56 protein-coding genes, 1 tRNA gene and 1 rRNA gene (2 of these 58 only partly in view) are annotated in these 57,283 nt (G+C 54.7%); 28 read left to right on the forward strand and 30 right to left on the reverse strand.

Annotation, left to right across the window (positions count from 1 at the left end; translation table 11 throughout):
• From PHI12_03160 to PHI12_03190, 7 genes are all read right to left on the reverse strand, one after another.
• Positions 1–2,166, reverse strand: the 5' portion of a protein-coding gene (locus PHI12_03160; GenBank protein ID MDD5509800.1) for a CHASE4 domain-containing protein. The gene continues 423 nt to the left of window position 1, outside the view; the window shows 2,166 of its 2,589 coding nt (coding positions 1–2,166); the start codon lies at positions 2,164–2,166; the stop codon falls past the left edge of the window.
• A gap of 205 nt (positions 2,167–2,371) precedes the next feature.
• Positions 2,372–3,154, reverse strand: a complete 783-nt coding sequence (locus PHI12_03165) for a dihydroorotate dehydrogenase electron transfer subunit (protein ID MDD5509801.1) — start codon at positions 3,152–3,154, stop codon at positions 2,372–2,374.
• Complete coding sequence (locus PHI12_03170) at positions 3,151–4,497, reverse strand: dihydroorotase (protein ID MDD5509802.1); 1,347 nt, start codon at positions 4,495–4,497, stop codon at positions 3,151–3,153. The genes PHI12_03165 and PHI12_03170 overlap by 4 nt, the downstream gene beginning before the upstream one ends.
• Positions 4,491–5,921, reverse strand: coding sequence for an aspartate carbamoyltransferase (gene pyrB, locus PHI12_03175; protein ID MDD5509803.1), 1,431 nt, complete (start codon positions 5,919–5,921; stop codon positions 4,491–4,493). Before pyrB ends, PHI12_03170 begins: the two co-directional genes overlap by 7 nt.
• The gene (pyrR, locus tag PHI12_03180) at positions 5,918–6,508 is read right to left on the reverse strand and encodes a bifunctional pyr operon transcriptional regulator/uracil phosphoribosyltransferase PyrR (protein MDD5509804.1); all 591 of its coding nucleotides are present in this window, start codon (positions 6,506–6,508) and stop codon (positions 5,918–5,920) included. Before pyrR ends, pyrB begins: the two co-directional genes overlap by 4 nt.
• Before the next feature lie 196 nt (positions 6,509–6,704).
• Positions 6,705–7,124 (reverse strand): carboxypeptidase-like regulatory domain-containing protein, encoded by a 420-nt coding sequence (locus PHI12_03185; protein ID MDD5509805.1) that lies wholly within the window; start codon positions 7,122–7,124, stop codon positions 6,705–6,707.
• Positions 7,125–7,297: 173 nt separating this feature from the next.
• Entirely contained in the window at positions 7,298–8,038 is a 741-nt protein-coding gene (locus PHI12_03190; GenBank protein ID MDD5509806.1) for a Vms1/Ankzf1 family peptidyl-tRNA hydrolase, read from the reverse strand.
• A gap of 402 nt (positions 8,039–8,440) precedes the next feature.
• Here PHI12_03190 and PHI12_03195 point away from each other — a divergent pair, with 402 nt between their 5' ends.
• Positions 8,441–8,584, forward strand: a complete 144-nt coding sequence (locus PHI12_03195) for a hypothetical protein (GenBank protein ID MDD5509807.1) — start codon at positions 8,441–8,443, stop codon at positions 8,582–8,584.
• An 81-nt stretch (positions 8,585–8,665) separates the two neighbouring features.
• Positions 8,666–9,853: a mandelate racemase/muconate lactonizing enzyme family protein gene (locus PHI12_03200; GenBank protein ID MDD5509808.1), complete on the forward strand. Its 1,188-nt coding sequence runs from the start codon at positions 8,666–8,668 to the stop codon at positions 9,851–9,853.
• Between the two features lie 175 nt (positions 9,854–10,028).
• Here PHI12_03200 and PHI12_03205 read toward each other — a convergent pair whose 3' ends face one another.
• Together PHI12_03205 and PHI12_03210 are read right to left on the reverse strand one after the other, a co-directional pair.
• A complete protein-coding gene (locus PHI12_03205) occupies positions 10,029–11,525 on the reverse strand; it encodes an NAD(P)/FAD-dependent oxidoreductase (GenBank protein ID MDD5509809.1) in 1,497 nt (498 codons plus the stop codon).
• 58 nt (positions 11,526–11,583) lie between these two features.
• Positions 11,584–12,087, reverse strand: a complete 504-nt coding sequence (locus PHI12_03210) for a hypothetical protein (GenBank protein MDD5509810.1) — start codon at positions 12,085–12,087, stop codon at positions 11,584–11,586.
• 336 nt (positions 12,088–12,423) lie between these two features.
• On the opposite strand from PHI12_03210, the gene PHI12_03215 reads away from it, so the two are divergent.
• Together PHI12_03215 and PHI12_03220 are read left to right on the forward strand one after the other, a co-directional pair.
• Complete coding sequence (locus PHI12_03215; protein MDD5509811.1) at positions 12,424–12,975, forward strand: transglutaminase domain-containing protein; 552 nt, start codon at positions 12,424–12,426, stop codon at positions 12,973–12,975.
• 195 nt (positions 12,976–13,170) lie between these two features.
• On the forward strand, positions 13,171–14,244 hold the full coding sequence (locus PHI12_03220; protein MDD5509812.1) for an NAD(P)/FAD-dependent oxidoreductase: 1,074 nt from the start codon (positions 13,171–13,173) through the stop codon (positions 14,242–14,244).
• Between the two features lie 89 nt (positions 14,245–14,333).
• Here PHI12_03220 and PHI12_03225 read toward each other — a convergent pair.
• Positions 14,334–14,410 (reverse strand) — tRNA-Ile (locus PHI12_03225).
• A gap of 133 nt (positions 14,411–14,543) precedes the next feature.
• Positions 14,544–16,046: ribosomal RNA gene (locus PHI12_03230) — 16S ribosomal RNA — on the reverse strand.
• Between the two features lie 227 nt (positions 16,047–16,273).
• Here PHI12_03230 and PHI12_03235 point away from each other — a divergent pair.
• Complete coding sequence (locus PHI12_03235; GenBank protein MDD5509813.1) at positions 16,274–16,528, forward strand: translation elongation factor-like protein; 255 nt, start codon at positions 16,274–16,276, stop codon at positions 16,526–16,528.
• Between the two features lie 79 nt (positions 16,529–16,607).
• Here the strand turns inward: PHI12_03235 and ribE are convergent, their stop codons facing one another.
• From ribE to ribD, 4 genes are all read right to left on the reverse strand, one after another.
• The gene (gene ribE, locus PHI12_03240; protein MDD5509814.1) at positions 16,608–17,075 is read right to left on the reverse strand and encodes a 6,7-dimethyl-8-ribityllumazine synthase; all 468 of its coding nucleotides are present in this window, start codon (positions 17,073–17,075) and stop codon (positions 16,608–16,610) included.
• 67 nt (positions 17,076–17,142) lie between these two features.
• Positions 17,143–18,354 carry a bifunctional 3,4-dihydroxy-2-butanone-4-phosphate synthase/GTP cyclohydrolase II gene (locus tag PHI12_03245; protein ID MDD5509815.1) on the reverse strand — a complete coding sequence of 404 codons (1,212 nt, stop codon included), beginning with the start codon at positions 18,352–18,354 and terminating at the stop codon, positions 17,143–17,145.
• 42 nt (positions 18,355–18,396) lie between these two features.
• The gene (locus PHI12_03250; protein ID MDD5509816.1) at positions 18,397–19,026 is read right to left on the reverse strand and encodes a riboflavin synthase; all 630 of its coding nucleotides are present in this window, start codon (positions 19,024–19,026) and stop codon (positions 18,397–18,399) included.
• A 33-nt stretch (positions 19,027–19,059) separates the two neighbouring features.
• A complete protein-coding gene (gene ribD / locus PHI12_03255) occupies positions 19,060–20,184 on the reverse strand; it encodes a bifunctional diaminohydroxyphosphoribosylaminopyrimidine deaminase/5-amino-6-(5-phosphoribosylamino)uracil reductase RibD (protein ID MDD5509817.1) in 1,125 nt (374 codons plus the stop codon).
• 132 nt (positions 20,185–20,316) lie between these two features.
• Between ribD and lepB the strand changes: the two genes are divergently transcribed.
• Positions 20,317–20,856: a signal peptidase I gene (gene lepB, locus PHI12_03260; GenBank protein ID MDD5509818.1), complete on the forward strand. Its 540-nt coding sequence runs from the start codon at positions 20,317–20,319 to the stop codon at positions 20,854–20,856.
• Here the strand turns inward: lepB and mutL are convergent.
• Positions 20,830–22,530, reverse strand: coding sequence for a DNA mismatch repair endonuclease MutL (gene mutL, locus PHI12_03265; protein ID MDD5509819.1), 1,701 nt, complete (start codon positions 22,528–22,530; stop codon positions 20,830–20,832). The two genes, lepB and mutL, sit on opposite strands and share 27 nt — an antisense overlap.
• 9 nt (positions 22,531–22,539) lie before the next feature.
• On the reverse strand, positions 22,540–24,696 hold the full coding sequence (locus PHI12_03270) for a UvrD-helicase domain-containing protein (GenBank protein ID MDD5509820.1): 2,157 nt from the start codon (positions 24,694–24,696) through the stop codon (positions 22,540–22,542).
• A gap of 111 nt (positions 24,697–24,807) precedes the next feature.
• Between PHI12_03270 and PHI12_03275 the strand changes: the two genes are divergently transcribed.
• Positions 24,808–25,488, forward strand: coding sequence for a DNA alkylation repair protein (locus tag PHI12_03275; GenBank protein MDD5509821.1), 681 nt, complete (start codon positions 24,808–24,810; stop codon positions 25,486–25,488).
• Positions 25,489–25,498: 10 nt separating this feature from the next.
• Here PHI12_03275 and PHI12_03280 read toward each other — a convergent pair whose 3' ends face one another.
• Both PHI12_03280 and PHI12_03285 read right to left on the reverse strand, forming a co-directional pair.
• Entirely contained in the window at positions 25,499–26,836 is a 1,338-nt protein-coding gene (locus PHI12_03280) for an InlB B-repeat-containing protein (GenBank protein ID MDD5509822.1), read from the reverse strand.
• Between the two features lie 53 nt (positions 26,837–26,889).
• Positions 26,890–27,120: a hypothetical protein gene (locus PHI12_03285; protein ID MDD5509823.1), complete on the reverse strand. Its 231-nt coding sequence runs from the start codon at positions 27,118–27,120 to the stop codon at positions 26,890–26,892.
• A gap of 129 nt (positions 27,121–27,249) precedes the next feature.
• On the opposite strand from PHI12_03285, the gene PHI12_03290 reads away from it, so the two are divergent.
• The gene (locus PHI12_03290; protein MDD5509824.1) at positions 27,250–27,882 is read left to right on the forward strand and encodes an MBL fold metallo-hydrolase; all 633 of its coding nucleotides are present in this window, start codon (positions 27,250–27,252) and stop codon (positions 27,880–27,882) included.
• Positions 27,883–28,041: 159 nt separating this feature from the next.
• Positions 28,042–28,920 (forward strand): DUF4349 domain-containing protein, encoded by an 879-nt coding sequence (locus PHI12_03295; GenBank protein ID MDD5509825.1) that lies wholly within the window; start codon positions 28,042–28,044, stop codon positions 28,918–28,920.
• Here PHI12_03295 and PHI12_03300 read toward each other — a convergent pair.
• Positions 28,905–29,180, reverse strand: a complete 276-nt coding sequence (locus PHI12_03300) for a DUF167 domain-containing protein (GenBank protein MDD5509826.1) — start codon at positions 29,178–29,180, stop codon at positions 28,905–28,907. The two genes, PHI12_03295 and PHI12_03300, sit on opposite strands and share 16 nt — an antisense overlap.
• 27 nt (positions 29,181–29,207) lie before the next feature.
• Entirely contained in the window at positions 29,208–29,399 is a 192-nt protein-coding gene (locus PHI12_03305) for a hypothetical protein (protein ID MDD5509827.1), read from the reverse strand.
• Positions 29,400–29,573: 174 nt separating this feature from the next.
• Here PHI12_03305 and PHI12_03310 point away from each other — a divergent pair, with 174 nt between their 5' ends.
• The 3 genes from PHI12_03310 to PHI12_03320 all read left to right on the forward strand — a co-directional run bounded on the left by PHI12_03310 (position 29,574) and on the right by PHI12_03320 (position 31,637).
• A complete protein-coding gene (locus PHI12_03310; GenBank protein ID MDD5509828.1) occupies positions 29,574–30,071 on the forward strand; it encodes a CinA family protein in 498 nt (165 codons plus the stop codon).
• Between the two features lie 105 nt (positions 30,072–30,176).
• On the forward strand, positions 30,177–30,899 hold the full coding sequence (gene rph, locus PHI12_03315) for a ribonuclease PH (protein ID MDD5509829.1): 723 nt from the start codon (positions 30,177–30,179) through the stop codon (positions 30,897–30,899).
• Positions 30,900–31,007: 108 nt separating this feature from the next.
• Positions 31,008–31,637, forward strand: coding sequence for a PKD domain-containing protein (locus PHI12_03320; protein ID MDD5509830.1), 630 nt, complete (start codon positions 31,008–31,010; stop codon positions 31,635–31,637).
• Between the two features lie 75 nt (positions 31,638–31,712).
• Here PHI12_03320 and PHI12_03325 read toward each other — a convergent pair whose 3' ends face one another.
• The 3 genes from PHI12_03325 to PHI12_03335 all read right to left on the reverse strand — a co-directional run bounded on the left by PHI12_03325 (position 31,713) and on the right by PHI12_03335 (position 33,422).
• Entirely contained in the window at positions 31,713–32,093 is a 381-nt protein-coding gene (locus tag PHI12_03325) for a hypothetical protein (protein MDD5509831.1), read from the reverse strand.
• A 250-nt stretch (positions 32,094–32,343) separates the two neighbouring features.
• Complete coding sequence (locus PHI12_03330; protein MDD5509832.1) at positions 32,344–32,598, reverse strand: Smr/MutS family protein; 255 nt, start codon at positions 32,596–32,598, stop codon at positions 32,344–32,346.
• Positions 32,599–32,618: 20 nt separating this feature from the next.
• Positions 32,619–33,422, reverse strand: coding sequence for a nitroreductase family protein (locus tag PHI12_03335; GenBank protein MDD5509833.1), 804 nt, complete (start codon positions 33,420–33,422; stop codon positions 32,619–32,621).
• Between the two features lie 371 nt (positions 33,423–33,793).
• Here PHI12_03335 and PHI12_03340 point away from each other — a divergent pair, with 371 nt between their 5' ends.
• From PHI12_03340 to PHI12_03360, 5 genes are all read left to right on the forward strand, one after another.
• Positions 33,794–38,176 (forward strand): hypothetical protein, encoded by a 4,383-nt coding sequence (locus PHI12_03340; GenBank protein MDD5509834.1) that lies wholly within the window; start codon positions 33,794–33,796, stop codon positions 38,174–38,176.
• A gap of 268 nt (positions 38,177–38,444) precedes the next feature.
• Positions 38,445–39,611 carry a hypothetical protein gene (locus PHI12_03345; protein MDD5509835.1) on the forward strand — a complete coding sequence of 389 codons (1,167 nt, stop codon included), beginning with the start codon at positions 38,445–38,447 and terminating at the stop codon, positions 39,609–39,611.
• A 239-nt stretch (positions 39,612–39,850) separates the two neighbouring features.
• Positions 39,851–40,825 (forward strand): class II fructose-bisphosphatase, encoded by a 975-nt coding sequence (gene glpX, locus PHI12_03350; protein ID MDD5509836.1) that lies wholly within the window; start codon positions 39,851–39,853, stop codon positions 40,823–40,825.
• Positions 40,826–40,902: 77 nt separating this feature from the next.
• Entirely contained in the window at positions 40,903–42,006 is a 1,104-nt protein-coding gene (locus PHI12_03355) for an ATP-dependent 6-phosphofructokinase (protein ID MDD5509837.1), read from the forward strand.
• Positions 42,007–42,008: 2 nt separating this feature from the next.
• A complete protein-coding gene (locus tag PHI12_03360) occupies positions 42,009–43,256 on the forward strand; it encodes a class II fructose-bisphosphate aldolase (GenBank protein MDD5509838.1) in 1,248 nt (415 codons plus the stop codon).
• Here the strand turns inward: PHI12_03360 and PHI12_03365 are convergent.
• The 3 genes from PHI12_03365 to proB are packed head-to-tail and all read right to left on the reverse strand — an operon-like array spanning position 43,253 to position 45,981.
• Complete coding sequence (locus PHI12_03365; GenBank protein MDD5509839.1) at positions 43,253–44,527, reverse strand: glutamate-5-semialdehyde dehydrogenase; 1,275 nt, start codon at positions 44,525–44,527, stop codon at positions 43,253–43,255. The two genes, PHI12_03360 and PHI12_03365, sit on opposite strands and share 4 nt — an antisense overlap.
• Before the next feature lie 38 nt (positions 44,528–44,565).
• Positions 44,566–44,838, reverse strand: a complete 273-nt coding sequence (locus tag PHI12_03370) for a hypothetical protein (protein MDD5509840.1) — start codon at positions 44,836–44,838, stop codon at positions 44,566–44,568.
• Between the two features lie 15 nt (positions 44,839–44,853).
• Positions 44,854–45,981, reverse strand: a complete 1,128-nt coding sequence (proB, locus tag PHI12_03375; protein ID MDD5509841.1) for a glutamate 5-kinase — start codon at positions 45,979–45,981, stop codon at positions 44,854–44,856.
• Positions 45,982–46,136: 155 nt separating this feature from the next.
• Between proB and PHI12_03380 the strand changes: the two genes are divergently transcribed.
• The 3 genes from PHI12_03380 to PHI12_03390 are packed head-to-tail and all read left to right on the forward strand — an operon-like array spanning position 46,137 to position 48,361.
• On the forward strand, positions 46,137–46,550 hold the full coding sequence (locus tag PHI12_03380; GenBank protein ID MDD5509842.1) for a zf-TFIIB domain-containing protein: 414 nt from the start codon (positions 46,137–46,139) through the stop codon (positions 46,548–46,550).
• A 32-nt stretch (positions 46,551–46,582) separates the two neighbouring features.
• Positions 46,583–47,149, forward strand: coding sequence for a LemA family protein (locus tag PHI12_03385; protein ID MDD5509843.1), 567 nt, complete (start codon positions 46,583–46,585; stop codon positions 47,147–47,149).
• 12 nt (positions 47,150–47,161) lie between these two features.
• On the forward strand, positions 47,162–48,361 hold the full coding sequence (locus tag PHI12_03390) for a M48 family metalloprotease (GenBank protein ID MDD5509844.1): 1,200 nt from the start codon (positions 47,162–47,164) through the stop codon (positions 48,359–48,361).
• 29 nt (positions 48,362–48,390) lie between these two features.
• Here PHI12_03390 and mfd read toward each other — a convergent pair whose 3' ends face one another.
• Positions 48,391–51,858, reverse strand: coding sequence for a transcription-repair coupling factor (gene mfd, locus PHI12_03395; protein ID MDD5509845.1), 3,468 nt, complete (start codon positions 51,856–51,858; stop codon positions 48,391–48,393).
• Between the two features lie 202 nt (positions 51,859–52,060).
• Between mfd and rplU the strand changes: the two genes are divergently transcribed.
• From rplU to PHI12_03415, 4 genes are all read left to right on the forward strand, one after another.
• Positions 52,061–52,405 (forward strand): 50S ribosomal protein L21, encoded by a 345-nt coding sequence (gene rplU, locus PHI12_03400; GenBank protein MDD5509846.1) that lies wholly within the window; start codon positions 52,061–52,063, stop codon positions 52,403–52,405.
• 5 nt (positions 52,406–52,410) lie between these two features.
• Positions 52,411–52,665, forward strand: a complete 255-nt coding sequence (gene rpmA / locus PHI12_03405) for a 50S ribosomal protein L27 (GenBank protein MDD5509847.1) — start codon at positions 52,411–52,413, stop codon at positions 52,663–52,665.
• A gap of 4 nt (positions 52,666–52,669) precedes the next feature.
• Positions 52,670–52,876 carry a 50S ribosomal protein L31 gene (rpmE, locus tag PHI12_03410; GenBank protein MDD5509848.1) on the forward strand — a complete coding sequence of 69 codons (207 nt, stop codon included), beginning with the start codon at positions 52,670–52,672 and terminating at the stop codon, positions 52,874–52,876.
• A gap of 79 nt (positions 52,877–52,955) precedes the next feature.
• On the forward strand, positions 52,956–53,837 hold the full coding sequence (locus tag PHI12_03415) for a DUF1385 domain-containing protein (GenBank protein MDD5509849.1): 882 nt from the start codon (positions 52,956–52,958) through the stop codon (positions 53,835–53,837).
• Positions 53,838–53,843: 6 nt separating this feature from the next.
• On the opposite strand, the gene hisI is transcribed toward PHI12_03415, so the two are convergent.
• A complete protein-coding gene (gene hisI, locus PHI12_03420; protein MDD5509850.1) occupies positions 53,844–54,191 on the reverse strand; it encodes a phosphoribosyl-AMP cyclohydrolase in 348 nt (115 codons plus the stop codon).
• A gap of 115 nt (positions 54,192–54,306) precedes the next feature.
• Positions 54,307–55,116, reverse strand: coding sequence for a 1-(5-phosphoribosyl)-5-[(5-phosphoribosylamino)methylideneamino]imidazole-4-carboxamide isomerase (gene hisA / locus PHI12_03425; GenBank protein MDD5509851.1), 810 nt, complete (start codon positions 55,114–55,116; stop codon positions 54,307–54,309).
• Positions 55,117–55,246: 130 nt separating this feature from the next.
• On the opposite strand from hisA, the gene PHI12_03430 reads away from it, so the two are divergent.
• The 4 genes in view from PHI12_03430 to moaC are tightly spaced (at most 3 nt apart) and all read left to right on the forward strand, a layout consistent with a single transcriptional unit that may run on beyond the window.
• Entirely contained in the window at positions 55,247–55,528 is a 282-nt protein-coding gene (locus tag PHI12_03430) for a GYD domain-containing protein (protein MDD5509852.1), read from the forward strand.
• Entirely contained in the window at positions 55,506–56,150 is a 645-nt protein-coding gene (rdgB, locus tag PHI12_03435; GenBank protein MDD5509853.1) for an RdgB/HAM1 family non-canonical purine NTP pyrophosphatase, read from the forward strand. The genes PHI12_03430 and rdgB overlap by 23 nt, the downstream gene beginning before the upstream one ends.
• Positions 56,147–57,133 carry a GTP 3',8-cyclase MoaA gene (gene moaA, locus PHI12_03440; GenBank protein ID MDD5509854.1) on the forward strand — a complete coding sequence of 329 codons (987 nt, stop codon included), beginning with the start codon at positions 56,147–56,149 and terminating at the stop codon, positions 57,131–57,133. The genes rdgB and moaA overlap by 4 nt, the downstream gene beginning before the upstream one ends.
• Before the next feature lie 3 nt (positions 57,134–57,136).
• Positions 57,137–57,283, forward strand: the beginning of a protein-coding gene (gene moaC, locus PHI12_03445; GenBank protein ID MDD5509855.1) for a cyclic pyranopterin monophosphate synthase MoaC. It continues 336 nt past the right edge of the window; 147 of the gene's 483 nt are visible here — the first part of the coding sequence; it begins with the start codon at positions 57,137–57,139; its stop codon lies off the right edge, out of view.

A 57,283-nucleotide genomic window follows, 5' to 3' on the forward strand; every position in this document is an offset into this window, starting at 1 on the left:
CTTCCCGGCCTCCTCGACTGCCTCCGTCTCTTCTATCTTCCCATCCTCCTCCGCTACGATGGGCAGATCGACGAAGAAGGTAGCCCCCTTGCCCTCCTCGCTCTCGGCATACAACTCACCGTTATGCTCGGCGACGATGCCCCGGGATAGGCTCAGGCCCAGGCCGGTCCCTTCTCCCACCTCCTTAGTGGTGAAGAAGGGATCGAATATCCTCTCCAGGTTCTCCCCGGCTATGCCGAGCCCGTCATCGGCAAACGATATCCGTATCCTGTCGCCGGCCTGCTCTGTCCTGATGGTAAGCCTGCCCCTGCCGTGGGCCTTCTTCATCTCCGTCTCGGCGTTGACGATGATGTTGAGGAATACCTGCTGGAGCTGGCTGGCATCGGCCACCGTCCAGGGCAGTTCGTTATCGAGCAGGGTAATCACCTCGATGTTGGAGGTCTCCAGGGCGTACTTGCGCAGCGCTAGGGTGCTTTCGATTATCTCGTTGATTCCGGTACAGGTCCGTACCGGCTTGCGCTGGCGGGCGAAGGTAAGCAGTCTCTTCACGATGTCGGCTACCCTCTCGGCGCTGTTATTGATAATCTCAACGTCTTCCCTTAAGTCTTCGGGCAGGTCCTTCTCCATCAGCAACTCGGAGAAGCCGATCACGCTGGTTAGGGGATTGTTTATCTCGTGGGCGATGCCGGAGGCCATCTCGCCCACCGATGCCAAGCGGCTGGTTACCTGGGCCTTCCTCTCCATCTCCCGCTTCTCTGCCTCAGCCTTTTTCTGCGCGGTGATATTGCTGGTAACAGTAACGACAGCAGACACATTCCCATGGGAATCAAATAATGGCGAGGCATTATTCAGTAAGTCAACATAAGAGCCGTCTTTAGCCCGACATCTATATTCCAGGTTTCTCATCCCTTTGCCTGACTCTAACTGGGTAAATTCTTTTCTCACACGTTCTAAATCTTCCGGGTGGACTAATTCGAATGCGTTTATTTTACTTACCTCTTCAGGTGAGAAGCCTAGGTGTTTTCTGAATGCCGGATTGGTAAAGACAAAGTTCCCTTCCATATCCGTTGTGGATATAATCTCGGAAGCAGTCTCCACTAGCTCTCTGTACTTTTCCTCCGACGCCCTCAGTGCTTCCAGGGTCTTATTGAAATTGTTCTTCAGGTGTGATAATTCGTCACTACCCGTCACAGAAACGTGACCTAACAGGTCATTTGCTGCTCTGATTTGATCAATCTCTCGGTCAAAACGTAGTAACCGGGACAGGACCGATCTGTGCAAAAATAGTAGGATTACCAGTGCAAGCACCCCCCCTGCGATAGCAAGTACCACCATAAAATAATTGATGGTATTCTGTCCCTCCCTGTGAATATCCCTTGGTACGTTTATCTTTAGGATGAGGCTTGGGTTGTCATAAATATCGTCAACAGAAGCGTATCCAGCAGCACGCTCACCGTCCAAGGGTTCAATAACGATCGGCGTGCCTGTCTGTAAAGATGGCTTCACTTCTTCGAGGTCGGTCGGCAATAGCGAATTGTCAAACAGATTGATATCGATGGACAATCGTGTTAACCCGGCTAGCTCCTCGATTTTGGAAGTGTCTAAGTAGCGTCCCATAATAAGTGTTCCACGAATAGGCCCTTCATCTCCACTGGTCAGTATGGGCCGTGAACTGATGAGCATAGGGAGTTCGGAAAGGGTAAGCACCCCTTCTACGTTACTCTCTGTATCAGGATGATGCAGAAGGAGGCTGTCAGGGTAAAGATGTTCTTGAAAACTCTCCGGGAGAGGTACTTCCTCTTCGTTTTCCAAATCGAAGGCCTTAGCAAGGATTACCTGGTTGGCGGAGTTGATAAACACCATAAGATTAAGCTCTAGTGTTACGAATGTCCCGTCGATTAGATTTGACTCAATATAGGCATCGTTATTATCCTCGATGAACTCATAGGTATCATCCCATGCTGCCCAGTCCTGATTGACGGCATCTATCGAAGATATTTCTTTGTCCAGGGCACTCTTGAGACGCTCCACATTGGTATGGATTGCCTCCTGCTCCAACCGAGCGTAACTCCGCAGCAGGACGTTTTGAGAGATTGCATATATAGTAGCGATCAGACAGCCGAATGTAACTGCAATGAGAACTATCGTCTTCTTACGGAGTGTCATTTGTATTGACCTTTACCATTGTGGTTTCAGTAGATTCTGTGCTGTCCGGGTATTCCGAATTCTATTGGCTCTGGACCTCAGTCTAGTCAGGTCACCTTTATCTGAAATATGTTCGCATATGGTGCGTTCAAAAGCAATCACCCGTTAGTTCTTCAACCGGGACAAAGGTGGGCCAGTGCGGGGTCTTTTAGTTCTTCGGCCCCTGTCAGTCCGGAATTAGCCCGTCCCAGATGATGTCATCCAGCTCAAATACGGGGCCGTCCTGGCATACCTGCTTCAGTCCGCTTCTGGTTCTCACCGTGCAGGCGTAGCAGACCCCAAGCCCGCAGCCCATCCTCATCTCCAAGGAGATCTGTACCGGCTTCCCTGCGAGGCCGAGCTCTCGCTTTCTCTGCGCCAGTTCACGGTACATTGCGGTGGGCCCGCAGGCAAAGATCTGGTCGGAGCTGTCAGCGTAGTCCGGCAGCAGTTCCGAGACGTATCCTTGATAACCCTGTGTACCGTCTTCGGTAGCGGTGATAAGGGTAACTCCCTGGGGCAGGAATTCCTCGGGGAGAAACTGGGCGGCAGACCTGGCTCCGGCGAGCAGGGTTACCCTTTTCTCCTGTCGAAGTGCTATATCGGCAAGATATACCAGCGGCACGATGCCCATACCGCCTGCTACCAGCAGGATTTCTCTGGACTCAGCGTGGATGGTGAAACCGTTGCCCAGCGGGCCGAGCAGGTCTATAGCCTCATCCTTTTGACGTTGAGATAACCAGCGGGTGCCTTTGCCTACCGTGTTAAATAAAAGAGCCAGGCTATCGCCGTCTATCCGATGTATGCTGAGGGGGCGGCGCAGCAGTAGCTCATTGTCTTCACCGCAGCGCACCATCACAAACTGCCCCGGCTTAGCTCCGGAGGCTATACAGGGAGACCGGAGCCGGAGGAGATAAGTCCCGGGCATTGCTTCTCTGCTGGAGATGATGGTGGACGGGGGCTGCTTCATAACGGTTCCTTTCTAAACTCTGTTGATGATCCCGCCCTTCCAAACTTAATCGAACCGTCCTGATAGACCAGTTTGCCCTGCGCGATGGTTGCCAATACCTTTCCCTTCAACCGTGCCCCTTTGAGGGGAGTGTTCCTGCCCTTTGATGCAAAGGTGTCGGTGTCAACCACCCACTCCATGTCCGGGTCGAAGATGGTCACATCGGCGGGGGCCCCGATATCCAGGGTGCCCAGTATGCCGTACCTATCGCCGATAATCCGGGCCGGCTCTTGGGTAAGTCTTGCGATAAGAGTGGTCAGGGATAATTCTCCGCCGTGCACCAGGCCCAGCAGGCTGCCCAAGGCAGTCTCCAGGCCGCTGATGCCGAAGGGAGCCAGGGCGAATTCACCGAGTTTGTCGGCCTCGGTATGAGGAGCGTGGTCGGTGGCGATGATGTCAATTACGTTATCCTTAAGTCCCTCTAATAGGGCCCTGGTGTCCTGCTTGGTCCTTAGGGGCGGGTTTACCTTGGCATTGGTATCGTAGCCTATGACCTTCTCTTCGGTTAGGGTCAGGTGGTGCGGTGTAACCTCTGCGGTAACCCTTATCCCCCTCTCTTTGGCGCGGCGAATGAGCTCAACGGAACCTTCGCTGGAGACGTGGGCGATATGCAGCCGGCCCCCGGTAAGTCGGGCCAGTATCAGGTCGCGGGTGACCATAATCTCCTCGGCGGCGGCCGGTATTCCCGGCAGCCCCAGCCTGGCGGAGATATCGCCCTCATTCATCAGACCATCCCTGCTGAGGGTGGTATCCTCGCAGTGGTCGATAATGGGCAGTCCCGAGCTTAAGCTGAACTCCAGTGCCTGACGCATCAGGCGGGAGGTTGCCACCGGGCTGCCGTCGTCACTGAATCCCACCACCCCGGCTTTGGCCATCTCCTCCATATCGACCAGTGCCTCCCCCATCCTCTCTTTGGAGACGCACCCTATCGGCAGCACCCGCACAATGCCCTCCGATGATGCTACTAGATTGACATAATCTATTGCTTCTTTGTTATCCAGCGGGGGATTGGTGTTGGGCATACAGCAGATGGTGGTAAAACCGCCCCGCGCCGCTGCCCGGCTGCCGCTGGCGATGGTCTCTTTCTCCTCGAAACCCGGCTGTCGGAGGTGGCAGTGCAGGTCGATAAACCCGGGGCAGACGACCATCCCGCAGGCGTTGATGACGTCATATTGGGGCAAGGCCGGCTCTTCTCTGACCGGCCGGGCGATCTTGCTCTCGAGGATGAGCAAATCCCCGATCTTATCTGTCCCCCGTCCGGGGTCGATGATACGTCCTCCCCGAATAAGCAGCGGCTTCACCATTTTTGACCGTCGCTGCTTTTATGGGATACGGTAGCATAGTGACTGGGCTTAAAACCACGGGCCTCGGCTTCATCTGCTGAATTAAAGACTATCAGGTTCTCCGGTCTGATTGTTCTGGCCCAGTGGCTTTCCGCACTGTGGTATTTCTTGTACTCCGGTGCCCCCTCGTGCCAGTGGGAACTGGCGACATACTTGGGCTCGAAGCCGTGTTCACAGTAGGTGCATCTTAGTGTCAGCGGCTTAGTGTTGACTATCTTGAATGCCGGTTTGATGTATTTTGTTTCGCTTTCCTGTACCGAGACGCACCTTGGATTGGGACACTTTAGCCCTAGGTCCTGCCGGTATGCAGGGTAGTCAATCCCGGCAGGGGAGCCGTCCTTGTCGGGAAGGGCGATCTCCTTAACCCCCAGCAGGAGGGCTATTAATGCCATCCTGACCGGTACCCCTCGGGCTGCTTGCTTGAAGTACATACTCCGTGGGTCGGCGTCTAGCTCGTAGGCCAGCTCGTCGACACGGGGCAGCGGGTGCATGATAAGGGTTTTCTCAAACTCCTTCTCTTTGAGCAGCTTCTTATCCACCACCGGGTATCTCGCCTTCAATCCCTCTCCTTCTTCGCTGGAGGCAAACCTTTCCTTCTGCGGTCGCGTAACGTAGAGGGCATCGACTCCCCTTTTTAGCTCTACCTGAATGCTGATGTTGGGCATCATTGCCAGCTGGTGCGGGCTGCCCGGTGTGATATATATCGCATCCAGGGGGGAGGTCTTTTCCTTGTCCGACTGCTCGGAGTCCGCAAGCCTTTCCAGTTCTCCGCCGTATTCCGCGATTAGTTTTTGTATCACGTGCCTGGGTACCTCAAACCCCGGGGTAGGGCAGAACACGATATTTGCCCCGAGCTTGGCCAGAGCAAAAATAAGGGAGTGTACCGTCCGTCCGTATTTCAGGTCTCCCCATAGCGCAATCTTCAGGCCCTTGATAATTTTTCTTTCTTTCTTGATGGTGTAAAGGTCTAACAGGGTCTGAGTGGGGTGCTGGTGACCTCCGTCACCGGCGTTTATCACCGGCACACCGGCATAGTCGGCAACTACCCTGGCGGACCCTTCCCAGGGGTGGCGGATGACGATTATGTCGGCGTAGCTCCCGACCACCCGTGCCATATCGGCGATACTCTCACCTTTTGCCAGCGAGGTTGCCTTGGTATCGACCGCACTGATGACGCTGCCCCCGAGCCGGTGCATTGCCGACTCAAAGGATAGCCTGGTTCTGGTGCTGGGCTCAAAGAAGAGGCTGGCCATGACCTTGCCGCGGCATACGTCGAGCTGCTCCTTCATCGATTGCGACATTTCGTCGGCCAAGTCAAAAACGGCTGCTATTTCTCCGTTGGACAGGTCATCGATGGTTACCAGGCTTCTACCGGTAAAGTTCATCGCAACTCCTTTTGCAGCAGTATACCATTTTTTATTCCGACAGGTCTGTCCGCGGTCGGGCTGGTGATGGTTACTTCATCCGCTCCGTCAGTCTCCTCAAGCCGGACCTTCACCTCTTCATCTCTGGAGCTCGGGATGTTTTTTCCGGTATAGTCAGCCCGTATCGGCATTTCACGGTGGCCGCGGTCAATCAGAGTCGCCAGCTGGACCTGCCGGGGGCGTCCCAGGTCGATCAGGGCGTCCATAGCGGCCCGGACGCTGCGTCCGGTATAGAGGACATCGTCAACCAGCACTATGGACTTGCCGTCGATACTGACTACGGTGTCAACACGTTGTGCAAGCGGTTTTATTTCCGTGGGTAAGATGTCATCCCGGTAGGGGTCAATATCCAGGGCGGAAACAGGCGGTTTTAGCCCGCTGAATTTTGCTATCAGGGAGGCTAGTCTTTGCGCTATAGGAACGCCGCGGGTGCGGATGCCGACCAGTACCAGGTCTTCGAGGGTCATGTTTCGCTCGATGATTTCGTGGGCGATACGTACCAGGGTGCGCTTGATGTCCTCTGCGGTCATTAGGATTTTCCGGGACATAAAAATAACCCCCTGCCCTGAGCGGCAAGAGGGTTATCCAGCTTGCGTTATCTTCTTTTTCCCCTTGCCAGCCTCACCGGACCAGCTTAAAGGTTCGTCATTTAGAACAATATTATAGCATAGTTGATGATGCTATTGCAAGATTCTGTAGCTAGGTAACATAAACTACCTGGGATCAGATCAGGCACTCAGTCCATTACCGGATGCCGGTATCGATATGGACATCGATGGTAATCGTCTCATCAGCGGCTACTGTTATCTTATCTGGCAGATTATCGGCAGTATCCATGCCTATGTGGTTTATATCTATGGTATAAGTACCGGGCGCTAGTTGGGCGGTATAGTAGCCGGTGGCTCCATTGCCTATCTGTGTAAAGTAGACCTCCCGCACTAGATGCTTACCAGACTCGTCGTAGATCAATAGCTTCCGGGCGGCAAAGACGTCCGGGGACACCGGAGAACATTCGCCCGGCTTTTCTACCGGACTAATCGGTCCGATAGTTACTGCTCCCTGTAAAAGAACTGTCTCCGGTCTCAACTCCTGCTGGCAGGATACAGCTAGAAGGCTAACCGCCATTAAGCACACAATAGTGAGCATCTTACGCCGTTTCTTCATAACAACCTCCACGTTTCAGAAAACCGCTATTACCTGTAATTCTCTTATTTCGTCCTGCTTTTGAAATACTATATCAAACGGAGCGATACCCCCAAATATTCCGATTGCACAAAACGATGAAAGGTGACCGCTTGAGTTAAACCCGCTGCACTACTCAGGCAGGCGAGCTATTTCTACGTCCATTGGATTACTCGGCTTGACCAAGCTTCCTGGATCCCTTCCGCAAGCCCTGATTGCTTAGGTTCTCTAATGTTAAGCGACCGATCTAAGGTCTTTGTATCAAACTCTCGGAGAAAGTGACATTGCTTCCGGAAATCCAGTATGGTTTTCCTAGTACCTCCATAAAGAACATAATCCAATAGTCTGGCATAGGGATCTAACTGTCCCCTGGTATGCTGGCAGACCCGCGTAAAAAATGTTTCCATCTGCTTCTCGCGATGTCGCGCAAATCGTTGGGACGAAGAGCCCCCCTGACGGTGGCGGGAATGTACCAGGCCTGTGCCAACCTTGCTGGAAAGCAAGTTCTCACCCTGAAAAACGCCAATACCATATGCCCCGAGCCTTACAATTACCATACCTAGAAGAAATTCATGATGCATAAGTAAATAAAGAGGTTTAATTTGACAGGTTTTGGAAACACTTTCTTCAGCCACAGGGAATGGGGGCATGACCAGATACCGGTGATGTGGCCCCCAAAAAAGTATTCCCCCCGTCCGGGACTCCGCAATTAAGTTAGATAGGTCTTCAGGTATTGTCTTCATATCCAGTATCGTTTCCATCATACCTTCTATACTTGCTTTTAAAGACTTTGGCCGAATGTATAAAGAACCGACCTCTATGGAGTTGGTCTTTAATTCCTCCAGTAAATGCAATAATTTTACCTTAGTTAAATTGTACCGTCTGATAGATGCCATTCTTCCTCCTGACTATTGGTTCCCCGACACGAGCATAAGTCTGGCTACTTGTGGATAACTACAATTTTACCATGTAGCGTTTTTCATAGTGTCGCCATCTGAATGCAAGGGTTATACGGTGGAAACTACGGCGGGCGGAATTATTAGGGCTCATCCAGTCAAAGCGATTATCTCCCGAAGTTTTATGAGCAAAGCTATTAGGATGATGAATGTTTGCCTAAGTATTAAATAAGGCGGGCACTTTTCATATTCCCTAAACAAGAAGATGAATTGTATCGTGATTTGATTAAAGAGTTTTCTCTGTGTCGTGCTTGGCAATATTTATCTCACCCTCTTAATGTATCTTGAAAATCCGACTAAAAGGTAATACTATGATAGCAAAATAACAAAGGGAGGTGAACCGTGGGGAAAATAGCTACTATCCTTGGTCTTATAGGTGCTATCTTGATTGCTGCAGGCGGATTTGCTCATAGCATGAATGTTGTAGGAGGAGGGGGCATACTGCTCGTAGTCTGTTTCATACTCTGGTTTATGGGTAAGAAGTAAAAAGCTAAGCTGAAAGTTAGGATCCACGGGTTAGCTATCCTGCGACGTTCACTTAAATAATGTATAGAGGAGTAAACAATCTTGAAAATTACCAGCGTGGAAATTTGGGATACCAAAAGCAGTTTGAAGCCCACCTGGCCTACCTGGCATCCTGTCATCATCCGTATTAATACCGATGAGGGCATCAGTGGCCTGGGGGAAGTCGGCCTGGCTTTTGGCACCGGTCATTCGGGTGGTGCAGGATATGTAAAGAATCTTGCCGAGAGTTTCCTTATCGGCGCTGACCCTATGAGAACGGAAAAGATATGGGAAGATATGTTCCGCAAAACCTTCTGGGCTCAGGGTGGCGGCCCTGTGGTTTATGGCGGTATGAGTGCTATCGATATCGCCTGCTGGGATATCAGGGGCAAGGCCATGAATCAACCTATTTATCAGCTGCTCGGAGGCAAGACTAACGAAAGCCTGCGGGCTTATGCCAGTCAGATCCAATTCGGCTGGGACTACGAAAAGGTTATGCTGCTCTCTCAACCTGAGGAGTATGCCGAAGCGGCCAGAATTGCTGTAGCCGAAGGTTATGATTGCGTTAAAATCGACCCTGTTATGGCTGATGAGAACGGCCGGCCTGTGTTCAACCTGAACAAAATCTTGACCAATGATACCATCCGTATGCTCTACCGGAGAATCAAGGCGGTTCGTGAAGCCGTTGGTGAAGATGTCGATATCATTTTGGAATTACACGGACTTCCTAACGTTACCAGTGCCATTCAGATGGGCAGAGTCTGGGAGGAATTCCACTGCATGTGCTATGAAGAAGCTGTAAACTACTGCAATGTCGATCTACAGGCCAAGGTTGCCCATAACGTTAAGATACCGATGGCTGCCGGTGAGCGAATTTACACCCGCTGGGGATACCGCCAGTATTTCGAGAAGCAGATACTGGATATGATTCAGCCGGACCTTTGCCTGGTGGGTGGCATCACCGAGGGTAAGAAAATCTGTGATTATGCCCATACCTATGACATTACCGTCCAGATTCACACCTGTGGCAGTCCCATTACGACCGCGGCAGCCCTGCAACTGGAAGCGGTCATACCGAACTTCCAGATTCACGAGCATCATACCTTCGCTCTGAAAAGGGCAAACCGGGAATACTGCCTCCAGGATTACCAGCCGGTGAATGGCCGGTACACTACTCCGGATCTACCAGGGCTGGGTCTTGAGCTAAACGAGGAGGTTATCTCCAGGTCTCCTTGTGTGTTGGTGAAATAGATGTGACGCTGCTTTTCAAGATAATGCAAAACAGCGGCGGCTAATCATTATCAATTTCAAGCAATCGTCATGTCTAAGTTATGTTCGCTAACGCAGATTGTGCTCCATTTTTTGTGATAGTCTGCGTTAGTGAACTTTGACTCAAAAAGTTGGATTTAGAGAAACATAACGATGATTATTCCGAAATAACGAACTTCTTCCCTTCGTTCTTACAGATGCGCCGAATGGTTGTCTTTCCTGAGTTGGCATTATCGAAGAGGGAACCCATCATGGTGGCCCACACTCCAACAAAGTAGAAATTGGATAGCCCCGGTAGTGTTGTCTTGAATTTCTTATCCGAAAGCTCTGCCTTCATGCTGAATTCAAACTTCCTATTCGGGAAATTGAACCACCCCTGGGTTCCTCCCATATAGTGCTCCCACGTCATCAGAGTCGAGACGTCGATAACCTCTACTTGGTTCCTCAGCCCCGGGAAGTGATTATCCAGGATGTCGATTACCTGTTCAGCGACCTGCCGCTTCTGCTCTCTATATTCGTCTCTGTTACCATTGTAGAACTGTTTCCAGTAGGTGTAGCTGGCCGGAAGCTCAACCTTTATGGTGCCCTTACCGGTCGGGGCCATGCTTTTGTCGAAACCGTATAGCTGCGCCTCAATGCTCTCGTATTTGTGGTTGGCTATAGTCACCGGCTGTTCGAGCAACAATACCAGGGACGAAGGCTCGGCGGTTAAGTCACGATTAACCCCCAGAAAAACGTCAATAGCAAAGGGAGTTTCATCGGCCAATGGTGTGCAGTAGTCACGCACGGTATCGTTTATGTACTTGCCATCCAGCATATTGAGAATCGTCTTACGCCCGTCGGCGTTCGAGATAACAATGTCCGCCCTATAATCGCTCCCGTCAGCAAGCTTGATCCCTACCGCTTTGTCGTTCTCAACCAGAATCTTCTCGACCTGACTGCTGTAGTGTAACGTTCCTCCCAAAGCCAGGTAACGCCTCTCGATAGATTTCGCAAATTCAGCGGCTCCACCCACCGGCCATTTAATGTCACCGTTTAATCCTCCGGCATGCCTTAGAAGGTGAAAAATAAAGGGGGCATCCGGGTTTGCATAGACGAGGAGGGCAAATGCTTTTTTGAGAAAGAGGTCGGAGAACCGTTCCGCAAAACGGCGCATGTCCATCTTCATCCATTTTCGTACGGAAAGCATTGCAGGAAATCTTAGCATCATTGCCCGGATTGAACCCCCAAGCATAGTATCGCCGATTTTACTCTTGGAAAATGCCTCGATAGCACCCACATATTGCTTAATTGCCTTTGAGTCTGCCGGAGACAACTTGAGTAGAGTCTCTTCCAGCCTCTCAAGATCGTAATAATCTATGAACATTTTTCCGTCCGGCGAGACGACGGCCGTACAAGCTTCGACAGTTACCAGTTCTCGAGGCATCGCGCCAAGTTCGTGCCACAGCCGATACGCACTCGAGTCCGGCTTGCAGCCGAAGAAATGGTGCATGCAGGCGTCGAAGGTGTAGCCCTTGCGTCTCCATGAGGTACATTGCCCTCCCGGTTTGGTGTGCATCTCAAAAATCTGGGTGTCGTAGCCGTTAATCTGACCATAGATCCCGGCAGCCATACCACCCATACCAGATCCGATTATGATTATTGACTTGGCCATTGATCTTCCTTCCAGAGTCTTGTTTTGGCGACCGTAATAATCCTGCTCTGCCAGGGGTTTAGGGTAGTGTGATCCGGGATGCAAAGTCTGCCACTTTCTTTTGCCAGCCCTCTTCCAGTGGCCCCTTGATATCGGTAACATAAATCTTGCCCTCGGTGACCTTGACCAGACCCTTTTCCTGCAGCATCTTATTCATGATGGGAATCACGCGTTGCCACCTGCACTGTTCCTCATCGGGAGGTATCCTTCCCGTCTTTTTGTCTGGCTTAGGCGCGGGCTCGGTGGTAAGGATCGCATATTTGGCGCCTGGCGGCAAGGCAGCCTTTTTCAAGAAACTCCGCATGTCGCCGATGGGCCTACCCATGCGACCGGGTGAGCTGAACAAATATAGGTCGGCTGGTGGGATCTCATTCGGTTTCACATCCCGCACGTGATGGACGCCGACCTTGACTCCCCTGGCTTCCATCTGCTTCTCAAATTCTTCAGCGACCATGGCTCCATTTCCATAGTGTGAAGCGTGAAAATACTCTATCTTCATAGCTGCGGAGCTTCCTACCATCAAGGTTCCCTCCATTAGTTCCATCGCTTGTCGCGGATTTCCTGGTCTCCGGTCCGCAAGTATTGTGCTACTCAAAATGCTGCCAGCTATTAGTAGAATTATTATTTCATAACACGATAAATGCATCAAATCTTAAAGCTAAGCCATATCGTGAGCAAGCAGACATCTTGTTCGTTAAGGGTAACAATCTAGCGATTTGTATGTATGGCTGAAACCGTAATAAAATGGAATGGATTAATATAGTATAGACTGAATGCAGCCGGGATTAAGCCGAATATTTTTCATTTCGAAGGGTTGCAGCACTATGAAAATTACCATATCTATACACGAAGAGGGCAAATGATATATCCTGATTCCTTGTCATCTCTCGCTAAAGAGCTTTATATCGGTGAATACAATAATTACGACGACCAGGCAAAGCAGGCTGTCGTCGATTATGAATGGGTTAAAGATAACGTATTGTATCGCTTTTCATATTGGGGCGTACCGGGGCAAACATTATTTGAAATGTCCGGGGCTTCCGGAGCCAAGTCAGAGCTGCTCGGGGAATTACTGGAGCTGCACGGCATATCCGCACAATACATGGAAGGAAGACCCCTACCTAATTTGGTGCCGCTAACTAGAGTACCTACCCTAAACAGTCATTTTTGGGTAGAAGCCAGAATAGGTAAGGATTGGCTCACCTTGGATCCCACACCTGATAGCGGACTCGTTCACTTGCTTGGCGATACATCTCCGGGAACACACTTAATAGATCCTAAATATATCGGTAGATGGAACAAGATACCGGATTATTATAGGAAATGTTTCAATCATCCTCTGCTTATACCGGCTAGATATATCAGTAATCTTAAGCTGGCATACTATAGAAGACAAAGAGCTCCCCGCTAAACGCTGCTACAGGCTGTTTTGTCACACTTGCTTTGTACAAAAGTCCTCCTGGTATGCCTCAATTGAGTATCAAATAAAACGAAATGATGTCCGGTATCGGATACTCTCCGGCGAGTTGAACTGCTCCTGAAACCATTGTATTCTTACTAAGAAAGAGCCGCCCAACTATAAGGAATTACTGGATTAGGTACAAGTATGAAAGTAGTAATTGTCGGTGCCGGCCCCGCCGGACTGATTACCGCCTTAAATCTTCTCCAGCGTGGCATAAGGCCGCTGGTCCTGGAGAAGGGCGTCGAGGTAAAGTCGAAAGCCTGTTCGGAAGGCTGCAGCCTCCAGTCGCTGCAGCAGATACCATTTAGATCTGAACCCTATATATCAAGAGTGCTGCAAGGCGCCAAACTGGTCTTTCCCGGCGATTACGTAAGCTTCGTACCTAAAGAGTGTGCCGTCCTGCATAGAACTGATTGGCTCAGGGGAATGGCGGAAGACATCAGGCTGAAAGGCGGCGAGATTAAGCTGGACTCGGAAGTCATAGATATAGATGAGCACGGTCTCAGTTTAGGGAACGGAGAATATATTGCTTACCGTGTTCTGATCGGAGCTGATGGTCCTGACTCCCTCGTCGCCAGGCATCTGGGTGTGAAGCACAAACTGGTTGCAGCATCACAATACCAGCTGGCGCTTGATACCTCAGGCATGGATTACATCGAATTTCACTTTGATAAGAGATTCGGCTACGGTTATCCCTGGATATTCCCCAAGGTTGGCGTGGCTAATGTGGGGGTAGAAGGAGACTTTGACACGCTCGACTCCTTCCTGAGGTACCGGGGTTTGGATAAGCAGACTGTAGTCAAAAAGGAATCCGGATTTATTCCCGGTTCGGGAATCGGGAAATTGGTCCGGCAAAACATCGCCTTAATCGGCGATGCGGCGTCTATGCCTAATCCTACCTCGCTGGGCGGACTGACTCCCATCATCTGCGCCAGCCAGATATTGGTCAGAAACATCGATAACCTGGCAGCGTATGAAGCTGAGGTTAAGAATCACCCGATGGCCAATCCCGTACTGCTGAAGCCCAGGCAGACCCTGATGAGTTTCAGTAGTCAAGACCTGGCCAACATCGGGAAGTTCCTGGCCGGGTTCGAGTATGGAGTGAAGCCCCACCCCCAGTTAATAAAAATCGCCAAGTACCCTTCTTTATTAATGAAGCTTCACAAGTTAAGGACGATTTACCGGGCTGGAATCATTACCGAAGACTACGGTTGGTGAAGCAAGACTCACCACAGCTACGCAGCCAATGATTACGAGCCCAGTGGCATCCCGGATGAGAAGACAGGAGTTCTGTCTATTGTACAGTATGGTGGGCCATCCTGGGATCGAACCAGGGACCTCAGTCTTATCAGGACTGCGCTCTAGCCTGCTGAGCTAATGGCCCGGGCCATTCTCGGTTCATATCCTGCTTTGAAAAAGAAACCTTAACCTCTGGATAGCGGAAGGAAAGCGACCTACTCTGACTAATCAGAGATCGACCTAGAAGATAACAGACTTAGCGCCTGTTTTCTCCCTAGAAAGGAGGTGATCCAGCCGCAGCTTCCGCTACGGCTACCTTGTTACGACTTCGTCCCAATCGCTAGCCCCACCCTCGGCGACTGCCTCCCTGGAAACCAGGGTTAGCTTACCGACTTCAGGTGTTGCCAACTTTCATGACGTGACGGGCGGTGTGTACAAGGCCCGAGAACGTATTCACCGCAGTATGCTGACCTGCAGTTACTAGCAACTCCAACTTCATGCAGGCGAGTTTCAGCCTGCAATCCGGACTGAGGGTGGCTTTTGGGATTAGCTCCAGATCACTCTATTGCCACCTTTTGTACCACCCATTGTAGCGTGTGTGTAGCCCAAGGCGTAAGGGCCATGCTGACTTGACGTCATCCCCACCTTCCTCCCCGTTTTCGAGGCAGTCTTGCCAGAGAAATCAACTGACAACAGGGGTTGCGCTCGTTGCAGGACTTAACCTAACACCTCACGGCACGAGCTGACGACAGCCATGCAGCACCTGTGACGGCTCCTGACTTAACAGGTGGCTCACCTTTCGGGTCACTACTTCCGTCATGTCAAGCCTTGGTAAGGTTCTTCGTGTTGCATCGAATTAAACCACACGCTCCGCTGCTTGTGCGGGCCCCCGTCAATTCCTTTGAGTTTTAGCCTTGCGACCGTACTCCCCAGGCGGGACACTTAATGCGTTAACTACGGCACAGAGAGGGTCGATACTCCCCATACCTAGTGTCCATCGTTTACGGCGTGGACTACCAGGGTATCTAATCCTGTTCGCTCCCCACGCTTTCGGGCCTCAGCGTCAGAAACAGCCTAGGAGGCCGCCTTCGCCACTGGTGTTCCTCCCGATATCTACGTATTTCACCACTACACCGGGAATTCCACCTCCCTTTGCTGCCCTCTAGCTCAACAGTATCGGGCGATCCCTCCCCGTTAAGCGGGGAGATTTTACACCCAACTTGAAAAACCGCCTGCGCCCTCTTTACGCCCAGTAAATCCGAATAACGCTTGCCTCCTACGTATTACCGCGGCTGCTGGCACGTAGTTAGCCGAGACTTATTCCTCAGGTACCGTCATTATTCGTCCCTGAGAAAAGGGGTTTACAACCCGAAGGCATTCTTCCCCCACGCGGCGTCGCTGTGTCAGGCTTTCGCCCATTGCACAAAATTCCTTGCTGCTGCCTCCCGTAGGAGTCTGGGCCGTATCTCAGTCCCAGTGTGGCTGCTCGTCCTCTCAGACCAGCTACCGATCATTGCCTTGGTGAGCCATTACCCCACCAACTAGCTAATCGGACGCAAGCCCCTCCTCAAGCGCCCGAAGGCTTTAATGATGCCGCATTACCGGCACCGCCACATAAGGTATTACCTCTAATTTCTCAGAGCTATCCCTTACTTGAGGGTAGGTTACTTACGCGTTACTCACCCGTTTGCCACTATCTTGATAAATCAAGACCGTTCGACTTGCATGCATAAGGCACGCCGCCAGCGTTAATCCTGAGCCGGGATCAAACTCTCCGAATAAAAAATTGACATAGTTTGAACCTTCCTTCCGCTATCCAGTTGTTAAGGTGCTATACTGACGCTTAAAATGCTACCATAGTCCCAATATTTTGTCAAACAAAACCTGCCGGGCCGCATCACCGGTAACAATTGCCCGTTTCTTTAACGGAAGGATTGATTTATCAAAATGAAGTGATGTATATTAAACGTAAAATTAGGGAAGGAGCCAATATTTAAGGAGGTGCCCAATGCCTGAGATAGTAATCGGGAAGGTGACCGAGTTCTTCGCCCGCCCGGTAGTGGCGGGGATTGAGCTAAATGCACCCCTGAAGGTGGGGGACAGAGTGCATATCAAGGGGCATACCACTGACCTGGAGTTTGCTGTCGGTTCAATGCAGGTTGACAATGTGAACGTCGACCAAGCTAAGGCAGGAGACAATATCGGGATTAAGGTTAGCGACCGGGTCAGAAGAGGAGACATAGCATACAAGATTACCGACTAGAGGTATCCCATTATCTCCGGTAACCGGACCCGGCGCGTCAGCCGCCAGTAATTAACATAATATGCCCTGCTCCGGGCAGCTAGCCAAGGTTTTTGAGCAGGTTGGCCATCTCGATGGCGTGTTCCGCTGCTTCCGCCCCTTTATTCCCCATCTTGGTGCCGGCGCGCTCGATAGCCTGCTCGATGGTATCAGCTGTAACCACGCCGAAGATAACCGGCAGCCCTGTATCCAGGCCGACCTTGGCCACGCCCTTGCTTACCTCGGCGGCAATATAATCGAAGTGAGGCGTGCCTCCGCGAATAACGGCACCGAGACAGATAACGGCATCGTATTGTTTTGACTGGGCCAGCTTCTTAGCTGCCAGCGGAATTTCAAAAGAGCCCGGTACCCAGGCAACATCAATATCCGTCTCGGCGACACCATGGCGAATCAGGGCATCCTTTGCTCCATCCAGCAGCTTTCTGGTGATAAAATCGTTAAACCGGGAGATAACCAGACCAAATCTGAGCTTCTCCCCCAGCAGCACCCCCTCGAATTGCTTGCTCATTACCTCCTCCTTTTAAGAGATTATTTTAAGCACGTTTCTAATAAGGCGGACCTGCTACCCCGCCTGGCTATTGGACACACTCTATACCGAGCTTATGGCCCATTTTTTTCTGTTTCGTTTCCAGATACTGTCGGTTATGCGGATTAGGTAGGGTAATAATGGGCACTGTCTCAACAACCTGGAGGCCGTAACCTTCCAGGCCGATCACCTTCTTGGGATTATTGGTCAGCAGTCGGATTCGGTGCAGACCTAAGTCCGCCAGTATCTGAGCGCCGATGCCGTAATCCCGCAGGTCCGGGGCAAAGCCCAGAGATAGATTGGCCTCTACCGTATCCAGCCCTTCATCCTGCAGGGCGTAGGCGCGCAGCTTATTGTGGAAGCCGATTCCCCGTCCCTCCTGCCGCATATAGAGGAAAACACCCCTCCCCTCTTCGGCAATGGCCCGCATTGCCAGCTCGACCTGCTCGCCGCAATCACAGCGGAGGCTGCCGAGTACATCACCGGTCAGGCATTCGCTGTGGGCTCTTACCAGTACCGGCTCTTCGGAGGATAGATCACCCATCACCAGAGCCACATGCTCGGCAGGGTCGATATCACTCTTGTAGGCGATGGCGGTAAACCTGCCGTACTTGGTCGGCAAGCTTGCCTCAGCGACCCGGTGTACTAATTTCTCATGACGGCGGCGATAGTTAATGAGGTCGGCAATGCTGACAATCTTAATGCCGAACTTCTCTGCGATTGCCTCAAGCTGCGGCAGCCGTGCCATGGATCCGTCTTCGTTCAGGATTTCACAGATGACTCCGGCTGGATAGAGACCGGCCAGTCTGGCCAGGTCGACGATAGCCTCAGTATGTCCCACCCGCACCAGTACGCCACCGTCTCTGGCCCGCAGAGGAAACATATGTCCCGGCCGGGACAGGTCATTAGCGGTAGTAGACGGGTCGATCATTGCCTTCACCGTTTCCGCTCTGTCCGCTGCCGAAATGCCGGTGCTTACTCTGTGTTTTGCCTCCACGGATACGGTAAAGGCGGTAGAGAACTTTGAGGTATTATCACTGACCATCAGGGGGAGCTTCAGTTCATCCAGCCGCTCGCCCGTCATCGGCAGACAGATCAGTCCCCGGGCATGCTTGCTCATAAAGTTTATCGCTTCGACGCTGACCTTTTCGGCAGCTATCGCCAGGTCGCCCTCGTTCTCTCTGTCTTCGTCATCGACGATAATAATAAACCTGCCTGCCTGGATATCTTCAATAGCTTCAGAAATAGTCGCTAGTCCCATCTTTTCCCCTCTTGGTATTACCCTTATTCAAAGCAGCCCTAATCAACCTGAAGAGAAGCCGTGCTCCTTGAGAAACTCCGCTGTTATACCCGGGCGGTATGTCTGGCTTAACCGCTCCACGTATTTCGCAATGATATCTACCTCCAGATTGACCGGGTCGCCCACCCGTTTACTACCCAGGGTGGTATTTTCACGGGTATAACCAACTAGAGATACCGTAAAAGAGCCGGCATCTCTATCCATTACCGTCAGACTGACTCCGTCGACGGCAATGAAGCCCTTGTTCACTATATAATGCATAATTTCGGGCCGGGTTTCAAATCCCATTATTGTGGCCTCCCCGTCCCGCATCACCGAGGCCACTCTTGCCGTGTTATCGATATGCCCCTGTACCAGGTGTCCACCCAGCGGCTTCCCCAGGGTTAGCGGCCGCTCCAGATTAAGCTTACTCCCGACGCCGAGCTGTCCGAGATTAGTCCGCTCTATTGTCTCCGGCATCGTGTCAACAGAAAAGGAATCGGCGGTAAAACCGGTTACGGTCAGGCATACCCCGTTCACGGCGATGCTCCCGCCTATTTCTATTTCCTTTAGAACCTTGCTGGCGGAGATGGCAAGACCATTCGGCTCCGCCGACAAAACCCTGCCTATTTCTTCCGTAATTCCGGTAAACACTCCTACCCCCTTGCTCCGGGTAACGCCATCCGCTTAAGAGTCTGCCCGGCTACTTTTGCCACTGTTTTTTGCGGACACATACCCGCATACCATTAAGTCTTCACCAATCTGTTCCACACTGATTTCATCCAATCTGAGAGCTTCTATTAACTTATCGGCTCCCTTGCCGGCAACCGCTGTTCGGGCTTCTCCGCCGCCGATAATGAGAGGAGCGATGAAGGCGATAACCTTATCGACGAGCCCGCCGTCGAAGAAGGAACCGAGCAGACACCCGCCCCCTTCCACCAGGACGCTGGTAATTTCCCGCTTCCCCAGTGCTTTCAGCAGTTCCCGCAGGTCTACCTGACCGTTTAGCCGGGGTACTTCCAGTAGCTCGGCACCCGCCCGGGTAAACGCTGCCTGCTCCCTCTTTTTGAGGGATCGGCACAGGGCAAGCACTGTTTGGCCGGGCTCGGTAAATACGCGGGCACTTAGCGGCGTACGCCCGTTGCTATCCACGATTACCCGCATCGGCTGCTTCTTAGCCGTTCCCCCCTTGCTGCTGCACCGCACGGTAAGCTGAGGGTCATCAGCCAGCACGGTATTGACCCCGACCATAACGGCATCGTTGGTATAGCGCAGGTAATGGGCCTGTTTCCGGGCCGCCTCTCCGGTAATCCATCTGGAGTCCCCGCTCCGAGTAGCAATCTTCCCGTCCAGGCTCATGGCAAACTTCGCTGTGACGAACGGTATGCCTTCGGTGATAAATTTAGTAAATGCTTCGTTAATCCGTCTGGCCTCGGCTTCGTGTTCGCCGGAATATACCTTGATACCCGCCTCTTCCAGCTCCTTTTTGCCCCGTCCCGACACCAGGCGGTTGACATCCAGTGTAGCCAGATGTACCTCACGAATACCGGAGGCAATGATCGCCCGGGTACAGGGCGGAGTACGACCGTGGTGACAGCATGGCTCCAGGGTAACGTACATCACACCGCCGCGGGCCCGTTCGCCGGCCTGCTTCAGGGCGGCTATCTCAGCATGGTCGGAACCCGGCGGCTGCGTATAACCCTGTCCGATAACTTCGTCATTATTGACTATTATTGCGCCGACCGCAGGGTTGGGACTAACCTGTCCCAGAGCCAATCTAGCCAGGGAGAGCGCCTGCGCCATATAGTCCATAGCAGCTTCATTCTAGCACCGCGTTTCCAAGAAGTGCAAACCACCCCGAAGCAGCCGCTTTTGTTCATACTGGATAGTAGCAATGAGATGGGTTATAATGAGGGCTGAATCAAGGGGGAACCAGCTAAGCAGATGAAAGCCTATGCCCGCCAGATCCTGGTGGTTGTTCTGATCGCAGTAGGAATATTTTTCCTTTTGCAGGCCACCGTCCAGAGCTTTGTGGTCGTCGGTTCGAGCATGATGCCCAGCTATGAGGACGGCCAGCGGCTGCTGGTCAACAAGGTTTTCTACCGTATCGGTGAGCCTGAAATGGGTGACGCCATCGTCTTCCAGCCGCCGAACAACCAGCGCGTCGACTATATCAAACGTGTCATCGCCGGCCCCGGCGACACGGTAGAGATAGAGGGAGGGGCGGTGTACGTCAATGATGTGGCGATAAGTGAACCCTATATCATGGAGTACCCTCGTTACACCATGTCCCGGAAGACAGTTCCTGAGAATGAGTACTTTGTCCTCGGGGACAACCGCAACAACAGCAACGACTCCCATACCGGCTGGACCGTGCAACGCGAGGCCATCATCGGTAAGGTATGGATATCGGTCTGGCCTCCGTCACTGATTCCCGACTACAACCTGGCGGAGCAGCTATCTGCGGCCGAACTCCTTCCCTAGTTGACCCAGGCTGAGATGAATCATGGTCGGTCTCCCGTGAGGGCAGCTATTGGGAACGGCAGCCTGCTCCAGTTGACGCACTATTTCACGCATCTCATCATCGCCTAAGACCTGCCCGGCCCTCACCGCACTGTGGCAGGCGATGGATATTGCTATCCGCTCTTCCCAATCCGCCTGACCGCGCTCTTTATCCAGTAGTTCCCTTATTGCTGATGCCCAGTCACGTCCGGCCAGCCCGGCCGGTACTGTCCTGACGAGAAATGTCCCCTCCCCGAACGGCTCGACAGAGAAGCCGAATCGGGCGAGATTTTCGCAGCGGGTCTTCAGTACTTCCCCCTGCCCGGGGGTAACATCGAACGGGACCGGTTCAAGCAGGGTCTGGGTCTCTACCCTGTGTTGCGACCTCTGGTCGTTGATCTGCTCGAAAAGGATACGCTCATGAGCGGCATGCTGGTCGATAATATAAAGACCGTCGGGACCCTCGGCGATAATGTAGCTTCTGGATAACTGCCCTATTACCCGCAGTGCCGGTAGTGAAGAAGCCGGCGTTCCGGCAGCTTCCGGCGGTGCTTTCGCCGGTCCGGTACCATCAGCAGCTTCCGTCCACAGCATCTGTGCCGGTGCCGGGGATGCCCGGTAGGGTGTCCTGACCTCCTCGACCTTGGGTACCGGGGTCAGATCGATCAGGGTCTGCCTTACCGTTCTCTGCAGGGTACTGAAGACGGCCTGTTCATTGCGGAACTTTACCTCGGTCTTGGCCGGGTGAACATTGACGTCCATCTCCCCTGGGGGTAGCGAGATGTTAATGATGGCTACCGGGTGTTTCCCTACCATCAGGAGGCCGTGGTAGGCCTGTTCTACCGCCCAGGCCAGTGTGCGGTGGCTTATCCAGCGGCGATTGACAAAGAGGCTCAGGTAGTCACGGCTGGACCGGCTTACTTTTGGCGAACCTGTCATCCCCGTTACCAGAGGCAGGGTATTACCTGATTCGCCCTGCCGGCTCTTAATCTCGAGCATGCTTCGGGCTATCTCAACTCCATAGACCTGAGCTATGCTGTCTATCAAACGGCCGCTGCCCGGTGTTCTCAGGGTAATCCGGCCGTCAAGCGACAGGGTAAAACCGACCTCGGGATAGGCAAGGGCATACCGGCTGACGATATTGGCGATATGACTGTTTTCCGTAGCCGCCGACCTGAGGAATTTCAGTCTTACCGGTATCCGTCGGAATAGGTTCTCCACGGTAACCGTGGTTCCTGGGGAATGCCCCCGGCTGCCGTATTCGACGACTTTCCCGTCCTGCAAACGGATATAAGCACCCGCCGGCTCCTCTCCGGCACAGCTGCCAAGCTCTACCTCAGCCGCGGCGGCGATGCTGGGCAGCGCTTCGCCGCGAAAGCCAAGGCTCGAGATGGCATCCAGGTCTTCCAGGCTGCCTATCTTGCTGGTGGCATGCCTGCCGAAGGCAAGCTCTATCTCCTCGGGCGGTATTCCCGACCCGTTGTCGGTCACCCTGATCCGGCTTATCCCGCTCCCCTCAACCTCGACCGAGATTCGGGTGGCGCCGGCGTCCAGGGAGTTTTCCACCAGTTCTTTGACCACCGAGGCCGGCCTCTCCACCACCTCGCCGGCGGCAATTCGGGATACTATCTGGGGAGCTAAAACCCTGATTGACATCTCGGATTCTTATTCCACCTTGTCCAGCCTGGCAAAGCTGAGCAGAAGCTTCTTTACCCCGGCTCCGTTGAAAGCGATCGTCACCTCGCTGTCACCATCTACCGACCGCAAGCTTACCACCACTCCGTTGCCGAAGACGTGGTGACGGATATGGTCGCCGGCCTTCAGTTCCCCGGCGGGCAGGCTGTTCCCGGAATGTGCTGAAGGGGCATTCCGGCTCTCCGTTCCCATCCACAGCCCGTCTCCGGAGATCAGGTGCCGCGGTATGTCGTTCAGGAAGCGCGAGGGACTATTAACCGCGCTTTTCCCCATCAGTTTGCGGCGGAAGGCACGGACCAGGTATACCCTGTATCCGGCCCTGGTGATGCCGACATAGCACAGCCGTCGTTCTTCCTCCAGTTGAGCCGGGTCGTCGAGCGATTTGAAGTGGGGCAGGATGCCGTCTTCCATCCCGACGATAAACACCACGGGGAATTCCAGCCCCTTAGCCTGGTGCAGGGTAATCAGGGTCACCGCAGACAGACTCTCGTCGAGACCGTCGATGTCGGAGACCAGGGCCACCTCTTCCAGAAAGGAGGTCAGGCCTTCCCCGGCCTCAAGATCGCTATACTGCTGGGCTACCGTGCGTAGTTCCAGGATGTTTTCCCAGCGTTCCTCTCCGTCCGGCTGGGTCAGCAGATACTCATGGTAGCCGGAGCGCTCTATGATCAAATCGAACAGATCGATCAGGCTAAGCTCACGGCTGCGGGCGATAATCTCCTCTATCGTGTTGAAAAAACCGGCCAGCGCCCGGGTGATATGAGGGGTAAACGGCGGCGTGTCATCCTTGGCCCCGGCAATATTTCGCAGCGCCTCATATTGAGATATCCCCATAGACTGCGCCAGGCTGGATAACCCGGCCAGCGTCTGCTGGCCGATGCCGCGCCCGGGCACATTGATTACGCGGAGCAGGCTGATACTGTCATCGGTGTTCTGGATGAGCCTGAGGTAGGCAATAATATCCTTGACCTCGCGCCTCTCGTAGAAGCGGGTACCGGCGACCAGCTTATAGGGCGTGCCGAAGCGAACAAAGGCTTCTTCGAGAACCCTGGACTGGGCATTGGTCCGGTACATTACGGCGCAGTCTCCCAGCCTGGCCTTCCCCTGCCTGACCAGGCACTCTATCTCGTTGACGACAAACTGCGCTTCTTCCTGTTCGGTATACGTCTCAACTACCGTGGTCAGCTCGCCTGCCTCGTTGTCCGTCCACAGTTTGTTGGGTTTACGCTGCTGGTTGGCTGAGATTAGCTGTGAGGCTGTTTCCAGGATATTCTTGGTCGAGCGGTAGTTCTGCTCCAGCAGGATCACTTCGGCCTCGGGATAGTCCTTCTCGAAGTTCAGAATATTGCGCAGGTCGGCATACCGCCAGGAGTAAATTGACTGGTCGGGGTCGCCGACAACGCATATGTTGCGGTACTTGTCCCCTATCTGCTTTATCAGTTCGTACTGGACCGGATTGGTATCCTGAAACTCGTCGACCTGGATATGCCGGTATCTCTCCTGGTATCGGGACAGGACCTCGGGGTCGTTCCGGAACAGCAGTACCGTTTTCATCAGTAGGTCGTCGAAATCAAGGGCATTGCTTTCTCCAAGTGCCTGCTGATAACGCTCGTAGACCCGCCCCACCACCTCGTCGAAATAGCTGCCGCCCTTTCTCAGGTAATCGGCCGGGTTAAGCATCTGGCTCTTGGCCGCCCCGATGGCCGAGGCTATCGCCCGGGGAGCATACTGTTTGGTGTCGAAGCCCACCTCACCGATAGACCGCTTGATCAGGCTGATCTGGTCGTCGTCGTCGTAGATGACAAATCTGGGGTCGACACCCGTTGACCGGCCGTCCCGGCGCAGGATACGGACGCAAATGGCGTGGAAAGTGCCTATAGTGAGGTCATTGACCTCACTGCGGGCGAGCTGGTAGAGCCTGGCTTCCATCTCCCGGGCGGCCTTATTGGTAAAGGTGACCGCCATAATATGGCGGGGGCTCACCCGGCAGACCTTGATGAGATAGGCGATGCGGTGGGTGATAACCCGGGTCTTTCCGCTGCCGGGACCGGCCAGAATAAGGACCGGGCCGCTGATTGCTTCGACTGCTTTTTTCTGTACGGGGTTTAGCTCGGCAAGAATATCCATCCTGGCTAATTATAGCATTATCGGTGGGGAGTTCCCAATGCGGGGGTCCTGGTGATATCGGTGTTGCTATGTTATATAATGAACCCTTGAGTAAGCGCAAAGGAGTAAGTTATGGCATCTCTGGAAGAGGCACTGGATAGAATCAAGAGCATGGCCAGGCCCGATCAACTGGATGGCATGGCCAGGTACGGCATGGCGGTGGAGCGGAGATTAGGGGTATCCGTTCCCGAACTGAGGGGTTTGGCCAAAGATCTGGGGCGGGATCACGAGCTTGCCCTGGAGCTATGGGGAACCGGCATCGCCGAGGCAAGGCTGGTAGCAGGGATGATCGACGACCCCGGCAAGCTGACCGAGGCACAGATGGAGGAATGGGTGATCGGCATCGACTCCTGGGACGTCTGTGACCAGGTGTGTATGAATCTTTTCGAGAAGGTTCCCCTCGCCTGGAAAAAGATTATCGATTGGTCTGAGCGGGAAGAGGAGTTCGTCAAGAGGGCTGCCTTCGCATTGATAGCCTGTCTGGCCTGGCATGATAAGAAGGCGGCGGATGAGAGGTTCATCGAGTTGCTTCCGGTGATAGTTCGGGGAGCTACGGACGAGCGCAACTTCGTTAAGAAGGCGGTTAACTGGGCGCTGAGGAACATAGGGAAAAGGAACTCGAACCTGAACCGGGCTGCCGTCAAGACGGCCGGGGAGATTCAGCAGATCGACTCCAGGGCGGCCCGCTGGATTGCCGCCGATACCATCAGGGAGCTCGAGAGCGAAGCGGTCCGGAAAAGACTGAAAAGCTGATTCCCCTCGATTACGGCTTGCTGCTCTCCCAGCCTTTGGGCACGATTTCAATGACCAGGTAGAGGTCGTAGAGGCTGTTGTGGTCCACCTTGATCTTGTAGTCGCCGTTGTATAGCACGTCGAAGCTAAAGTCATGGCGGGTTTTACTTACCCAGTGTCCCCGGAATGTATCCACCGACCTGCCTTCCGGGTTCAGGATCTCGAAGTTCCACCGGAAGGTACGGTCCCTGGTCTTGTACTCTCCGGTAAGCTCGACAAAGCCTGACACGATATCGCCCCGGTTCAGTACATTGGAGAACGAGATGACGGAGCCCGAGATTGCTCCGGCGGGCATGGTATATTCTATCCTCTGTGCTATCGTATCGAAGTTGGCGGTTACGCTCTTGTCCGAGTCCATGGTGAGGTTAACCTCGGGATTGGTCCCAGAGACGTCGCCCGACCATCCGAGGAATTCATAGCCCGGGGATGGTGTTGCGACTAGGTCTACCGGACTGCCGGGCGGGTAGACGCCGCCGCCGGTGCTTACCGTGCCGCCTTCAGTCGGACTGGCCGACACTTCCAGCGTGTAGCGGACGATGCTGAAGTTGGCGATTACGCTCCTGTCCGAGTCCATGGTAACGGTAACCCCGGGGCTGGTCCCGTAGACGTCGCCGGACCACCCGCGGAATTCATAGCCCGGGGAGGCTGTCGCGACCAGGTCTATCGTACTGCCCGGCTGATAGCTGCCGCTTTCGGTACTTATCGTGCCGCCCTCGGGCGGGTTGACCGAGGTCGATAAGGTGTACCTGATGGTATCGAAATTGGCGGTGATATCCTTATCGCCGTCCACGGTAATGGTGACTGTCGGGCTGGTCCCGGAGGCATCTCCGGACCATGAACCGAACTGATAGCCTTCTGATGGTGTGGCTGTCAGTGTTACCGGGCTGCCGTCACGGTAGTTGCCTTGAAGCGGGCTGATGACGCCGCCGACGCTGGCGCTGACACTGCCGCCGTCAGCGGGGTTTGTTGCGATGCTGAGGCCGTGCATCGGCGGGGGCGGTTGATAGTAATGAATACCGAGCCATACCCCCAGCACGGTTCCGGCCACGGCCGCGATGATGCCGATTCTCTGCCTCGGTGAAAACCGGTCCCCCCACACTATCCGGGGGATTCCCGGTCTTGCTCTTTCTTTGACGACCTCGGTGACTCGCTTCCACCATCCTGTCCACCTCTCCGTCCTGGTAACGTGCTTGACCCGTGTTAACCTGCTGCCCTGTTCTGACTTGCCGGTTTGCGTTGATTGGCTGGCCTGCGCTGATTTAGCGGGGGGGTTTCTCTTTCTGAATATCTTCTTGAAGAAATCGAGCATGTCGGCATTCGCCTCCGGTCGATTGTTCTTGAGATGACGGTGATGGATATATTTTACTTAGACTGCTTCCCCTTTTCCCGCGGTGCTTTTTTCGTTTTCGCTGCCTGCTCCAGGCTCTTCAGCTTCAGCGAGTCGATGATCAGTGATTCCACGGAATCTTCTACCTGTGACAACAGCGACTTGAGCTCTTCGACCACCTCCGGGTCGCTCTGCCTCAGCTTCACCAGCTTAAGCCTGATGCCGACAAACAGCTCGTCCATCTGTTCACCCGGAGCTTTTTTCATAATTACTATTCTATCACAGAAACGGCAAGAGCGTATGCATCAAGGTTGCACCGGCGGCAGTCTTGTTGCTACAATTGGATAGCCGGGCAGGCGATAAGAAGGCTGAAAAGAGGGGGTAATTGCCGTAGTATGGATATTAACTGGCTGGGACATTCCTGTTTCATGATTAAGGGTAAACAGACCACGGTTATTACCGATCCCTATTCGCCGGATCTGGGCTACACGCTGGGTAAACAAAGTGCCCGTGTTGTCACGGTCAGTCACCGGCACCCGGGGCATTGCTTTGTTCAGGGCATTGGCGGCGAGCCCAAGCAGGTTACCGGACCGGGCGAGTATGAGATAGGCGGTGTTCTGATTGTGGGGATTCCCTCCTATCATGATGAGGAGAAGGGCGGTATCAGGGGGAAGAACACTATCTACCTAATGCATGTAGATGATATGTCGGTGTGTCACCTTGGCGACCTGGGGCATGCACTCAGCGATGAACAGGCGGAGGAGATGGGTGATGTCGATGTGCTGCTGGTTCCGGTGGGTGGGGTGTCCACTATTGATGGCTCGGTGGCTGCCGGGTTGGTCCGTCAGCTTACCCCGAAGGTAGTGATTCCCATGCACTACCAGACCGAAGCGCTCAACCGGGAGCTTGAGCCGGTGGCGCGGTTCCTCAAGGAGATGGGAGTGGAGGAGGTTACCTCCGTGCCCAAGCTGTCTGTTACCAGGTCGAATATGCCTGCCCTTACACAGGTCTGCCTGCTCGATTATTGAGGTAGACCCTTCCCTTCAATACCCTGGCCGTAACCTTTTCCCATCGCCGGCGTTATAGTATTGTTATTTGCGACGAAGGGTATTGCAAAATAGCGGCGTTGTGATATAGTAGAGGCCAATCGTTCATTTCTGTTCCCGCAAGGGAAGGGGGGTTATGCTGTGAAAAATTCGGTCCTGGTTATGATGGTGATATTACCGTTTACCCTGCTCCTTACCGGCCTTAACGGTTGTGCCGGTGGTGGTTATGATGGAGGAATCCCGTCTACGGAGCCGATGCCGGCTCCGGCACCGATGGAGCCGGACGTAGACAAATCATGGGAAAGTAGTGAAGAGTATTACCCGGGAGATGACGTCACGATACCGTCCGAACGGATGATAGTCCGCAACGGAAGCATCTCGCTGGTGGTGGAGGATGTGACCGAGGCCCGTGATGAGATAGAGCAACTGGCGGCGGCGCTTGGCGGCTGGGTGGTGGACTCCAACATCTACGGTGAGGCAGAGGAGATGCGGGGGTGGATTTCTATTCGTGTCGACAGCGACAAGTTCGACCAGGCGCTGGCCGAGCTCAGAGCGCTGGCGGTAAGGGTAAGCTCGGAAAGCACCAGCACCAAGGATATCACCGAGGAATATGTCGACCTTCAGTCTCGTTTGAAGAACGCCGAGGCGACCGAGGCCCAGTATCTGGCCCTCCTGCAGCAGGCCGAGGAAGTGGATGATATCCTCAGTATCTACGATGCCCTGTCGCGGATACGTTATGAGATAGAGCAGATTAAGGGACGGATACAGTATCTGGAGCAGACTTCGGCAATGAGCCTGATTTCGATAGACCTGACCCCGGCGGTCAGTCTGGGTCCGCTGGTTTCCCCCGGCTGGAGTGCCAGCGAGTCGCTCAACTCCGCCATCCGCGGCCTGACCACCTTCGGGCAGGGGTTGGGAACGGCCTTTATCTGGATTGGCATCTTGAGCCCGATTTGGGGCACCATACTCGGGATTACCTACTGGCGCCGCCGCAGGAAGAGGAATCAGCAGGCGTCCTGAAGACGCTCGAGTACTTGCTGATGGCTCAGACCGGAGACCGCTACCGTCTTGTTACGGTTGGTCTGCCCCCGGGTGATGGCGAGGTCTCTTTCGCTGATGCCCAGCAGCCGGCTGAGAAAAGCGAGCAACTCCCGGTTGGCCTTGCCTTTGACCGGTGGCGCAGCTATCCTTACCCGCAGCACCCCTTCGACAAAGCCGAGAACCTCGTTTCTCGGGGCGCCGGGGTAGACCCGCAGTGAGATTTTAGCTTCGTTTTCCAATATTAACAGAGTGGAGGCGGTAGACTGCTATTCCTCCCCCCCGCCCCTTCTCGCCGTGCTGAAGGCGATGGAAGCCAGGAAAAGGACTCCACTCATGATAAGCCAGAACATCCAGGTGAACTCGGGAAGTAGCAGGGGGATGATTCCCCCGGCGGTGAGACCACCTATGGTGGCGCATACCGCAGCCAGACTACCGAAAACAACAGCCGCTGTTCCCATTAAGGCATCCTCCTTCTTGTTTGCCGCGTAAGTGCTCGGGAGAGCTCCTCGGCACAATTATTTGGCTTTATCTTAGTCCGCTGGTGCTATATACTGGATACTAAATCTGGATAATAACACGAAATCGGCAAATAGTCCATAGTTTAAACTACTACATTTGGGGGAGGGGCTGATTTGGATCGGATTTTAGCCGGACTGGCGAAAGAAGCGGGTGACCTCCTTCGCCGCGGAGGGCTGACCCTGGGGGTGGTGGAGTCGGCCAGCGGCGGGCTGCTCTCGCACCTGATAACCGGCGTCCCCGGATGCTCGGACTACTATAAGGGGTCGATTATCTCTTATAGCAATGAGGTCAAGACCGGGCTGGTCGGGGTGAAGGGGAATACCATCGCCGGATACGGTGTCGTCAGCGAGCAGGTGGCCCGGGAGATGGCACAGGGTGGCCGGGAGGTACTCTCCGTTGATATCTGTCTGGCTGATACCGGCATCGCCGGTCCCGGCGGTGCTGTACCGGGGAAGCCGGTGGGGCTGTTCTACATCGGGCTGGCGGATGAGTCGGGGGTGTACAGCCGGAAACACAACTTCTCCGGCGACCGGGAGCAGAACAAGCTGGAGGCTGCCCGGGCGGCCCTGCAGTGGCTGAAGGAGTACCTGCTGGACCGGAAGGGCCTGTAGTGCAGAGCCGGTTCAATTCAGAGTGGTTTTGACGAGGCGAATTGTGGGGTAGGCCGGGGGGTGTTATACTCTAAAATATCTCGGAATTAGGAAGGAAGGTTTAGATTGAAAAGAGCTGACGGGCGAGCCTGTGACGAAATGCGGCCGATCAAGATACTGCCCGGATATCAGGAGTTTGCCGATGGCTCGGCGCTGATAGAGCTGGGCAAGACCCGGGTGCTGTGTGCGGTGAGTGTCGATGATAAGGTGCCGCCTTTCCTGAGGGGTGGTGGCAGCGGCTGGGTTACTGCGGAATATGCCATGCTGCCCCGCGCCACCTCTACCCGTACCCGGCGGGACTCTTCGCTGGGCGGAGTAACGGGCAGAAACCAGGAGATACAGCGCCTGATCGGGCGTTCGCTGCGGGCCGTGACCGACCTCAGTGCGCTGGGGGAGCGGACTCTGATCGTGGACTGTGACGTGCTTCAGGCTGACGGCGGCACCAGAACGGCTGCCATTACCGGTGCCTATGTGGCCATGCATCAGGCGGCGCGGAGACTGGCCGATATGGGGATAATATCATCCATCCCCTTTCGGACCGCGATAGCCGCTACCAGCGTCGGCATCATTCACAGCAATATGATGCTCGACCTGTGCTACGACGAAGACTCCAGTGCGGCGGTGGACTTTAATGTGGTCATGACGGGTAAGGGTGAGTTTGTTGAGATTCAGGGGACGGCGGAAGGCAAGCCCTTTCCCAGGGAGGCTGTCGACTCCCTGATCACTCTGGCGGAAAAGGGCATCCGGCAGTTGCTTCAGGTCCAGGAGGAGGCGCTTAAGCTGGTCTAGCGGGCCGTCTGCCCCCCTTGTTGACCCGGCTTGAACCGGTTTGTTGCGGTGTAGTATAGTGTGATAGTATTATTATCATTATTGTCTACATAAGGAAAGTATTGACCTATGATGAAAGCAAAGCGCGCTAAAATGGTATGGATTATTGCAGCCCTGTCTGTCTTCGGCATAGCCTGTTGCTACGGCTGTGCTGCCGAGAACAATGACCCGGTAGTAAGCGGCCTTTATGCTGATTCCAACATGCTTTCTCTGGGACATAGCTCGACGATAGCTGCGGTTGCCTCCGACCCGGATGGTGATGAGCTGCAGTATCAATGGTTCGTCTCCGATGGGGATATCCCCGGTGAGGGTTCCGAGATTACCTGGACCGCCCCGCTTATCCCCGGCGCTTATACTGTTACCGTTGTCGTGACGGACGGCAGGGGTGGCCAGTCGGCCATGACGATTACTCTGGGTGTCGCGCCCGGTAGAGATCCCGTCATTGTCAGCTTTGAGGCTGCCGACACCGGTTGTAAGAAAAGCACCCCGGTGGCAATAGACTGCCTTGCCTACGACCCGGACGGTGATGATCTGACCTACCGGTGGTCGGCAACCGGCGGTGAGATAACGGGAGAAGGCCCGTTTGTGTCTTGGGTTGCGCCCGAGGAGCTGGGTACCTATACCATCACCGTTTATGTCAGTGACGGTATAGGTGGCGAGGTGGAAGAGTCGCTGGAGATCGAAGTCAAGGGTGGCTGAGGGTAGAGCCGCCGGCCCGTGGGGCCGGCAGACGTTGAGGATATCGAGCGGTTCTTAAGCCCCGGTCGCATCCCCCTATTTTGCGGCTTGATCGAACTCCTTCTTGCCGATGGACACGAATATGATGGCCAGAACGCCCAGCGGAATGCTGCAGATGGCGGCCAGAATGGCACCGGCGAGGGCAAAGTTCCACAGCCTTCTCTTGAGCGCATAGATGCCCCCGGCGACGGCAACCGCCCCCAGGCCGATCATACCGGCCCCCATCATTCCGATTAATCCGCTGAAGCCGTAGAGGAGCCCGCCTACTATGTCCAGCCCTGAGAAAGCCTCCGCCAAGGCACCGCCCAGCCCCAGAGGGATGGCAAGAAGCACTATCAGCGAACCGGCGCAGATGCCGAGACCGCCGGCAATAATGGTCAGCACACCTGCCGTGGTCGGTTTCCAGGTTCTTTCCATGGCCGTAGCCTCCTGATTTTTGTTTGCTTTCCTGATGAATTAGCATATCCGCAGCCGGTTCTATTGTCAATACCCGGCGGGTAATTGACGGCCGGGTGTCTGAGGCGCTGTGCTCTAATATGGCGTTTTGAATGTATGCATTCCGTGGTTTTTTGTTGCTGATGGGTAGGGCTAACCAAACCCGGGGAATGTTCAATTAAGATATTCCGGTAGGGAACCACACCTCAAGCCAGTGTGTATTGTTTACCGCCTAGTGTCTGAAGTGCACAAAAATCCTTCCGAAATTCTTGTCGTCTTTTTCAACCCGGTGATAGAGCCCCTTGATTTCCGGTCTGGCCAGGAATCGTAGGGTGCGTTTTTTCAGTTGCCCTGACCCCTTGCCGGGGATAATCTCAACCAGGGCAATCTTCTTTTCGATGGCTTCCTCTATGACACGGTTGAGTTCCGCATCGATCTGATAGCCCTTATTATAAATATCATGCAGGTCTAACACTATCTTAGCCAACGTCTGCCGCCTTTAAATTGTTATCCATTTTGCCCGTAGCTGAACCTGGCTACCTGTGGGGCCTCCAGGAACTGCCATCGCCCTTTTACCCCGTAACTCATCGCCGCCACCTCAAGATGTAACATGGCAATGCCGCAATCGAGCCGCTTTGAAACGGCAAATTCCCGGCCGCCGGTTCTTATGTAAACGGTTATGCTGTCTTCGGCGATATCGAAACCCCAGGGCTGGCGGTTAACCGCAGAAGGAGCAAGCCTGGCGGCCTCGAGGGATGCTTTTATCCACTCAGGCAAGTCATCTCGATCCGGTTTACTTACCAGCCTGGAAACCGGCAGGCGCCGGTGAGTGCGCCCGAAAAAAGTCATCAGTTTCTCTTCCAGTGATTCAACGCCGGGTGAATAACCCACCGGGGTCACAGCCAGGACCCGTTCGTTGCTCTTGATTTCGATTAGTGAAGCCACAACCTCATTTCTGAAGAATCCGGCAACCCAGCAGGTATTCAACCCGAGGGCAGTTGCCTCCAGAATAATCCCCTCTCCGGTATAGCCTGCTTCTTCTTGAACGGAAGGGTTGTCCATATTCCCGATAAAGGCAATAAATGCAGGGGCGCCCTTAATCTTGCCATAGCTGCCCACAATACCTTTGAAAACGCCTTTTACCGGATCGGTCACAAGATACGCTCTGGCAGCGGGAAATGGCGTGAACTGTTTACATGCGGTATCAAGAGCCGACAGCTTATCTCGTTCGATGGGACGGTTTGTATCAAAGCGCCGGCGTGACCTTCGCTTTTCTATAGCGGAATGCCATCTTGAAAAAGGGATATCCATATAGTCTCAAGATTAAGGCATTAGCTTGCATATATCAAATAAGTAGTTAAAAGGGGGAAGCTGTTGCACGATAGTCAGTTTAGTGCAATTAACAGAGCGTCGGTCTTCGGATTCCGAGTCAAACGCCCAACTTCATGAATTCCAGGATTGTCAGAGGTAGTTACAGAATTACCCCAATACGTAGGACCACATAAAATCACATCTAGTAACATGCGCGGGGAGCGTCAAATCGAGCGTTAAAAAAGGGAAAGTGTTAACAGAGTGCCTGTCCTTCGGTCTCGGACTCGTATTGACACGTGGTGTATAATATCAGCTAGAATCCACGTTTTATGTTCATCTTTACATAGATAAAGACTAGTGGAGGTATGAATGTGTCTCAGTTGAGAAGATTTGCTGGTGTGCTTTTCGCAATAATACTGGTATCAGCGCTATTAGTAGGCGCGAGTCTCAGCGCTCTAGCTGACCAGGATAGTGATGGAGGTAGTTACGATGTTCTGATATTCAAGAATGGTTATTGGCAGCTACAGGGCAAACTCAGCTTCTCTGATTATGAGACTCGCCGATTGCCACTAGGTAACGGTGCCGGTCAACTCAGGGTCAGGCTAACTCAGCATGGGCATGATGGTGCTTTTGTGGACTACTTGGCGCTGGAAAAAGGTACAGCTATATTCGCTCCTAAATCAGCTATTAATATTGGCAGTAGCGCAAGTGTCTTGACCAAAGTAATGTCCCCTGAATATGACGTTTGTGATGCTTGGAATAGCACTTTGGAAGTGGTCTGGGAGAACGTCCCCGATAACGCAACACTAGTCATGCAAGCAATGGAAGAGGATTTCGGTAAAGGACATGGTGTACCTCTGTATTATCCGCGCATTCAGCAAGGGGAAACCCTAAGCTATACACTTGTTGACAATGGTAGCATTTGTGTCGATGGTTGGCTGCAAGAGTCAACGGAACCGGACTTCACCGTATTCTGGCAACCGGACACTCCACATCCAGATGGCTATACCTACGGCTGGTTACATTCTGACGAACATTTCTTGTATGCTGCGGTTGAGGTTACCGCGGACAATACCCTTGATGAAGAAGATTGGGGGGCGCTCTATCTGACAGTGGACGGTGAGCTGAGAGAATTCCGCGTCACCGATGCTGAGGAACAATGGGGTGTGAGTGGATTTCAATACACCTCTTCGGTGGCCTACGAACATCGGGTATATGAATTTCAGATCCCTTTGAATGAAATACCTGCCGATATCGGTGCTCATATTCGATACGGCTTTGGGTGTTACGGTACTGTTGCTGTGATGTTGACGCCGACTAAGCACTCCTCCGCGTGTGGTATGGACTGGGGCATCGTTAACACTCCCAGCTGGGAGGATATGATCATCCTGCCTGCCTCAGATATCCTCGACTACGATATCGGCGGTGATGGCGATACAATCTACGCCGTTCTTGAGATTAATGAGAATTGCGTTGGGGTCGGTGATCCCAATAATGATTTTGCCCTAGTCAAATCCACCGATGGAGGAGTCACCTGGAAGGATATAACAGATAATGTCACCAGTGCCGCTAATCTACCAGTTGGCGATGTTTTTGTTTCTCTCACCGACGTGGCGGTAGCCCCGGATGATGAGAACTGGATTGCCCTGGCTGGCTATAGTAGTGATGGCACGAATCCCGTATGGGTTGTTGCCTCCAAGGACGGTGGTGATAACTTCAGCTACACTGGTGATATGACTGACAATACGTTACGAATGATTTATGCCTTCGATCTGGCGGTATCAATTGAAGTAAACGATATCCACAATATTGCTGTAGCTGGGATGGACAGCTCGGGGTACGGATCGATATACCGCCTCAAGGCGGGTACTTGGCTCACAGGTGCCTGGGAAGACACATCAGATACTACTGATTATCTAGGCTGGGACAACGGTATGGGTACTGGCAATATATCATTGCATGTTTTTGCCGTTGCATTCTCGCCGAACTTTGAAATTGACGATACTATCGTCTGCCTCGTTATTGGTGATGACGACAATTATCCATTTATCCAATCGGGTATCTGGGAAAGTAGCGGCGGCTCGTGGAATGATGAAGCTGGCTTCCCCACCGCTACTGAAATCAAGTCAGACGGCGATGCATTACAAGTCGACCCCTATTACCGAAGATGTCTTGGCCTGGCTCTGCCAGCTGATTACGATGGATCTGATCCCGGAGCCCGAACTGTTTTTTTATACGTTAATGCTCGCAACATGACTAATCTTCTAATGGGAGGCTATGTCTTTCGCTCTGACAACAACTCCCTGAGTCCGGTATGTGGTCCGTCCGGTGAACCCCTACTCGCCAGCATTGACGTTCATGGCGATGCCAACACTGGCAAGTTGATGATCGGAGAGTTCATCCAGTACGACAATGATGACGATGAGTATATCTTAGCTAACTGCTGCGAAGGTGTCAGGGTCTGGCACACTGAAGAGCTTGATTTCTGCTGTCCCCAGTGGGACGGCGCCTGTAAAGACCCCTCCGGCTTCTATATGGCATTGGTCATGTACACCCCGGATGGTGATAAGGAATACACCACCACCAGCGGAACAATAGATGATTGGGCATACGTATCAGAAGGACGAGATGATACCGGCACTCCTCTTGACGAGTCCGCCTTCTCGGTAACCCTGGATGATGGCATTTCCTTCAATCAAATCGGCCTCATCGATACTGATATTAACTGGCTCTCCGACGTGGCCGTCTGCCCCGACTGCTCCGTCATCTACCTCTCCACTATTAACGAGGAGGTACGCAGCGGCGAATTTCCATGCATGGGCGGTGGCTACGCCTCCGGTTATTGTGGCTGCGACAGCATCTGGCGCAGCTACGATGAAGGCGACACATGGGAGCGCGTTTTCCACGGTGACTGGATGGGAGATGAAGATTACGGTTGGCCCCTGCTCAGACTTCCGTGTGACACCGATGAGGATTGCTGCACCGTCTATCTCGGTTTAGCTGGCAAAGATCAGATGTTCTGCAGCCGGGACTGCGGCCAATGCTGGAATGAGCCGCCTGCTACCAAGATAAACATTTGGGACTTTGCCGTGGAAAGCGATAATATCGTCTACCTTATTAATGACGAAGGCGAATTCTCAATGTCCACCCAATACGGGCGCCGCTGGAGTGACCCAGTCGATACCGGAATCGATTCGGGACACACCATCGCCGCCTGCTGCAACGAGGACTTGATCGTCGTCGCCGGTTACGGTGACGAAGCGGTGGCCTATTCCAGCGATGGCGGCGACACGTGGGAGCAGACGGCAGACCTGCCCGGGTTGGGTACGGCCCACATCGCCTGTGACCCCCTCTGTGAAGGCACCATCTACGCCGCCCTGAGCGAGCCGGTTGGCATATGTGGCGGTATCTACCGATGGGTGATTGGCGACAGTACGGACTGGACCAACATGAATGCTTTTAAGTATGGTTACTACGGTATCGCTGTCGGGAGAAGCGACGGTACTTTGTATGCAGTTACCGACACAATTTTTATAGATCCAGATGAAGAAATATGTGACCGATTCGTATCCCCTTACGATGAGGTGGATGGTGATTTTCATGGCTATGAGGTATATAGTGGAGTAGCACGCAACCTCGACCCCTGTGAGACTGCCTGTTGCGGCACTGAGGACTGGGACTACCTCATCTGCGGCTTGGGTACAGAGTGCGTAGGAAGCGAAAATCCTGGTTTTTCCTGTATCCCAACCGAATGGTTTGATAATGAACCCAGTGGGCTCCGCATTTGCGGTTGCCTGAGCTTGGATACCAATAGCATTCTCTGGGCAATTGATGCGCAGCAGTATGATGTCACTGACGGCTCCGGAGATAACGACCACTATGGCAGCCTCTGGAGCTACGAAGACTGCGCTGCCAAGCACGGCCCCACTCTCACCAGCCCGGCTGACGAAGCCATTCTTGACTGCGAGCCATGTGCTGGTTGCGACGCCGCTAACTTCACCCTCGAGTGGGAGCGGATGTGCTGCTCATGCAGCTATGACATCGAAATCATGGATGAGGACGACAACATTATCATCTCATGGGATGATGTCGAAATCACCGGCGACCCACCCGAACTGTTTATCGACGGCACTAAAGAATATACGGTTACAGAGGAGAATTTTAATTCTCATACCGTATCTAAGATCATGGATTACTACCTCGAGTGTGGCATGACCTACACCTGGCATGTCAGGGAAGCCGACACCGACTGTGAGTGCGTCCACAGCCCCTGGTCGGAGACATGGAGCTTCACCATCGAGGCCTCTTCGGCTAACGCGGTCAAACTAATCGCCCCTGATCAGGGTGCGGTAGTTGCCCAGCGCACCGGAGTCGGCTTCTCTTGGAGCAGTGTCTACGACGCCACCACCTACAGCTTCGTCATCTCCGCCAACCCCGACCTCTCCGGCGCCCTGGCTACTGCTGACGTCACCGGTACTGCCTATGCCCACTCGGGCACCCTGGACTACGAGACCACCTACTACTGGCAGGTAACCGCCTGGAAGGACGGCGCTATGCTTTCCCAGAGCGATATCGGCACCTTCGCCGTCGCTGCTGAAGAGGTTATACCGCCCGAACTGGAACCGGCCGAGCCGGTAGTGATCGATATCCCGGCCACCCAGCAGATCACCCCGACCTGGATCTACGCCATGATCGGCATCGGCGCGGCACTGGTGGTAGTGGTCATTGTCCTGATTGTCCGAAGCAGGAGATAAGCTCAAGCCTTAAGGACAACGGCTTGGCAAGATAAAAGAGCCCCCCGAATTTCGGGGGGCTCTTTCTTTACGATAGTGAACTACGAAGTTGGATGTTATAAAACATTCAGCCAGTTTGTCGAACACCATAGATGACTTGTGTGGTTCTTGCTCTTCTTGATTCCTGTCCGCTTGTCTGCGCTTGCTTCTTTGGCCTCTTACGTGTCTCATTAAATAGACTCTAAGATGGCTTTAGAGATATACTGTTACCAGGGCAGGAGGGGCTGTAATGAAGAAGACCCTTTGCGTAATAGCAAGTGTTGTTATAATTGGTCTACTATCCGGAAGTTGCGCTCTGTTCTTCCCCACCGAATCGACAATCACTCCGAGCCCTTCGCCTGAACCAGAACCGTCTCCGGTTGTCAACATACCACCGGTTGCCTATATAGATTCGATATTACCTGCCGACTCTCTGGCAGGTGAGGTAATTTCGTTTGACGGCCACGGTACCGATATAGATGGTACAGTAGTTGCCTATCGCTGGCGGTCCAGTATTGATGGGGAACTGAGCAGCAAGGCTTCATTCGAAACCTCCGGGCTATCGGGAGGTGTACATATTATCTATCTTAAGGTTCAGGACAACAACGGTGCCTGGTCGGAAGAAGTACATTCCAATGTGGTTATAGGTGCGGCAGAGTCAGGCCCTACCGGTCAGATTACCGATGCCAGCATTTCCTGGGGTACTTCCCCGGACCGGATCATCTTTACCTGGACGGTATCAGGTCTAGATCCCGGTTTCGAATACTGGGTATACCCCCACGTAGGTTTTACTGAGAACGGTGGCCCTTTCGGCAGCACTCCGGAAGACGAAGCTAGCAATCTGGAAGGTATGTATGAAATGGCCATAACCCACTTTCGCCCGGCGGCCGACGGGACTGGTTCCTGGAACTGGTATGGGGGTAAACCAACCAATCCCTCTGGTCAACTCGCCCTGCTAGCCTATGATCCCGCAATCCAAAGCGCTTGCGTCGTGGATATCTCGGAGCAAGTCAACGTCTCGTCTTGGGAAGTAGAGCCCACCGGTGATATTACCGATGCCAAAATACTGTGGGGTACTTTCCCGGCCCGGATAATTTTCACCTGGACAGTCTCAGGTCTAGATCCCGGTTTCGAATACTGGGTATACCCCCACGTAGGTTTTACCGAGAACGGCGGTCCTTTCGGCAGCACTCCGGAAGACGAAGCTAGCAACCTGGAAGGTATGTATGATATGGCCATAACTCGCTTTCGCCCGGCAGCCGATGACACTGGTTCCTGGAACTGGTATGGTGACAAGCCGACAAATCCCAGCGGTCAACTTGCACTCCTTGCCTATGATCCCACAACCCAAAGTGCTTATGTAGTGGCTATCTCGGAGGAAATTAATACCTCATCTTGGCATGGTTCAGTTGACTAGGTAACCGTTCATCATATTATGGCCCGACTTTCTTTCTTAAAATGACTTTTTGTCGGCCATTCTTTTCGTGCACTTTCCTCACTGTATAAAACCCTGTTCCGTTAAAAGTTTTCAGATAGGGGCCTTAGCCGTATTCCGGATGATAGGACTTGAAGAATTCCCTTTTTCAACATAGAATAGCTGTAGGTTCGGTTATTCAAAATGATAGCTGGAGGTGTCCGATGCATTCTGATGACTTGATCGAGAGAAATACTGCCATGGAGCTGGTGCGTGTCACCGAGGCGGCTGCTTTATCCTCGGCCCGCTATATGGGCCGGGGTGACAAGAACCTGGTGGATAAGACTGCGGTCAGCGCGATGCGTCACCTGCTGGGACAGGTGCAGATGGATGGCATCGTCGTCATCGGTGAGGGAGAGAAGGACCAGGCCCCGATGCTTTATATCGGGGAGAGGATCGGAGACGGCTCCAGTCCGAAGGTTGATATCGCCGTCGACCCGGTCGACGGCACCACCTCGGTTGCCCGCGGTCTGCCCGGAGCGATATCGGTAATCGCCCTATCCGAGCGGGGTTCGATGCACTGCCCACGGGAGTTCTTCTATATGGACAAGATTGTCACCGGTCCGGAGGCGGTCGGCTGTATCGACATTGAAGCACCGGTTAAAGATAACCTGAATAACATAGCCAGGGCCAAGGGTAAAAAGGTTGCCGACGTTACCGTGGTGGTCCTGGACCGGCCCCGCCATGAGAAGCTGATATCCGATATTCGAGATGCCGGAGCGAGGGTGAAGCTGATCACCGACGGCGACGTAGCCGCCAGCATCGACGTGGCGCTGCCTTTACGCAGCGTCGATGTGCTGATGGGTATCGGCGGCACTCCGGAGGGGGTGCTCTCCGCCGCCGCGATGCGCTGTATCGGCGGCTGCATCCAGGCCAAGCCCTGGCCCCGTGATGAAGCGGAAAGAAAATCGGCCGAGGCGGCCGGGGCGGACGTCAACAGGGTGTATAAGACCGAGGACTTCATCACCAGTGACGACGTCTTCTTCGCTGCCACCGGCGTCAGTACCGGCGAGCTCTTAAGGGGGGTTCACTATTTCAGCGGCGGTGCCAGCACCCAGTCGCTGGCGATGCGGGGCCTCTCCGGTACGGTACGCTGGATAGACTCGTCCCACAACTTCAACCGGCTTAACAAGCTCGACGGCATCTCTACCGATTGATCGCCTCTTAAGGCGATACTGTTTTGATATGCCGGGGCGGTCCCGGCGGAAAGCAGCAGAAGGGGGAAGGTATGCAGGTGAACCGGATTGGTATTCTCAGCGGCGGCGGTGACTGTGCCGGCATCAATCCGGCCATAAAATGGGTGGTCAAAACGGCCCTGGACGAAAGGCTGCAGCGGGAAAGAGGGCTGCGCTACGAGGTTATCGGCATCCGGGATGGCTGGCGGGGGCTGCTGGAGGTTACTACCCTGCCGCTTGACCAGGAGATAGTCCGTACCTGGGACCGGTATGGCGGCACCATGCTGGGGACTTCGCGGACCAACCCCGGCAACCCCGAGAACGACCGGACCCAGACGGTGCTGGACAACATCGAGAAGCTCGGCCTGAGTGCCGTCATCGCCATCGGCGGCGACGATACCCTGAGCGTCGCCTACCGCCTGCATCAGGCCGGCATAAGTGTCGTCGGTATCCCCAAGACCATCGATAAAGACCTCCCCGAGACCGATTACACCCTCGGCTTCGAGACTGCCGTAAATGTGATTACCGAGGAAATCGACCGCCTGCGCACTACCGCCGGCTCCCACCAGCGGATTTTCGTCGTGGAGACGATGGGGCGGCACTCCGGCTGGCTGGCCCTGGAGGGCGGCGAGTCCAGCGGGGCCTTCATCATCCTCATCCCCGAGTGTGATTTCGTGCCGGAGAATATTTACCGGCTGGTCCGGGAGGGCCGGCGGGACGGAGCCAGGTACAATATCATTGTAGCCGCCGAGGGTGCCAAGCCGGTCGGCGGCGCCGAGTTCGTCCGGGAGTCCAGCCTCGATGCTTTCGGGCATAAGAAGCTCGGCGGTATTGCCGAGGCCCTGGCCCGGGAAATCGAGCGGGCCACCGTTCTCGAGACGCGCAGCGTCAAACTGAGCCATCTCCAGCGGGGCGGAGCGCCCTGTGCCTACGACCGCAGGATGGGCCGCTATTTCGGCATTGCTGCGGTCGACCTGGTGACTGCCAACGACTTCGGTAAGATGGTGTGCCTGAAAAACGGACGGATTACCGCCTGCCCGCTAGAGTGCGTTATCGGCCGCACCGGCTTTGTCGATGTCGCAACGCAGTACGATGCGGAGCGGTATAACGGTCGCCGCACCATACTGGGCGACCGAAACAATACGAATAGGAGGCAGCAGTAGAAATGAAAAACGAGATTGATGCTCTGGTGAAGGACGCCGTCTTCAGTCCCGACGATGCTATCCGGGCCGACTGCCGGCGGCGTATCCGGGAGATTGCCGCCGCTCATGGAGCCTACCCGGCCAGCATCCAGGGTCTGTATCAGGCGGCGGGGAAAGGGCTCTACTCGGGCAAGTCCGTTCCGGCGATCAATATCCGGGGTATTACCTACCAGGTGGCCCGGGCGGTCTTCAGGGCGGCTCTGGCGCACCGGGTCGGGGCTCTTATCTTCGAAATTGCCCGCTCCGAGATCGGCTATACCGCCCAGCGTCCGGATGAGTATGCCGTCTGCGTGCTGGCGGCTGCCGTGCGGGAAGGTTTCCGCGGCCCGGTCTTCCTTCAGGGCGACCACTTTCAGGTAAACGCCAAGAAATTTCAGGCCGGGGCGGATGCCGAGCTCGGCTCCGTCCGGGACTTGATCCGGGAGGCGGTGGACGCCGGATTCTATAACATCGACATCGATGCCTCGACTCTGGTCGACCTGACCCGGCCGTCGTTGGAAGAGCAGCAGGAAAACAACTGCGTGGTCACCGCCGATATGACCCGCTTCATCCGCGGCATCGAACCGCCTGGTGTTACCATTTCCGTGGGCGGCGAAATCGGCGAGGTCGGCAAGCAGAACAGCACGGTGGCGGACCTGCGTGCGTTTATGTCCGGATATCTCGAGCGTCTCGGGCCGGACGTGACCGGCATCTCCAAAATCAGCGTTCAGACCGGGACCGCGCACGGCGGTGTGGTCATGCCGGACGGTTCGCTGGTCAAGGTGAAGGTTGATTTCGAGACCCTGGAGAAGCTATCCGAAGCGGCGCGGCGGGAATACGGACTGGCCGGAGCGGTGCAGCACGGAGCCTCGACGCTGCCCGATACGGCTTTCGACAACTTTCCCCGGGTGAACACGGTCGAGGTGCACCTGGCCACCGGATTCCAGAACATCATCTACGAGAGTCCTTATTTCCCTGAGGATTTAATGGCTAAAATCAACGCCCACCTCAAGGACAAATACCGGAGCGAGAAAAAGCCCGACGATACCGAGGACCAGTTCCTGTACAAGACTCGTAAGAAGGCCTTCGGCGATTTCAAGCGTGAGATGTGGGACCTGCCGCCGGAGAACCTGGATAAAATACGGGATACCCTGGAAGAGCGCTTCGCCCTGCTCTTTCACAAATTAGCGGTCACCGATACCGTGGCGCTGGTCGAACGGTACGTGTCTTAGGGCCGCACCTGTCCGTTGCCGAAGATAATCCACTTGTAGCTGGTCAGCTCCTTGAGACCCAGAGGGCCGCGGGCGTGCATCTTCTGCGTGCTGATGCCGACCTCGGCTCCCAGGCCGAACTGGCTGCCGTCGGTGAAGCGGGTGCTGGCGTTGACATAGACGCAGGCGGCATCGACCTCGTTCAGGAAGCGCATCGCCGGCTGGTATTCCTCGGTGACAATGGCCTCGGAATGGCCGGAGCCGTAGCGCTCAATATGTTCCAGTGCCTCGTCCAGGGAGTTCACCACCTTTACTGCGGCCGTTAGCGACAGGAACTCCTTTCCCCAGTCCTCCTCGACGGCCGGGACGAGCTTCAGAGAGGGGTCTCTTTTCAGGATGGCTAAAGCCCGCTCGTCGCAGTGCATCTCCACGCTCGCTTTGGCCCATTCCTTAGCCACCAGCGGCAGATAGCGCCCGGCGATGTCGGTGTGGACGAGCAGGGTATCCAGGGCGTTGCAGACGGTGGGGCGCTGCACCTTGGCGTTATAGGCTATCGCTACCGCCTGGTCCGGATCGGCGCTGCGGTCTACGTAGGTATGGCAGACTCCTATCCCGCCGCTGACCACGGGCATAGCGGCGTTTTCGGTGACGAATTTGATCAGCCCGCCGCCGCCGCGGGGGATGATGAGGTCGATAATGCCGCTCATTTTGAGCATATGCCCGACCAGAGAGCGGTCGGTGTTCTCAATGAACTGTACCGCGCCGTCGGGGATGCCGGCTCTGTCTGCCGCCTCCTGGACCACCCTGGCCAGGGCGCCGGAGGAATGAATTGCCTCCTTGCCTCCCCGCAGCATAATGGCGTTACCCGACTTCAGGCAGAGGGCGGAGATGTCTATGGTGACGTTGGGGCGGCTTTCGTAGATGGCGCCGATTACCCCCAGGGGCACCCGTTTTCTGCCCAGCTGCAGACCGTTGGGCAGGGTACGCATATCGAAGACCTCTCCCACTGGGTCGGGCAGAGCGGCCACGGTAAGGACATCCTGGGCAATGGCCTCGAGGCGTTCGGCGGAGAGCATCAGGCGGTCGAGCATTGCCGTTCCCATCCCGGAGGCTTCGCCAGCCCGGTAGTCGATGCGGTTGGCTTCCAGTATTTCATCCTTTCTGGCGGACAGGTCGGCGGCGATGTTGCGCAAAGCCTCGTTCTTGACTCCGGTGGAGATGCAGGCCATACGGCGGGAGGCAGCCTTAACCGCCTTGCCCTTTGCTTCCAGTTCCGCAAGTGGTGATGTCATGGTTCTCCCCCCTTATTTCGTCTCTATGCAGCCCTTGATTATCGTTGCTCGAATTTGCCGCGGCCCTTGAACTGGTAGTGGTAGAGCGGAGGCGTCCCGCTTACTGCCCGGTTGACCCGCTTTATCAGAGAGCATCTGCCCCTGCGTCCGTCCTTCAGCTCGATAACGTAGCCGTCGCCGTCGTTAAGGCGCCGGTACTCTTTGGGTACCAGTTCTCCCCACCAGCTTACCGGTGATTCATCATGGAACCGGTAGTCCACGTCGACGAGAAACTCACTGCCGTCGACCCTGTAAAGTTTTCCGATGTCCAAAGCGAACCTCTCTTTCTAAAGCACTACCAGGTTATTCCGATGAACCACTTCCGAGCCGTAGTCATAGCCGAGGAGGGTGGTGATCTTCCTGGAGTGTGCACCTTTAATAATACCGATGTCCTGGGAGCTGTAGTTGGTTATGCCGCAGCCGATACGGGACTTGTCGTGGTCGTAGATATTGACTATGTCGCCCCGCTCGAATCTGCCTTCGGCCCGCTCGATGCCGGCGGCAAGAAGACTGCCCCGTTTCTTCAGCGCCGCGGCAGCCCCCGGGTCCACTATCAGCTTGCCCCTGGTGGAAAGGCCGCTGAGCATCCAGCGCTGGCGGCTCTCGAGCTTGCTGCTGGCGGGCAGGAAGCGGGTGCCGGTTGCCTGGCCGTCGGCCAGCTTCAGTATAATGTCCGGCTCCATGCCGTCGGCGATAACCAGGGTTACTCCTGAGGCGGTTGCCAGTTTGGCGGCTTCTATCTTGGTGACCATACCGCCGGTGGCCAGGCTGCTCAGTGTGCCGGTGGCCAGACTCTCGATCCGGGCGTCGATCTTTTCCACCTGGGGAATGAGGGTGGCGTCGGGGTTGCTGCGGGGGTCGGCGGTATACAGCCCGGCGATGTCGGACAGCAGGATGAGCAGGTCGGCATCGACCAGGTTGGCCACCATCGCCGACAGGTTGTCGTTATCGCCGAATTTAGCCTCTTTAATCTCTTCGACAGCTACCACGTCGTTCTCGTTGATGACCGGTATTACCCGGAGCTCGAGCAGGGCGAGCAGGGTATTGCGGGCGTTTAAGTAGCCGGCCCGGTCGATAAGGTCTGCCTTGGCCAGCAGGGCCTGGGCTACGGTGATGTCGTGCTGCTGGAAAAGCTGGTCGTAGACATGCATCAGCAGGCTTTGCCCTACCGCGGCCAGCACCTGGCGGTAGGGGATGCCCTTGATTTTCCGCGACAGTCCCAGCCGGTACTTGCCCAGGGCGATTGAGCCCGAGGAGACAATGATCAGCTCCCGGCCCTGCTTGTGGAGCCGGGCCACCTGATTGACCAGGCCTGACATTATCTCCTGGTCCAGGTGGTCGCTGCCGCCGGTAAGCAGACCGGTACCGAGCTTGGCCACTATGCGCTTGTATGCTGGCTCCCTGGTTTTACCCATCGCACCGCTAACCTGGTGGGGACTTGATTCATTATAGCAAGTGGGGGGAGGTTGGACAAGAGATTGCGAATCTTATCCGGCGGTTGTATCATTATAGCCATTGGCAGACCCGGTGTCCGGTCCGGTCTGCAGAAAAAGCCCGAGGTTTGATTTCGATGATATGCCCGGTCTGTCAGAGCGATATGATTGTCGTGGAGCATAACCGCATCGAGCTTGATTACTGTGCTGCGTGCCACGGGGTATGGTTTGATGCCGGCGAACTTGAGTTGCTGCTCGGTTCTCTGGGACTGGATGGCGCCGGCCGGTTGCTTGGCGATATTCCGGAGGCCGCAGAGGTTGATACCGGAGAGGAGAAGCGCCGGTGCCCCTTCTGCCGCCGCAAGATGAAAAAGGTAGACCTGGAGAAAAAAGTGCTGGTTGACCTCTGTCCTCAGGGGGAGGGGATATGGTTCGATGGCGGAGAGGTCGGGGAGCTGATTGGCCGTCTGTTTCAAAAAACACCGCACCAACCGGACGTGCTGCAGAATGCCATCGAATTTCTGGGTGAGGTTATCAAGCCCTGGGAATAATCTAACGGGATAATATTTACTGGAGGTGTCCTATGCCTGTAGGAGCGATTGTCGGCATTATCGTGGGGGTGGTACTGGCGATTATCTTCGGGGGGGGATATAACCGGCTGGTCCAGCTGCGCAACCAGACCAAGAATGCCTGGTCTCAGATTGACGTTCAGTTGAAGCGGCGCTATGACCTGATTCCCAATCTGGTGGAAACGGTAAAGGGTTACACCAAGCACGAGCGGGAGACACTAGAGGCGGTAACCAAGGCCCGCAATATCGCCCAGCAGCTTTCTTCTGCCGGTGCTGCGGAGCGGGCTAAGGTGGAGGGTGAATTGACTTCGGCCTTAGGTCGGCTGCTGGCCGTGGTGGAAAAGTACCCCGACCTCAAGGCCAATCAGAATTACCTTGCTCTTCAGGAGGAGCTGTCCTCAACCGAGAACAGGATCAGCTTCGCCCGCCAGTACTACAACGACTCCGTTCTAAAGTACAACAACTCCACCCAGACGATACCCTATAATGTGGTGGCCCGGGCATTCGGATTCAAGTCCGGAGAATTCTTCGAAGTCACCGCGGCCGGGGAGAGGGAGGCCCCCAAGGTTAGTTTTACTTAGTCGGAAGCTGCCATGTGGGAACAGATAAGCTCAAATCGGAGACGCTCGATTGCGCTTACCATCGGTATCGGTGCGATACTGCTCCTGTTGGGCTGGCTGATCGGCTTTTTTTTCTTCGCCAACGGCTATGCTGGCCTGGTCGTTGCTGTTATCATCTGGGGGATAATGAACCTAGTCGCGCTTTTTCAGGGAGACAGCATCCTGCTTTCGGTATCCAGGGCCAAAAAGATTACCAAGAGCGACCATCCCCGTCTCTATAACATCGTCGAGGAGATGCAGATTGCCTCCGGGCTGGAAAAGATGCCGGATATCTATATCATCGACGACCCGGCTCTCAATGCTTTTGCCACCGGCCGGGACCCGAAACGCGCCAGTGTGGCGATCACCTCCGGTCTGCTCGATAAGCTCAACCGTGATGAGCTTCAGGGTGTGATCGGTCATGAGATAGCCCATATCAAGAACCGTGATGTCCTGCTTATGGTTATGTGCGGCATCCTGCTCGGCAGCATTGTTATGCTGTCCTGGTTTGCCTCGAGGGCGCTCCTTTTCGGTGGGGCGCCCCGCAGCCGGAGCAGCTCGTCATCGGGTGGTGGCGGTGGCATAATCCTGATAATAGCTATCGTGCTTATGATTATCGCCCCCATTGCCGCCCAGATGATCTACTTCGCTATCTCGCGTAAGCGTGAGTACCTGGCCGATGCCTCCTCCGCCCTCTATACCCGCTACCCGGAAGGGCTGGCTTCCGCCCTGGAGAAGCTGTCTGCCTCCACTCAGGAGCTGCGCTCCGCCAATAAAGCCACCGCTCCGATGTTCATCGTTAACCCCTTCCGGAGTAAAGCCAGGGCCGCTACCGACCTGACCAGTACCCACCCGCCCATCTCGGAACGCATCCGCATCCTGCGCTCGATGACGGGAGTCTCCTTCTCTAACTATGAGCAGGCTTACGAGAAGGTTCGCGGTTCGCGTAAGGCAGTTCTGCCCGGTTCGGCCCTAGCCGGGACCGGTGAGGTGGAAATCCGGGCACCCAGGCCGGAGCCGGTAGAGCCCTTCCGGGCCGGTATTGAGCGGCGACGTGAGACCTCGGGCGCGCTCTGGCAGATGAACGCCTACAAGACCATCAGCTGCGACTGCGGCACCCGGCTCAGGATACCGCCTGCGTTGCAGAACTCAACCGTCAGGTGCCCGCATTGCGGACGGATCAATTCGACCTAGCTTTGAGTAGCAGCGGCCTTCCGCTTTTGTCAGCCCACCCTGCCCAGTAACTCCTCCAGTACCTTCTGCCACCGACCCCCCACTAGTTTAGTGTTCAGTCTGATCTGGGTCAGCCCTATCTTTATGCCGTCCCCGGCCAGTGGAGCGAGCCTCTGTTTGTCGAAGTGCATGCCGGGGAAGAGCCTCAGGATGATCTGGCCGTGTTCGCCGGTGACGGATTCGACGCCCACCCTGGCTGCCAGTATCTTGATCCTGACCGCATAGAGCAGGTTTGCGACTTCCTCGGGCGGCCTGCCGAAGCGGTCGCTGCACTCATAGGCCATGTCCTCCAGTTCTTCTAAAGATTTGATATCCGCCAGCCGCTGGTAGAGGCTCAGCCTGGTATTCAGGTCGGCGATGTACCCTTCCGGAATATAGGTGTCCAGGGGCAGGTCTATATTCGGCGGGGGCAGTGACGGCGCCGGCGGCTTATCGGCAGCGCCGGACCGTTTGTCCTTCTCCCTCTCCACCGCTTCCGCCAGCAGGCGGCAGTAGAGGTTGAAGCCGACGGCGCTGATCTGCCCGCTCTGTTTTACCCCCAGGAGGTTTCCGGCGCCCCTGATCTCGAGGTCTTTGATGGCGATGTTAAAACCGGCGCCCAGCTCGGTGGCCTCGAAGATGGTCCTCAGGCGCCTCTCGGCGGTGTGGGTCAGCTGCTTGCCCCGGTCGTAGAGAAAGTAGGCGTAGGCGAGGTTGGTACCCCGGCCGATCCGGCCGCGCAGCTGATAAAGCTGGGTCAGGCCGAACCTGTCCGCTTTGTTGACAATCAGAGTGTTGACGTTGGGCATATCCAGCCCGGATTCGATGATGGTGGTACAGACCAGTATGTCTATCTTGCTCCGGGCAAAATCGGTCATCACCGCCTCCAGTTCGGTCTCGGACATCTGGCCGTGAGCGATGGCGATGCGGGCTTCGGGCACCAGTTGCTCGAGGCGTCCGGCGACCATGGCGATACTCTGTACCCGGTTGTGGACGAAGAATACCTGTCCGTTGCGCTCCAGTTCCCTCAGTACGGCCTCCCTGATCAGGCTGTCGTCGTATTCGGCAACGAAGGTCTTGATGGGCAGGCGGTCTTCGGGTGGGGTCTCGATAGTGCTCATATCTCGTACTCCGACCAGGGACATATGGAGGGTACGTGGGATGGGAGTGGCGCTCAGGGTAAGCACGTCCACTTCCCGCCGCATCTGCTTGAGGTATTCCTTATGGTTAACGCCGAAGCGTTGCTCTTCGTCGATAATGACCAGCCCCAGGTCTCGGAAGGCAATGTCCTTCTGCAGCAGCCGGTGGGTGCCGATGCAGATGTCCACGTTGCCTTTAGCCAGCCCGTCGATGATGGCATTCTGTTCCTTCTGATTCTTGAACCGGCTCAGCACCTCAGTTCTGATTGGAAAAGCGCCTAGCCTCTGGCTGAATGTCGAGAAGTGCTGCTGGGCGAGTACGGTGGTCGGCACCAGCACCGCCACCTGTTTATTGTCCATCACCGCCTTGAAGGCGGCCCGGATAGCTATCTCGGTTTTGCCGTAGCCCACATCGCCGCAGACCAGTCTGTCCATGGGCCTGGGCTGCGCCATATCATCCTTTACCTGCTGCTGGACTTTGCTCTGGTCCGGAGTCTCGAGGTAGGGAAATGAAGCCTCCAGCTCCTGCTGCCATACCGTATCGGGTGAAAAGGAGAATCCGTCCACGACACCGCGGGCGGCGTAGAGCGTGAGCAGTTCCTCGGCGATTTCTTCCGCCGCCGCCCGGGCCTTCTGCTTGGTGCGGTTCCATTCCGGAGTGCCCAGCCGGCTTGGCACCGGCGGCTGTTCGCTGGCGCCGATGTAGCGGCTGACGCGGTAGATCTGGTCGGTGGGGACGTAGAGCCTGTCGCCGCCGGCATACTGCAGCACCAGGTACTCCTTCTCGGTGTTGGCGCTCTCCATGGTGGTGACGCCGCTGAACCGGGCGATGCCGTGCTCGATATGTACCACGTAGTCTCCCGGGCTCAGGTCGTTTAGGAGTAGCTGGTGGGAGGTCGGACGTTTCCTGGTGAGGCGCCGCTCTTTACTGAAGCCGAAGATTTCGTAATCGGTAAAGAGGTGGCTGGCTCCGTTCATGGTCCAGCCCTCGGCCAGCAGGCCCTGGATCAGGCTGAGCGAGCCCGGAGCAGGCGCCTCTTTGATTTCAGCGAGGGGGGGAGCGATAATATCCGCTTCGCCTAGTATCTCGGAGAGGCGGCTTGCCTGGTGGCTGACGATGATGAGGCGGTGTCCCTGTTTCTGGAGGTGTTTCGCCTTCCTGATAAAGGTCGGCAGCTGGCCCGCGTAGCTTGGGGTGGAGGTGAAGTTCAGCCGCAGCGTTTCTTCGGTGGATGACTTGTCCCAGGCGGTAATTGCGAGACACTGCTCTTTAGCGATTGCCGCTTCCAGTTCATGCCAGGTGAAATATGGCCTGGGGAAACCGGCGGGCAGCTCGCCTCGCTCCAGCTTCTCGGTACGCAGCTCCTCGGCTTTGGCTTCCAGGTCTGCGGCGGCTGAAGCCATGCTGCGCGGTTCGTTCAATACTATCAGCGTGTTTCGGGGCAGATAGCTCAGGATACTGTCGCTGTTGAACAGCGGGGCGTAGAACAGCATCCTGGCGGATACCTCTCCCTCGAGCAGTATAGCCATCTCCTGTTCAAGCTGCCGGCGCACCCCGTCGTTGCAGCCGGCCGGGTTGATGCTGGCTAAGACTTGCCTGAGCTCCTCTTTGCTGATTGATAGCGGTGCCAGCAGCTCGGTTGCCGGGGTGACGGCTACTTCGGATACCTTCGTCATTGAACGCTGGCTGACCGGGTCGAAGAGGCGGATGCTGTCGATGTTATCACCGTAGAAGTCCAGTCTGGCCGGCAGGTCGCCGGAGGGCGGGTAGATGTCGATGATGCCTCCGCGCCGGCTGACGGTCCCGGGGACCTCCACCGTGCTTTCTATCCGGTAGCCCATCGCCTGCCAGCGCTTCAGCAGGCTGAGCGGTTCGACATTGTCGCCTACCCTGATTGTGTGATGCGTAGAGCTAAAATCGCGGTACGGGGCTACCTTCTGCATCAGTGCCGGGGTAGAGGTGATCGTCAGGGGAGCATTCCGCTTGCCCCCGGCACCGGCCAGTGCGGAGAGTATCTGCAGTCTCTCCATCTCGGTTACAGTGTCGGAAGTTATCCGCTGGTAGGGGAGGGTATCTGGTTCGGGGAAGAGCCTTAGCCGGGTGGAGCCGGTCCAGGCTGCCAGCTGCTCGGAAAGCTTTTTGCTTTCCTGGGGCTGAGCCGTCACTACCAGCAGAGGTCTTTTCAGGTCGTGGTATAACGATGCAATCAGGTACGGTCGGGCGGCGTCGAGCACTACCACTCTGGTACTGCCGCCCGGCTTACCCAGCCTGTCGATAAGCTGGCGATAGGCCGGCATCTCGGCGCTTAATTGTAATAGCCCGGTTATTTCCGGCTGCATTTTTCTACTCAAACACCGCTAGGGCTAGCCGAAACGGCCTAGCCCTCCGCAAGAAATTCTACCACAGTAAACAGCCCCGGGTACACGCTGCCTGATCCTTATTCATCGGGCCAGAGCGAATAGGTACACTCTACTTGACACTTCAGATTAGTAATTGCTAGAATAAATGGTTGTTTGTTTCTAATTGTTTTGGAGAAAAAATATGTACGCTGTGATCGAAACCGGTGGTAAGCAATATAAGGTAAGCCCCGGCCAGACGGTAGACGTGGAGCGGCTTGATGTTGCCGAGGGTAGCACCGTTGACCTGGACAGGGTATTGCTTATTGCTGATGGGGACAAGGTATTGGTGGGTAATCCTACCGTTGACGGAGCTAAGGTAGTGGCTACCTCTCAGGGTGACGGTAAGGGTGATAAGGTTATCGTATTCAAGTATAAACCTAAAGTACGCTACAGCAAGAAAACGGGACACCGTCAGCCTTACACCCGGCTGACTATCGATAAGATAGTAAAAGCCAGGAAGACTGGTAGCGTTGATAAGAAGGGGTGATGTAAGTGGCGCATAAAAAGGGCGGCGGCTCATCACGTAACGGCCGGGACAGTAATGCCCAGCGTCTCGGAGTAAAGAGATACGCCGGACAGACTGTTAATGCCGGGACCATCCTGGTCCGGCAGCGGGGTACCTCTATTCACCCGGGTAATAACGTCGGTGTCGGAAAGGACTACACCCTGTTTGCCCTTGTTGACGGCGTCGTTAAATACGAGCCGGCCGGAAAGAATAAGAGGAAGGCCAGCGTGTACGCTGTTTAGGACTATGAAGGATAAGATTCATCCCAAGTATTATGCCGATGCCCAGGTGATCTGTGCCTGCGGCAATACCTTTGTGACCGGCTCCACGCGGAAGGTGCTTAAGGTCGAGGTATGCAGCAACTGCCACCCGTTCTTCACCGGGGAACGCAGGATGATGGATACCGCCGGGCAGGTGGAGCGGTTCAAGCGGCGTTACAAGTTGGAAGGGTAGTAGCACGAGGCTTTTTAGTGGTATCGGGAGCAGCTTCAATAAAGCTGCTCCTTTCTTCTTTTATTGAGGGGTACTTTTTGTGGAGAAGAGGTTTAATTACGGCGGTCAGGCGGTTATCGACGGTGTGATGATGCGGGGGCGAAAGGTGGTGGTGACGGCGGTACGCCGTCCCGGTGGGGGAATAGCCCTGGATACCCAGTCGCTGCCGTCTATCCTGAGCAGCCGGGCAAGGCAGATCCCTCTAATCCGGGGCATTCTGGCCTTGATTGAGACCATGGTGCTGGGTATCAAGTCCCTCGTCTACTCGGCTGAGGTGTCCACGGAAGAGGAAGAAGAGAAGCTGTCGAGCTGGGCCATTGGTGGTATGGTGGCCGGTTCCATTGCTTTTGCTGTTGGCATTTTCTTCATTGCGCCCCTTTTCCTGACCAGAATGCTGGACACCTATATTGAGTCCTCGATAGTTTTCCATCTGGTGGAAGGGTTTATTCGCATGGGTATTTTCCTGGCTTACCTTAAAATACTGACCGTAATCCCCGGACTGGGGAAGCTGTTTGCCTATCATGGCGCTGAGCACAAGGCGGTGAACGCCTACGAGGCCGGGGTACCCCTGGAGCTGGAGGCGGTGCGGAAATACAGTACGGCACATAATCGCTGTGGTACCAGCTTTCTGTTTGTGGTTCTGATTATCGCCATCATTGTTTTTTCCCTCATCGGGAGGCCTTCGCTGGGGATAATGGTGCTGTCGCGGGTTGCCCTGGTCCCGGTTATTGCCGGGATCGGCTATGAAATCGCCCAGTTTGGCGCCAGGCATACCGGCAGCAGGTTTATCAGGGCTTACCAGGGTCCCGGCCTTTGGCTGCAGCGGCTGACGACCAGAGAGCCCGACGACAGTCAGCTTGAGGTCGGCATATCGGCATTAAAAAGAGCCGTCGAGGTCGATCATCTTGGAGGGGAAGGTTAGGCTGCCTCAGGGTTTATCGGTGGTCAGGTCTTGCTCGGTAAGCCGCTGGAAGAAGCAGGTCTTATTGCCGGTATGGCATACCGGGCCGACCGGTCTGGCCTGAACTAGAATGGTGTCGCTGTCGCAGTCCTTCCAGATGGAGACTACCCTAATATAGTTGCCCGAGGTTTCCCCCTTGTGCCATAGCTTCTGCCGGCTTCGACTATAGAACCAGGCATCGCCGCTGGATAGAGTCAGGCGGAGCGCCTCCTCATTCATATAGCCCAGCATCAGCGTCTCGCCGCTGTCGGCATCCTGAATTATCGCTGGTATAAGCCCCTTCTCGTTAAACTTCAGGTTAGCTATTGTCCTCACCCCCTTATCTACTTTGGTATCCCGCCTTTTCTCTATGGGAAGAGCGGAGGCATGTACTTTACCGTGGTTTTCCAGCCTGCTCTTGTTGTTTCTTAGGAATAAAAGAATCCTTAAATTATTGACTGATGGTGGTCAGGGCCTGTTTCAGGTTGATGTCCTTGGTATAGAGCGCCTTGCCGATGATGGCTCCTTCCACACCAAGTTGTTTTAACATTCTGAGATGATTCAGTGATGAGATGCCGCCGGCAGCAATGATAGGTAGTCTAACGGCATTGACCATCTCGTTAATGGAGCTGAAGTTTGGCTCGGTAAGGGTGCCGTCGCGGCTAATATCGGTATGAATAAAACGCTTTACCCCCAGCTCGACCATCGACCTGGCAAGCTCTGTTGCACCTAGTGCGGTCTTCTGCTGCCAGCCGTGTATTGCAACATTACCTTTCCTGGTATCAATACAGACAATAATTGATTCGCTGAAACTGTGGCACGCCTCTTTAACCAGCGTCGGGTCTTCTACGGCGGATGTGCCCAGAATGACGCGCTCCACTCCTGTTTTTAGCAGTTGTTCTATTGTTTCCAGGTGACGGATGCCGCCGCCTACCTGGGTGGGTATCAGTAGAGCACTGGCTATTTCATTGATAATATCCAGATTGCAGAGTCTGCCGGCAACAGCGCCGTCAAGGTCGACGATATGTAGTCTCGGTGCTCCCATTGACTGCCATTCCAGCGCTACCTCTACCGGGTCATTATAGAATACCGTTTCCTGGTCATAATCACCCTGGTAGAGCCGGACGCACTTGCCTTTTCTGATATCTATCGCCGGGATTATCTCTATGGTTGTCGTCTCCTTCCCGCAACTAAATCCCTTGTTTTTGTAGCCATTATCATACCATAAAAATACCGTTGCATTGAAATTAGTCCTCTTCATCTGCTCATCTTGACATGGTCGGTTCCGGTTGCTAGACTGTCATTGCCTGTTCTAGTAATATGTAAATTAGAATGGCCGGAGAAAGAGAGCTTCCATTCCGGCGCCGATACTAATAGCGGAGGTGGTATCAATGGCGACCTACGTTATGCTCACTACCTTAACTGATGAAGGAAGAAAGACGATAAAGTCGCATCCCCAGAGAATAAAAGAGGTGAATAAAGAGGTCGAGGCCATGGGAGTTAAGATAATAGCCCAGTATGCTGTTCTGGGTCTCTATGACTTTGTCAATATCCTGGAGGCCCCGGATAATATTGCTGTGGCCAGGGTAGCCAACGAGCTTGGCTCAAGAGGTACGATGCAAACGATGACCATGGCTGCGATGACCCTCGATGAGTTTTGTGGTAACAGCTAAAGAGAGCCGCCGATTCGGAGATTCGCTGCAATGTCTGCTCCTGGCGACGAACAACAAGGCTAAGGTGCGTGAGTACCGGAGTCTGCTGCAGGCCCTCTCCTTCAGGCTGGTTACTCTGGAGGAAAGAGGCATTGCCCGTGAAGTTGACGAGGTAGGAGAAAGCCTGGAGGAGAATGCCAGGCTAAAGGCGGTGATATTATCTGCTGAGAGCGGGTTAGTGGCCCTGGCTGATGATTCCGGGTTAGAGGTTGATGCCCTGGGTGGCGAACCGGGTCGGCTGTCGGCACGTTATGCCGGTGAAGGGGCTTCGGACAGCGACCGGGTTAGCTATCTCCTGTCCAGACTCGAGGGTGTACCCTGGGGAAGGCGTTCTGCCCGTTTCCGCTGTGTTATTGCGGTTGCCACTCCTGATGGAAGGCTGGGGTTTTGTTATGGCGAGTGCCCGGGGCTGATAAGTCTTGAGCCGAAGGGAGAAGGAGGCTTTGGCTATGACCCCATTTTTTATCTTCCCGAGTTGGACAGGACGATGGCCCAGTTATCGCTGGAGGAGAAGGACAGAATCAGTCATCGGGGACAGGCAGCCGGTAAAGTGCCCCGGGTGCTGATGGAGATGGGATTATGACCGGACTTTATGATTCTTTTCAGCGGCCGATAAATTACCTGCGTATTTCGGTAACCGACCGTTGTAATCTGCGCTGTGTCTACTGTATGCCGGCTGATGGTATTTGCCAGATATCCCATGGAGATATTCTTACCTATGAGGAAATTTGCACCATAGTCCGGGCGGCGGCTGATCTGGGTATAAGCAGGGTCAGGCTTACCGGTGGTGAACCTCTGGTGAGGCTGGGTCTGGCTGATCTGGTACGAATGCTGGTACGGTTGGATACCATTGACGATGTCTCCCTTACCACAAACGGGACACTACTCGGCAGTTATGCTCCTATCCTGAAACAGGCAGGTCTCAAGCGGGTCAATATCAGCCTGGATACCCTCCGGTCGGATAGATTCAAGAGTATTACTCGCAGCAGTTATGATGTTGCCGATGTCCTCAGGGGTATTGATAGTGCCGGGTCGGTGGGACTCAGTCCGGTGAAGATTAATATGGTGGTTATGGCCGGTATTAACGATGATGAAGTCCTTGATTTTGCCAAAAAGACTATCGTAGAAGGGTGGCACGTGCGCTTCATTGAATTTATGCCTACTGCGGGAATAGCTTACAGCACCTCTCATTTTGTTCCGGTCAGCGAGATAAAGAAACGTATTGAGACGTTGGGTAAACTGGAGCCTGGTCTAACACAGGTTGGTAATGGGCCGGCCCGGTACTTCCGTTTCCCCGGAGCCTGCGGCACGGTTGGTTTTATCAGCCCGGTCAGTGAGCATTTCTGTTTTAATTGTAACCGGCTGCGTCTTACGGCTGATGGAAAGCTCCGCCCTTGTTTACTCTCTGACGATGAGGTGGATCTAAAGCAGCCTATTCGTAGCGGCATATCTTTATCGGAGCTGAAGCGATTAATAACTGCTGCGGTAAGCAGTAAGCCGCTGCGTCATCGTCTGTCTGAGGGGTTTTTGCCGGGAGACCGGCCGATGACTCAAGTAGGGGGTTGATTTATGGGAGAGCTAACCCACCTGGATGCCCGGGGGCATCCTAAGATGGTAGATATCAGTGCCAAACCTGATACTCAGCGTGAGGCAGTTGCCAGGGGGGCTGTCAGGATGCAGGCGGCTACCCTCGATCTCATAAAGAAGGGTGGTGTG

The organism is Dehalococcoidales bacterium (assembly GCA_028716225.1).
Taxonomy (GTDB): domain Bacteria; phylum Chloroflexota; class Dehalococcoidia; order Dehalococcoidales; family UBA5760; genus UBA5760.

Excerpts from the sequence above, each read along its gene's own strand:
- ribE (MDD5509814.1), bottom strand. The coding sequence starts at position 17,075 with ATGAGCAAGCAATTCGAGGGGGTGCTGCTGGGGGAGAAGCTCAGATTT.
- PHI12_03430 (MDD5509852.1), top strand. The coding sequence starts at position 55,247 with ATGGCGACCTACGTTATGCTCACTACCTTAACTGATGAAGGAAGAAAG.
- proB (MDD5509841.1), bottom strand. The coding sequence starts at position 45,981 with ATGGGTAAAACCAGGGAGCCAGCATACAAGCGCATAGTGGCCAAGCTC.
- PHI12_03170 (MDD5509802.1), bottom strand. The coding sequence starts at position 4,497 with ATGGTGAAGCCGCTGCTTATTCGGGGAGGACGTATCATCGACCCCGGA.
- mfd (MDD5509845.1), bottom strand. The coding sequence starts at position 51,858 with ATGCAGCCGGAAATAACCGGGCTATTACAATTAAGCGCCGAGATGCCG.
- PHI12_03245 (MDD5509815.1), bottom strand. The coding sequence starts at position 18,354 with ATGGGACTAGCGACTATTTCTGAAGCTATTGAAGATATCCAGGCAGGC.
- PHI12_03365 (MDD5509839.1), bottom strand. The coding sequence starts at position 44,527 with ATGACATCACCACTTGCGGAACTGGAAGCAAAGGGCAAGGCGGTTAAG.
- PHI12_03275 (MDD5509821.1), top strand. The coding sequence starts at position 24,808 with ATGGCATCTCTGGAAGAGGCACTGGATAGAATCAAGAGCATGGCCAGG.
- PHI12_03335 (MDD5509833.1), bottom strand. The coding sequence starts at position 33,422 with ATGGATATCCCTTTTTCAAGATGGCATTCCGCTATAGAAAAGCGAAGG.
- PHI12_03320 (MDD5509830.1), top strand. The coding sequence starts at position 31,008 with ATGATGAAAGCAAAGCGCGCTAAAATGGTATGGATTATTGCAGCCCTG.
- rplU (MDD5509846.1), top strand. The coding sequence starts at position 52,061 with ATGTACGCTGTGATCGAAACCGGTGGTAAGCAATATAAGGTAAGCCCC.
- PHI12_03380 (MDD5509842.1), top strand. The coding sequence starts at position 46,137 with ATGATATGCCCGGTCTGTCAGAGCGATATGATTGTCGTGGAGCATAAC.
- PHI12_03220 (MDD5509812.1), top strand. The coding sequence starts at position 13,171 with ATGAAAGTAGTAATTGTCGGTGCCGGCCCCGCCGGACTGATTACCGCC.
- PHI12_03280 (MDD5509822.1), bottom strand. The coding sequence starts at position 26,836 with ATGCTCGATTTCTTCAAGAAGATATTCAGAAAGAGAAACCCCCCCGCT.
- PHI12_03345 (MDD5509835.1), top strand. The coding sequence starts at position 38,445 with ATGAAGAAGACCCTTTGCGTAATAGCAAGTGTTGTTATAATTGGTCTA.
- ribD (MDD5509817.1), bottom strand. The coding sequence starts at position 20,184 with ATGGACTATATGGCGCAGGCGCTCTCCCTGGCTAGATTGGCTCTGGGA.
- PHI12_03385 (MDD5509843.1), top strand. The coding sequence starts at position 46,583 with ATGCCTGTAGGAGCGATTGTCGGCATTATCGTGGGGGTGGTACTGGCG.
- mutL (MDD5509819.1), bottom strand. The coding sequence starts at position 22,530 with ATGTCAATCAGGGTTTTAGCTCCCCAGATAGTATCCCGAATTGCCGCC.
- PHI12_03185 (MDD5509805.1), bottom strand. The coding sequence starts at position 7,124 with ATGAAGAAACGGCGTAAGATGCTCACTATTGTGTGCTTAATGGCGGTT.
- PHI12_03270 (MDD5509820.1), bottom strand. The coding sequence starts at position 24,696 with ATGGATATTCTTGCCGAGCTAAACCCCGTACAGAAAAAAGCAGTCGAA.
- PHI12_03305 (MDD5509827.1), bottom strand. The coding sequence starts at position 29,399 with ATGGGAACAGCGGCTGTTGTTTTCGGTAGTCTGGCTGCGGTATGCGCC.
- pyrB (MDD5509803.1), bottom strand. The coding sequence starts at position 5,921 with ATGAACTTTACCGGTAGAAGCCTGGTAACCATCGATGACCTGTCCAAC.
- PHI12_03360 (MDD5509838.1), top strand. The coding sequence starts at position 42,009 with ATGAAAAACGAGATTGATGCTCTGGTGAAGGACGCCGTCTTCAGTCCC.
- PHI12_03390 (MDD5509844.1), top strand. The coding sequence starts at position 47,162 with ATGTGGGAACAGATAAGCTCAAATCGGAGACGCTCGATTGCGCTTACC.
- PHI12_03215 (MDD5509811.1), top strand. The coding sequence starts at position 12,424 with ATGATATATCCTGATTCCTTGTCATCTCTCGCTAAAGAGCTTTATATC.
- PHI12_03290 (MDD5509824.1), top strand. The coding sequence starts at position 27,250 with ATGGATATTAACTGGCTGGGACATTCCTGTTTCATGATTAAGGGTAAA.
- hisA (MDD5509851.1), bottom strand. The coding sequence starts at position 55,116 with ATGAAGAGGACTAATTTCAATGCAACGGTATTTTTATGGTATGATAAT.
- PHI12_03235 (MDD5509813.1), top strand. The coding sequence starts at position 16,274 with ATGCCTGAGATAGTAATCGGGAAGGTGACCGAGTTCTTCGCCCGCCCG.
- PHI12_03205 (MDD5509809.1), bottom strand. The coding sequence starts at position 11,525 with ATGGCCAAGTCAATAATCATAATCGGATCTGGTATGGGTGGTATGGCT.
- rdgB (MDD5509853.1), top strand. The coding sequence starts at position 55,506 with ATGAGTTTTGTGGTAACAGCTAAAGAGAGCCGCCGATTCGGAGATTCG.
- PHI12_03190 (MDD5509806.1), bottom strand. The coding sequence starts at position 8,038 with ATGGCATCTATCAGACGGTACAATTTAACTAAGGTAAAATTATTGCAT.
- pyrR (MDD5509804.1), bottom strand. The coding sequence starts at position 6,508 with ATGTCCCGGAAAATCCTAATGACCGCAGAGGACATCAAGCGCACCCTG.
- PHI12_03165 (MDD5509801.1), bottom strand. The coding sequence starts at position 3,154 with ATGAAGCAGCCCCCGTCCACCATCATCTCCAGCAGAGAAGCAATGCCC.
- PHI12_03325 (MDD5509831.1), bottom strand. The coding sequence starts at position 32,093 with ATGGAAAGAACCTGGAAACCGACCACGGCAGGTGTGCTGACCATTATT.
- moaA (MDD5509854.1), top strand. The coding sequence starts at position 56,147 with ATGACCGGACTTTATGATTCTTTTCAGCGGCCGATAAATTACCTGCGT.
- rpmE (MDD5509848.1), top strand. The coding sequence starts at position 52,670 with ATGAAGGATAAGATTCATCCCAAGTATTATGCCGATGCCCAGGTGATC.
- PHI12_03285 (MDD5509823.1), bottom strand. The coding sequence starts at position 27,120 with ATGAAAAAAGCTCCGGGTGAACAGATGGACGAGCTGTTTGTCGGCATC.
- lepB (MDD5509818.1), top strand. The coding sequence starts at position 20,317 with ATGAAAGCCTATGCCCGCCAGATCCTGGTGGTTGTTCTGATCGCAGTA.